The sequence below is a fragment of the Streptomyces cyaneofuscatus genome (genome assembly GCF_000718135.1).
GTDB lineage: Bacteria > Actinomycetota > Actinomycetes > Streptomycetales > Streptomycetaceae > Streptomyces > Streptomyces cyaneofuscatus.
The window spans coordinates 170,829-227,290 of sequence record NZ_JOEM01000016.1 but is presented as its reverse complement, the minus strand read 5'-3'; the positions used below and the strand labels follow the sequence as shown (position 1 = coordinate 227,290).

Below are 56,462 nucleotides of genomic sequence, written 5' to 3'. Positions count from 1 at the left end.
AAGGGCCTGGCAGGCCTCGATCTGGAACGGGTCCAGTCCGAACTCGTACATCTCCCGGAAGGGCCCGAGGGCCGTCGCCATCTCGGCCGCACGGGCGCGGGATGCCTGGTATCGCTCAGCTGGTGAGAGGTCCTCTGTCATCTTGCATACGAGCCTACCCGTCACCTCTGACAGTCAGCCCGATCTTTAAATCCCCTTGGCCCTTCACCCCGCCAGCACCTGTACGGCACCCGGTACGCAGGTCGCCGTGAGCGGCAGCGCGCCCAGCGGCTCACCGTCCGCGTACGCCGTGACACCGGCCGCCGCCAGCTCGATCGAGGCCACCCGGTGCACGGTGACGGCGGGGTGGCTCAGATGCGTGCCCTGGTAGACCTTCGGGAACACCTTGAGGAGGGTGGCGCGTGAGCACTCCCCCACCACCGTCACGTCGAAGAGGCCGTCGTCCATCTCGGCCTCGGCGCAGATCCGCATGCCGCCGCCGTACGTCGTCCCGTTGCCCACCGCGATCAGCGTCGCCTCGATCTCGCGCACCTCGCCGCCGTCGAACCGGATGCGGTACGGGATGGGCTTGAAGGCGGCCAGCTCGGCGAGGATCGCGAGGTCGTACTTGAACCGGCCGCCGACGAAGCGCATCCGATTGCCCCGGTCGTTGACCCGGGAGTCGAACCCGGAGGCGAGCACGGTGCCGAACCAGCGCTCCCCGGCCCGCCCGAGGTCGATGTCCCGGTGACCGCCCTCCTTGAGCATCCGCGCGGCCAGCGCCCCGGCGGCGGCCGGGTCACGGATGGGCAGGCCCAGCGACCGGGCGAAGTCGTTGCCGGTGCCGACGGCGACGACACCCAGCGGCGTGCTCGTCCCCGCGACGGCCTGGAGGGCGAGGGACATCAGCCCGTCCCCGCCCACGGCTATCAGTGCCCCGGTCCCCGCCGCGACGGCCTCGCGGGCCCGGCGCAGGGCGTCGTCGGCGTCCTCGCCGAGGACCGTACGGACGGAGAATCCGGCGTCCCGCAACGCGGAAGCGGCCGGCTGCGCGGCGTGCGCGCCCCGGCCGCGTCCCGCGGTGGGATTGACGAAGAGGGTGATCTCGCTGGTCACCAGCCGGACCCTACAAGGTCAGGTGATGTCGTCGTAACCGTTGAGCCGGTGCGAACGGGAGCCGTCCGCCTCGCCGGACGCCTGCTCCGGCAGCGCTCTGCGCGGGGCCGCCACGGGCTCGATCCCGCCGACCGGCTCGGGGGTCAGATCGAGCTCGGATGCCTCGTCGTCGCTGAGCTCGGCGTCGGGGTTGTTGCGGTTGCGCCGCTTGTCGTTCAGCAGGGAGAAGCCGACGGCGATGAAGTAGAGGACCGCGAGCGGGCCGGCCAGCAGGAGCATCGAGATGGGCTCGCCGCCGGGGGTGGCGATGGCCGCGAAGGCGGTGAGGCCGACGATCATCCCGCGCCACCAGCCGAGCATCCGCTTGCCGGTGATGAGACCCGTCATGTTCAGCGCGATGAGCAGCAGGGGCAGCTCGAAGGCGAGTCCGAAGACGATCACCATGCGGACGAGCAGATCCAGATAACTGTCGAGCCCGATCTGGTTCTGCACATCGTCGGGGCTGAACCCGAGCATGATCTCGGCGGTCTGCGGCAGGATCGCGTAGGCGAGGTAGCCACCGGCCAGGAAGAGCGGTGCGCCGACGACGGCGAAGGCGTAGGCGTAGCGCTTCTCGCCCTTGTGCAGGCCCGGGGCGACGAAGGCCCACAGCTGGTACAGCCAGACCGGGGTGGCCAGCAGCACACCGGACATCAGCGCGACCTTGAGCGCGTTGGTGAACGGCCCGATCAGGGTGTCGGTCTTCAGCAGCGCGCAGGACTTGCCGTCGACCGTGGTGACGACGCCGTCCTTGCAGCCGACCGAGTCCTGGATGGGGGCCAGAAGGAACTCGTAGATCTCCTTCTGGTAGAACGCCGCCACGATCATCACGACGACGATCGCCAGCACGGCCTTCAGCAGCCGGTTACGCAGCTCACGCAGGTGATCGAGGAGAGGCATCCGCCCCTCTTCGTCCTTCTCCTGCTTGCGGGCAGACTTGAGCAACCCACTTCCCTCGTCTCGTGCGGCGGCTGTCGGCGAAGCGCGTCAGCGGTCAGGCCTGGGTGGTGGGCTTGGGCTCGTTGACCGGGCGGGAGCTGGTGACGTCACCCGGAGCGGCCTGGATGGTGCGCGCGGTGGTGGACTGCGGAGGAGCCGGGTCCGCGACGGTCTCCGTCGTGGGCGTGGCGGCCGCCGCGTCGTCCTTCTTCATCGCCTTGGCCTCGCTCTTGAGGATGCGGGCCGACTTGCCGAGCGAACGCGCCATGTCGGGAAGCTTCTTGGCACCGAAGAGCAGCAGGATGACGGCGATGATCAGAATGATCTCGAGGGGCTTCAGGTTGCCGATCATGTGCGACTTCCTTCTCACTGAGGCGGCTGGAGGGTGGGCTCGCTACCCGTTCGACCGGGCATACGTCCGATCGTTGCGCTTGGCAGCGATCGTAACCCGCGGGGGTAAACGCGAGGCAATGCCCGTGCGTCCTGCGGCTTGCGGCCCGCACCTCCCTGCCTGGGCCGACCCCTGCAGCGTACCCTTCGGCGCCGTCGGACATCAGGCCGCGGGCCTCCTATCGCAGGCTGTCGCCGGTGGCCGCGAGGCGCGTCGCCGCCCGTTCGAGGTCTTCCGACGCCTGGTTGATCCGCTCGGTGGTGGTGGTGACCTGACGGCCGAGACGCTGCGCCTCGACGAAGACCTTGATGGCCAGTACGCCGAGGACGGCGACCCCCAGGAATCCCAGGGCGATGGCGAGCATGGGCCAGAACATGCGGCGGTGCCTCTTCCTACGGGCGTGGGGGGCTACGGGGTGGCGTGCAGGCGCAGGGTCCGCACGCCGCCGCCGGTGAGCAGTTCGATGATGCGCTCCCCGGCGGGCTTGCGGACCGGAGCGGCGCACTCCGGGCAGGTGAAGGTGTAGAAGGTGGTGCGGCTGGTGGCGCCTATCGCCAGCCGCAGCGCGCCCGCCGCGAGCTCGAAGCGCCCGCGGCAGTCGGGGCAGGCGGCCCGGAACCGTACGGCGGCGGGCACGGGGACCGGGACCGGCCCGGTACGGACGGCGGCCGGCGTGAGGTACGTCGGGTTCATCTGGTCTCCCCTCCGGGCCCGGCTCAGACCGTGTCGTAGGCGGCGAGCGCCTCGCGGGCCGCCGTACGGGCGCTCTCGGCGAGCTCCGGCGGGGAGACGATGCGGCCCTCACCGCCGAGGCGGAGGGCGAGGCGGCGCAGCGAGGCCGGGTCGGGGGTGCGCAGGGTGATCCGGAGTCCGCCGTCGGGGAGCTCCTCGGCGGAGTCGTGCGGGTAGTACTCGGCGACCCAGCGGCCGCCGGTGCCGACCTCGATGACGACCTCGGGGTCCTCGGCGGCCGGCTGGACGAGCCCCTCGGAGAGGTCCCGCAGCTCCAGCTCGGGCGGCGCGGCGGGCGCGTCGAGGAGCCGGATCTCGGCGACCCGGTCCAGGCGGAAGGTCCGGCGGGCCTCGGAGAGCCGGCACCAGCCCTCCATGTAGGTGTGGCCGACGGCGAAGAGCCGGATCGGGTCGACCTCGCGCTCGGTGAGCTCGTCGCGGGCGGGCGAGTAGTAGCGGAGCCAGAGGCGGCGTCGCTCGGAGATGGCCCGGTCGACGTCGGCGAAGACGCCGCCCTCCGCCTCGAAGGTGACCGAGAGCCGGGAGCTGGCCGCGCCGGACTCGCCTGCCGCCGTCTCCAGCTTGGCGGTGGCCCGGAGTAGGGCCTCCCGGTCGCTCTCGCGCAGGCCGGGCAGGGTCGCCACGGCGCGGGCGGCGACGAGGAGGGCGGTCGCCTCGTCGGCGGCGAGCCGGAGCGGCTCGGCGACGTCGTCCGGGTTGTGCCACCAGATCCGGTCGCCGTCGGTGTCGATGTCGAGGAGGTCGCCGCCGCGGAAGCTGGTCCCGCACATGGGCAGCACGTCGAGGTCCGAGATCAGCTCGTCCTCGGTGATCCCGAAGGCCCGGGCCACGTCCTGGACGTGGGCGCCGGGGCGCTCACGGAGGTACGTCACCAGGGAGAGCATCCGGCGGGTCTGGTCGATCGCGTTCGTAGCCATCGCTGGATTCCCCTAGTCCTTGGCCACGGCGCGCAGCCGGTCCACCACATCGGCCCGCAGATCGGCGGGTTCCTCCACGACGACGTCCGGCCCGAACTCGACGAGCCAGGCGTCGAGACCGTGTCCGTACGGGATCTCCAGCTCGTCCCAGCCGTCGCCGCGCTCATGGACGGATATGGCCCGCGAACGCAGCGGGTAGCCGGATCCGGCGCGGAGCCTGATCCGGGCGGTGCGGGTGGCGGTCTCGCCGGCCCAGCTCTCGACGGTCTCGCGGACGGTGACGACGTCGGGCACCTCGGCGGTGAAGGCCCCGTTGCGGGAGCGGACCTTGCCGGTGATGCGGGAGAGCCGGAAGACGCGCTCGGCGCCGCGGCCCCGGTCCCAGCCGGCGAGGTACCAGTGGCCGCGCCAGCACTCCAGGGTCCAGGGTTCGACCTGGCGCTGGACGGGGGCGGCGGAGTTGGCCTTGCGGTAGTCGAAGGTGACCGGGCGGCGGTCGCGGCAGGCGAGCATCAGGGGTTCGAAGGCCGCCTCGTGGACGGGGATGCGGGGTTCGAGGGCGCTGTGCACCTCGTACGCGTCCTCGGCCTCGGGCATGCCGGCGGCGCGCAACTTCTGCAGGGCGCCGCTGGCGGCCCCGGCGAGGCGGGCCTGCTGCCAGACCTTGGCGGCGAGGCCGAGGGCGGCGGCCTCCTCGGCGTCCAGGGTGATGGGAGGCAGCCGGTTGCTGTCGCGGCGGGCCAGGTAGCCGGTGTCGCCGTCGAGGTTCTCGACGGTCTCGATGACGAGGCCGAGCTCACGCAGATCGTCCTTGTCGCGCTCGAACATCCGGTTGAAGGAGTCGTCGGAGCCCGCTTCGAGGTAGGCCTCGATGGAGCCGCGCAGCTCGCGCTTGCTGAGCGGGCGCCGGGTCCCCAGCAGGCACAGCGCGAGGTTCATCAACCGCTCGGCCTTGGCAATCGCCATCGACGCCCTTTCTCTTGTGCTCTACGACCGTCGACCGTACCGCCCCGGGGTGTCGGGACCAAAGCGGGCTCGATGGCCGGACAGCGGTGAGGGCCCCCACCGGTGCGGTGGAGGCCCTCACTCACGCGTGTCCGGAACGGATCAGACCGAGATCAGGTCGCAGACGAAGATCAGCGTCTCGCCCGGGGCGATCGCGCTGCCCGCGCCACGGTCGCCGTACGCGAGGTGCGCGGGGATGGTCAGCTGGCGGCGGCCGCCGACCTTCATGCCCTGCACGCCCTGGTCCCAGCCGGCGATGACCTGGCCGGCACCGAGGTTGAAGGCCAGCGGCGTACCGCGGTTCCAGGAGGCGTCGAACTCCTCGCCGGTGGAGAAGGCCACGCCCACGTAGTGGACCTTGACCTGGTCGCCGGCCTTGGCGACGGGGCCGTCGCCCTCCCAGATGTCCTTGATCTCCAGGTCGGCCGGCGGCTCGCCACCCGGGAAGTCGATCTCGGGCTTCTCGATGCTCACTGAACTGCTCCTCAAAATGATGAACTGGGCAACCGGGACAGTCTTACACCTTGGCGAGGATGTCCACGGCGAAGACCAGCGTGGAGTTCTTCGGGATCGCCTGCTGCTGCTGGTCGCCGAAGGCCTGGTCCGGCGGGATGACGAGGAGGACCCGGCTGCCGACCTTCTTGTCGATCAGACCGGTCTTGAGTCCCTTGAGGGTGACCTGCGAGAGCGGGAAGGTCTGGGTCTTGCCGGTGGAGTAGGTGTTGTCGAACTCCTTGGCGCCCTTCCAGATCATGCCGACGTAGTTCACCACGACGCTGTCGGACTCCTTGACGACCTCGCCGTCGGACTCCAGGACGTAGTTGGAGACCAGCTTCTTCGGCGGGTCACCCTTGGGGATGGTGACGGTCGGGGCCTTGCCGTCGGTCTTCACGCCGACCTTGGGCAGGTCGATGTTGTCCTGGGCGACCTCGGTGCCCTTGGCGGTGGCCGGGATCTGGGTGGCCTTCAGGACGTCGACGACGAACACGAGGGTGGAGTTCGGCTTGATGTCGCCCTGGCCCTGCTCGCCGTAGCCGAGCTCCGGCGGGATGACCAGCTCGACGCGGCTGCCGACCTTCTGGCCGACGAGACCCTTGTCCCAGCCCTGGATGACCATGCCCGCGCCGAGCGTCAGGTCGAAGGGCTGCTTGCGGTCGAAGCTGTTGTCGAACGGCTTGTCGGAGTCCCACGACTGACCGAGGTAGTTGACCTGGATCGCGTCGCCGTTCTTGAGCTTCGCACCGTCGCCCTCGCTGATGACTTCGGTCTTCAGCTCCTTGGGCGGGTCTCCCTCGCCCTTGGAGATGGTGGGCTTCTCGCCGACCTTGGCACCCGCGGTGATCGCGGGCACGCCGTTCTTGGACGAGGCGGAGTCGGAGGCCTTGTCGTCGCTGCCGCAGGCCACTGCCGACAGCAGCAGGAGGGGGGCGACGAGAAGGCCGGCAATTCGGCGCACTGGTTCCTCAGATCTCAGGGGGCACTGTGGTTAGTCCGAACCACTCTAGGCCGTGGAGAAGGCCCCGTACGAGGAACGTACGGGGCCCTGTCACGCCACGGCCTGCCGAGGGGGTGCCCCCGGCGCCGCTCACATGCCCGCGATCAGCTTCTCCACGCGCTCGTCCACGGACCGGAACGGGTCCTTGCAGAGCACCGTGCGCTGCGCCTGGTCGTTGAGCTTGAGGTGGACCCAGTCGACGGTGAAGTCCCGTCGCTGCTCCTGGGCCCGGCGGATGAAGTCGCCGCGCAGCCTCGCCCGGGTGGTCTGCGGGGGCACGGACTTGCCCTCGAAGATCTTCAGGTCGTTGCAGATGCGGGCGGTCTGGCCCTTCCTCTCCAGGAGGTAGAACAGACCGCGGCGACGGTGGATGTCGTGGTAGGCGAGGTCTATCTGGGCGACCCGCGGGTTCGACATGGTCATGTTGTGCTTGGCCCGGTACCGCTCGATGAGCTTGTACTTCATGACCCAGTCGATCTCGGTGTCGATCCGGTCGAGGTCCTCGGCCTCGATGGCGTCGAGCGTGCGGCCCCACAGCTCCAGGACCTGGTCGACGGTGCCGGTGCGGATGCCCCGGCGCTCGACGAAGTCCACGGCCTTCTCGTAGTACTCCCGCTGGACCTCGATGGCCGAGGCCTCGCGGCCGCTGGCCAGGCGCACCTTGCGCCGCCCGGTGAGGTCGTGGCTGACCTCGCGGATGGCCCGGATCGGGTTCTCCAGGGTCAGGTCGCGCATCACGGTGCCCGCCTCGATCATGCGGAGCACCAGGTCGGTGGCGCCGACCTTGAGCAGCATGGTCGTCTCGGACATGTTCGAGTCACCGACGATGACGTGGAGGCGGCGGTACCGCTCCGCGTCGGCGTGGGGTTCGTCACGGGTGTTGATGATCGGCCGGGAGCGGGTGGTCGCGGAGCTGACGCCCTCCCAGATGTGCTCGGCACGCTGGCTGACGCAGTAGACGGCTCCGCGCGGCGTCTGGAGCACCTTGCCCGCGCCGCAGATGAGCTGCCGGGTGACGAGGAAGGGGATGAGGATGTCCGCGAGCCGGGAGAATTCCCCGTGCCGGGCGACGAGGTAGTTCTCGTGGCACCCGTAGGAGTTTCCCGCCGAGTCGGTGTTGTTCTTGAAGAGATAGACGTCGCCCGCGATTCCCTCCTCGTGCAGGCGGCGTTCGGCGTCGACGAGCAGGCCTTCGAGAATGCGCTCGCCCGCCTTGTCGTGCGTGACCAGTTCGGTCACGTTGTCGCATTCGGGGGTTGCATATTCCGGATGCGATCCCACGTCGAGGTAGAGGCGGGCGCCGTTCCGCAGAAAGACATTGCTGCTGCGGCCCCATGACACAACACGGCGGAAGAGGTAGCGCGCCACTTCGTCAGGTGACAGTCGGCGCTGTCCCCTGAACGTGCACGTGACGCCGTACTCGTTCTCCAGCCCGAAAATGCGGCGGTCCATGACTGAACATTACGCCTTACGGCCGGTGCTGAAACCGGGTTCGACAGCACCGTTTCGATCATTTTCCGATCCGGTCACGACGGCGGGGTCGCGTACGGGAGCTGCTGGGGGGCGTGTCGCCGATCAGGGCCGGACAGGCCGCGACGTCTGGTGCGGTGCATCGCAAGGCGCCGGAGCGTCCTCATCGCGGAGCGATTCGGGCGTTTCGGCAACGCCGCGAGGTGCCGTGCCAGGCGCCGCGGTCCCGGCCCTGATCGGCGACACGCCCCCCAGGACCTTCCCCGTGGCCAGCAGGACCACCAGCGCGAGGACTCCGCCGACCCCCGCCACGCCGAAGCTCCAGGCGGTCGAGCCGAGCTCCACGGCCGGTCCCGCGACGGCCGTTCCGGCTGCCGCGCCGACGCCGAAGGTGGTCACGAGCCAGGAGAACGCCTCGGTCACCGTGCCGCGCGGCGCGTGCCGGTCCACCACGATGAACGAGCAGGCGATGGCCGGGGCGAGGAAGACTCCGGCGAGGGCGGCCAGCGCGGTCATGACCGGGACCGAGGGGGTGAGCGTCAACGGCAGGTAGCCCAGGGCCAGGAAGCCGACGATGACGCGCAGCCGCCGCTCGGGCGCACCGGCCCACTGCCGCGCCCCGTAGCCCAGGCCCCCGATCAGGGCGCCGAGGCCGAGCGCGGCCATCAGCCAGCCGTACACCGACTCGCGGCCGTGGTCGTCCGCGTAGGCCACACCGGCCACGGTGATGGAGCCGAGCGCGAGCCCGACGAAGAAGAACGCGCCGAGCAGGGCGAGGAGTCCGGGCGAGCGCAGGGCGCCGAGCCAGTGCGCCTCGCGGGGTGCGGAGCGCCAGGTGCGGGAGGGCTCCGACAGGACGACCGACAGCGCACCCAGGACGCCTATGGCGTTGATGACGAGCAGGGCTGCGGCCGGGGACCAGAGCGAGACCAGGAGCGTCACCAGGAGCGGCCCGACGGTGAACATGATCTCCTGCGCCACGGCGTCCAGGGCGTACGCCCGGTGCACCTGGTCCTGGCGCTTCAGCACGCTGGGCCACAGGGCCCGCAGACCGCCCTCCAGGGGCGGTGTGGCGATTCCGGCGACGACGACGGCCGCGTACGCCAGCGGGAGCGAGCCGAGGCCGGCGACGGCCAGCAGGGCCATGCCGAGCGCGGAGAGCACGGCGGCGGGGAGCTGGACACGCGGCTGCCCGTACAGGTCCACCGCCCGGCCGAGCAGCGGCTGTCCGACGGCGGTGGCGAGGCCGTACGCGGCGGCCAGGGCGCCGGCCAGCGTGTAGCTGCCGCCCTCGGCGCGGGTGAACAGCACGATCGCGATGTGCGCGGTGCCGTTGGGCAGCCGCCCCACCAGCGTGCCCGTCAGCAGCCGGGCGGCATGCCGCGCCCGGAGGATGTCCAGATATCCCGCGGCCATACCCGCCCCTTTCCGCCGGACGACTGCCGCCATCCGAGGTTTTACGTATAACGTCGAGGTTCATACGTACCATGTCCGCAGTCCGCGGGTCCACCTCGCGGCACCACGGAAACCCCGCACGGAGGCCCGAGTGACCGACCCCCACCAGCCCGCCCCGCCCCGGCCCACCAGCCGCGACGTGGCCCGTGCGGCGGGCGTCTCGCAGGCGACGGTCTCGCTGGTGCTGGGCGGGAAGTGGCCGGGCCGGGTGTCCGAGGCCACGGCTCAGCGGGTCCGGGACCACGCGGCGGAGCTGGGCTACCGGCCCAATCTGGCCGCCCGCAATCTGCGCCTCGGCCGCACCAGGACCGCGCTCCTGGTGGTCCCCGCCCTGACCAACGAGTTCTTCGCCCGGGTCTACACCGGGGCCGCCGCCGTCGCCGCCGAGCACGACTTCGGCGTGGTGCTCTACCCCTCCCCGGACGGCACGGGACCGGCCCGGGCCCCGTTCGCCTCCGCCCGCGCCGCCCTGGACGGGGTGATCGCCTCCTCCATGGCCTCCGACGCGCTGAGCGCCCTGCACGGGGCCGACCTGCCCCTGGTGATGCTGGACAGCGACCCGGCCGGCACGGACGCGGCGGCCCACGTGAACCTGGACATCGCCGACGGCATGCGCCAGGTGACGGAGCATCTGCTGGGCCTCGGCCACCGCCGGTTCGTCCATCTGGCGTCCGCCGTGGACACCTGGACGTTCGCGGTCCGGGCACAGTCGGTACGGGAGGCGGCGGGGCGGGTCCCGGACGCCACGGTGCGTACGGTACGGGCGCCCCTCGACGTACGGGCCGGGCGGGAGGCCGCCGAGCAGGCGCTCGCCGTCACCGGGGAGCGGCCCACCGCGATCGTCTGCGACGACGACATCCTGGCGGCCGGGGCCTGCAAGGCGGCCCGTCGGCTCGGGCTGCGCGTCCCGGACGACCTCTCGGTCACCGGCTTCGACGACCTGGCTCTGGCCACCGCCGTGGAACCGGAGCTCACCACCGTACGGCTGCCCGCCGAGCAGGTCGGCGAGCGGGGCATGGAGGCGCTGCTCGCCGTGCTGGAGGGCCGCCCCGCCGAGCCGGGCAGTCTGCCGGTACGACTGGTCGTACGGGGCTCGACGGCCCCGCCGCCCGCCGCCTCCCGGACATGACTGATGCCCCCAGGCCGACCGGGCCTGGGGGCATCGGTGGGGTGCGTTCCGCCTACTCCTCGGTGGAGCCGGACGCGGTGCCGGTGTCCGTACCGGTGCCGGTCCCGGTGTCCGTGGAGTCGGTGGTGTCGGTCTCCTCGGTGTCGGACGGGGCGTCCGTCGGGGTGGCGCTCGCCGCTTCCGCGTCGAGCAGCCGGGTCAGCTGGCGGCCGACGATCCGCTTGAACTTGCGCTGCTGGGGCCGCGTACGGTCCAGCACCGCGACTTCGAGGCGCTCGGCGGGGATCTCCCGCTCCCCGCCGCCCGGCTCCCGGGAGAGCGCCTGGACGGCCAGCTTGAGCGCCTCGGCGAGGGTCATGCCGTCGCGGTGGCGCTGGTCCAGGAAGCTGCTGATCTGCTCGGCGTTGCCGCCGACCGCGACCGAGCCGTGCTCGTCCACGATCGAACCGTCGTGCGGCAGCCGGTAGATCTGGTCGCCCTCGGGGGCGGTGCCGACCTCGGCGACGACCAGCTCCACCTCGTACGGCTTCTCGGCCGCGCTGGAGAAGATGGTGCCGAGCGTCTGGGCGTAGACGTTGGCCAGTCCACGGGCCGTCACGTCGTCGCGGTCGTAGGTGTATCCGCGGAGGTCGGCGTAGCGCACGCCGCCGATGCGGAGGTTCTCGTACTCGTTGTACTTGCCGGCGGCCGCGAAACCGATCCGGTCATAGATCTCGCTGAACTTGTGCAGCGCACGGGACGGGTTCTCGCCGACGAACACAATGCCGTCGGCATACTGCAGCACAACGAGGCTGCGACCACGGGCGATGCCCTTGCGGGCGTATTCCGCCCGGTCGGCCATGGCCTGCTGGGGTGAGACATAGAACGGCGTCGACACCGGCTATCCGTCCCTTTCTGTCAGTGACGAGTGCATCTCGGAGGGCTCGGAGTCCGGATCAGAGCAGCGCGGCGCGCGGGCCGTCGGGCTGCTCCAGGCGGCGTTCCAGGATGGAGCGCGCGATGTCGGCGGACTCCTGGTCGCCCAGCCTCCGGAAGCCTTCGTCGGTGATGACGGTGACGATCGGGTAGATCCGGCGGGCCACGTCCGGGCCTCCGGTCGCCGAGTCGTCGTCCGCGGCGTCGTACAGCGCCTGCACGACCAGGGTGAGGGCCTGCTCCTCCGTCAGGTCCTCGCGGTAGAGCTTCTTCATGGAGCCGCGGGCGAAGATCGACCCGGAGCCGGTGGCGGCGTAGCCGTTCTCCTCGGAGCGGCCGCCGGTGACGTCGTAGGAGAAGATGCGGCCCTTCTCGCGGTCGACGTCGTACCCCGCGAAGAGCGGCACCACGGCGAGGCCCTGCATGGCCATGGCGAGGTTGGAGCGGATCATGGTGGAGAGCCGGTTGGCCTTGCCCTCCAGGGAGAGCTGGGCGCCCTCGACCTTCTCGAAGTGCTCCAGCTCCAGCTGGAACAGCTTGACCATCTCCACGGCCAGTCCGGCGGTGCCGGCGATGCCCACCGCCGAGTACTCGTCGGCCGGGAAGACCTTCTCGATGTCGCGCTGCGCGATCATGTTGCCCATGGTGGCGCGCCGGTCACCGGCCAGGACGACGCCACCGGGGAAGGACGCCGCGACGATGGTCGTCCCGTGCGGTGCCTCGATGGCCCCCTGGAGCGGCGGCAGGCTCCGGTTGCCCGGGAGCATCTCGGGCGACTGGTCGGACAGGAAGTCCATGAACGAGGACGAACCCGGCGTCAGGAAGGCAGCTGGTAGACGCCCGGTGCTACGAGTGTTGGCTTCCACGCGTTTCCCTCCAGGTATGCGATGGCCCTGCGCAAGAGAGTCAGGATCATCCCCCAACTTGCCGATGGCCGAATTGCAGTTGAAGCAACGTACGCCACGGACCCTACCCGCCTCGCGGCGGTGATCCACATGTTCGGCGGAGGGATCTGCGCAGATCCCGCGCTCGCGGACCGGTGGCGCTCCTCCGGTTGGCGAGCGGGGTGACGGCGACCGCCACTGCGGTCGCCGTCACCCCGTCTCCCCCGGTTCGTCACAGTCGCCCGGAACCTACCAGGCGTTCACACTCGTGAACTACTGTCCACCCTTTTGAACGAAGGAGCGTACGAAGTCCTCGGCGTTCTCTTCGAGGACGTCGTCGATCTCGTCCAGGACCGAGTCGACATCGTCGCTCAGCTTCTCCTGGCGCTCCGCGAGGCCCTCGGACGCCTGCGCGTCCTGCGCCTGCTCCTCGGTCTCCTCGGTGGAACGCGTGGCCTTCTGCTGTCCGCCGCCGGTGTCCTTGGTCGCCATGTAGCTCACCCCGCTCGGTTCGAAGCAATCGCAGCTCTTGATCAGACCCTACCCACGAGGTCCGACATTTGGCCCGGTAGTTGTTCAACGTCCGGGCCTCGGGTGATTGATTCCCAGCCCGGACCCCTTTCAGCCGCCCGAGAGCGTGCGGACCAGCTCCTCCGCCGTACGACAGCGGTCGAGGAGGTCCTTGACGTGCTCCTTGGTGCCCCGCAGCGGCTCCAGGGTGGGCACCCGCTGGAGCGAGTCGCGGTCCGGCAGGTCGAAGATGACCGAGTCCCAGGAGGCGGCCGCCACGTCGTCGGCGTACTGCTCCAGACAGCGGCCCCGGAAATAGGCCCGGGTGTCCTCCGGAGGCTTCGTACGGGCCCTGGTGACGTCGTCCTCGTCCAGCAGCCGCTTCATCCGCCCACGGGCCGCCAGCCGGTTGTAGAGCCCCTTGTCGGGCCGTACGTCGGCGTACTGGAGGTCGACCAGGTGCAGCCTGGGGGCGTCCCAGTCCAGCGAGTCGCGGCGGCGGTAGCCCTCCATGAGCTCCCGCTTGGCGATCCAGTCCAGCTCGCCGGCCAGGCTCATCGGGTCGGTCTCCAGCCGGTTGAGCGTGTCCTCCCAGCGGGTCAGGATGTCCTTGGTCTGCTCGTCGGCATCGGCGCCGTACCGCTCGTCCACATATTTGCGGGCCAGCTCGAAGTACTCCATCTGGAGCTGGACAGCGGTGAGTGTCCGGCCGCTGCGGAGCGTGATCAGCTGGCTCAGGTCCGGGTCGTGCGAGACCTGGTGCAGGGTGCGGACGGGCTGGTCGACGGCGAGGTCGACGGTGATGAAGGCGTCCTCGATCATGGACAGCACCAGGGACGTGGTGCCGAGCTTCAGATAGGTCGAGATCTCCGAGAGGTTCGCGTCGCCGATGATCACATGGAGCCGGCGGTACTTCTCCGCGTCGGAGTGGGGCTCGTCCCGGGTGTTGATGATGGGGCGCTTGAGCGTGGTCTCCAGGCCGACCTCGACCTCGAAGTAGTCGGCGCGCTGGCTGATCTGGAAGCCGTGCTCGTGGCCGTCCTGGCCGATGCCGACCCGCCCCGCGCCGGTGACGACCTGGCGGGAGACGAAGAACGGCGTCAGATGGCGCACGATGTCCGAGAACGGGGTCTCCCGCTGCATCAGATAGTTCTCGTGCGTGCCGTAGGAGGCGCCCTTGTTGTCGGTGTTGTTCTTGTAGAGGTGGATCGGCTGGGCACCGGGGATGGCGGCGGCCCGCTCGGCGGCCTCGGCCATGATCCGTTCGCCGGCCTTGTCCCAGAGCACCGCGTCGAGCGGGTTGGTGATCTCCGGCGAGCTGTATTCGGGGTGCGCGTGGTCGACGTAGAGCCGGGCACCGTTGGTGAGGATCACATTGGCCAGGCCGATGTCCTCGTCGGTGAGCTGGCTGGAGTCGGCGGTCTCACGGGCGAGGTCGAAGCCTCGCGCGTCGCGCAGCGGGTTCTCCTCCTCGAAGTCCCAGCGGGCGCGGCGCGCCCGGTGCATCGCCGCCGCGTAGGCGTTGACGATCTGGGACGAGGTGAGCATGGCATTGGCGTTGGGGTGGCCGGGGACGGAGATCCCGTACTCCGTCTCGATGCCCATTACTCGCCGTACGGTCATGCGGCCCTCCTTGCCCGGCGTCGGTCCCGTCCGGGAGCGACGCTCAAGTACCGCTGCTTGTCCGGTGCGTATGCGGTGCCCGTCACCGCACTGCGCGACTCGGCGGTACCGCAGAGCCTAGAGCGCCTCTGCGCCGGTGGGGAGATCAATTACGACATTGTTCCGGTGTGGCCGGAACGGGGGAAAACGACCGGCTGCGGATGCCCCTCCGGGCATCCGCAGCCGGTCGGCGTATTACAGGTACTGGCCGGTATTGGCCACCGTGTCGATGGAGCGCCCGGTGTCCGCGCCCTGCTTTCCGGTGACGAGTGTGCGGATGAAGACGATCCGCTCACCCTTCTTACCGGAAATCCTGGCCCAGTCGTCCGGGTTGGTGGTGTTGGGCAGGTCCTCGTTCTCCTTGAACTCATCCACGCAGGCCTGGAGGAGGTGGGAGACGCGCAGACCCTTCTGCTGGTGTTCGAGGAATGCCTTGATGGCCATTTTCTTTGCCCGGTCGACGATGTTCTGAATCATCGCGCCGGAGTTGAAGTCCTTGAAGTACAGGACTTCCTTGTCGCCGTTGGCGTACGTGACCTCCAGGAAGCGGTTCTCCTCGGATTCCGTGTACATCCGCTCCACGACCGACTGGATCATGGCGTGGGCGGCGGCCTCCCGCGAGCCGGTGTGCTCGGAGAGGTCGTCCGCGTGCAGCGGGAGCGACGGGGTCAGGTACTTAGCGAAGATGTCCTTCGCGGCCTCGGCGTCCGGACGCTCGATCTTGATCTTCACATCGAGTCGGCCGGGTCGCAGGATGGCGGGGTCGATCATGTCCTCGCGGTTGGAGGCGCCGATGACGATGACGTTCTCCAGACCCTCCACCCCGTCGATCTCGGCGAGCAGCTGCGGGACGATGGTGTTCTCCACGTCCGAGCTGACGCCGCTGCCGCGGGTGCGGAAGAGGGATTCCATCTCGTCGAAGAAGACGATGACGGGGGTGCCCTCGCTCGCCTTCTCCCTCGCACGCTGGAAGACCAGGCGGATGTGCCGCTCGGTCTCGCCGACGTACTTGTTGAGCAGCTCGGGGCCCTTGATATTGAGGAAGTAGCTCTTCCCCGCGGGCTGCCCGGTCACCTCGGCGACCTTCTTGGCGAGCGAATTGGCGACGGCCTTGGCGATGAGCGTCTTGCCGCAGCCGGGCGGACCGTAGAGCAGGATGCCCTTCGGCGGTCGCAGCTCGTGTTCCTTGAAGAGGTCGGGGTGGAGGTAGGGCAGCTCGACCGCGTCGCGGATCAGCTCGATCTGGTCGCCCAGGCCGCCGATCTTGTCGTAGTCGATGTCCGGAACCTCTTCGAGGACGAGCTCCTCGACCTCGCTCTTGGGGACCACCTCGTAGACGTAACCGGACCTGGAGTCCAGCAGCAGGGCGTCACCGGAGCGGATGGTGATGTCCAGCAGGGGCTCGGCGAGCCGCACCACCCTCTCCTCGTCGGTGTGCCCGACCACCAGGGCGCGCTCGCCGTCCTCAAGGATCTCCTTGAGGGTGACGATGTCCCCGGCCCGCTCGAACTCCATGGCCTCGACCACGTTGAGCGCTTCGTTGAGCATGACCTCCTGGCCGCGCCGGAGGTCTTCCAGTTCGACGCTGGGGGACACGTTCACCCGGAGCTTGCGGCCCCCGGTGAAGATGTCGCAGGTGCCGTCCTCGTTGGCCTGCAGGAACACTCCGAAGCCGGCCGGCGGCTGTGCGAGCCGGTCGACCTCCTCCTTGAGCGCCACGATCTGGTCACGCGCCTCACGGAGCGTGTTGGCGAGCCGCTCGTTCTGTGCGGACACGCCTGCCAGATTCGTCTGCAACTCGACGATCCGCTCTTCGAGAATCCTCGTATGACGCGGAGAGTCGGCGAGCTTACGTCGCAGGACGGCGATTTCCTGCTCGAGATAGGCAACCTGGCCGGCCGGGTCTTCTGACCCTCGCGCGGGCCGGATGCCGCGGTTGATGTCGTCGTCGTGGGCTGCCACGGTCCTCACCTCCTCCATGGGGAGCTGGACGCTTCCTGACCCTACCTGGGTGGGTGGTGATTGAAACCCCTAGATCACAAAGACTGCGGGGTGTGTCCGATCTTCACCCTTGCGCTCTCCCTCACGTCAAGGGAATACCCACCCTTCGGCATCGGAAAGCCGCCGGTTGTATCGTCGAAGCGTTCAACACCCGTCAGGGCTGGCTCCAATTGGTTCGGATACGCAGGAACGGCAGGACACATGACCGTGCAGCAGGACTCGCCGGGCGACAGTGACACGCAGGACCTGGAGGTCTGGATCGACCAGGACCTCTGTACGGGCGACGGCATCTGCGTGCAGTACGCGCCGGAGGTCTTCGAGCTGGACATCGACGGTCTGGCGTACGTGAAGAGCGGCGACGACGAGCTTCTCCAGGCCCCGGGGGCCACCACACCGGTGCCGCTGCCGCTCCTCCAGGACGTGGTGGATTCGGCCAAGGAGTGCCCCGGGGACTGCATCCACGTACGGCGCGTGAAGGACAACGTCGAGGTGTACGGGCCCGACGCGGCCTGACCCGTACGGGCTGCCGACGCCGCCTGACGCGCACGGCCAGCCACTCAGACGCTGCGCGCGAGGTCTCCCGAGGTGCGGACGAAGGCGTTGCCCTTCCACCGCCAGGAGGCCTGCTCCTCCTGGTCGGGGCAGCAGCGGGGCACCTCCAGCGAGGAGTAGCCGAGCAGGGTCGCCGAGACGCGCCCCTCGCGTACGGCGAAGTCCCCGACGGCCTTCCTGTCGGCGGGGTCCACCAGGGTCGCCACGACCCTCGGTGCGGCCCCGCTCCGCTGTGTCAGGACGTAGATGCCGCTCGGCGGGGTCCCCGAGCCCGCGTCGCAGTGGACCACGGCGACGGTTTCCGGCCGCCCGTCGCCGTCGAGGTCTCCGGGGGCCTGCTTCGCCACGGTGGTCCCGGCCCCGCCGCACTCCAGGGGGAAGTCCACCGTCGCCGGGTCCGGGGCGGCCACGGGCGTGGTGGTCCGCTTCTCCGGGGCCGTGGCGGTGGCGGTGGCCGTACGGGGCTGGAGCAGCCCGGCCAGGGCGACGACGCCGGCCATGGCCGCGGCCGTGGCGAGCCAGTGCACCGGCTTCGTGGCGGTGTGCGCGAGGTCCGGGAGCGCGGAGGTCTGCACGCGGTGTGTCTCCATGTGGTTCCTGGGAGATGTGGTTCCTGGAGCCCGGGGAAAGGGTGGGTCCGCCCCCGAGGGGTGGCCAGCATCGTGCCACACCTCACACGCCGGGGGAACGGCGGGGTGTACGCCGGTTTCACCGCCGGGGCGCGCGCCCGGGGGCAACGCGAAGGCGCCGCCGCGCAGTTCCCCGGTCGGTCGGGGAACTGCGCGGCGGCGCCGGTTCGTTGGGCGGGTCAGCCGCGGTCGGCGGCGGAGCCTCCGCGGCTCTGGCTGCCCGGTCCGTCGTAGTCCTCGCCGTAGGCGCCCTTGGAGGGGCGGCGGCGGCGCAGCGGCGGCTCGACGCCGTCCGCGAGCCGGCGGGCGGTGACCAGGAAGCCGGTGTGGCCGATCATCCGGTGGTCGGGGCGGACGGCCAGGCCCTCGACGTGCCAGTTGCGGATCATCGACTCCCAGGGCTGCGGTTCGGCGAAGCAGCCGATCTCGCGGATGGACTCGACGGTGCGCGAGAGCTGGGTGGTGGTGGCGACGTAGGCGCAGAGGATGCCGCCGGGCACCAGGGCCTTGGAGACGGCCTCCAGGCACTCCCAGGGGGCGAGCATGTCCAGCACGACGCGGTCGACGTCGGTGTCGGAGAGGTTGTCCTGGAGGTCTCCGACGGTCAGCTGCCAGGCGGGGTGCGGCGAGCCGAAGTAGCGCTCGACGTTCTGCTGGGCGATCTCGGCGAAGTCCTCACGGCGCTCGTAGGAGTGCAGCATGCCCTGCTCACCGATGGCGCGCAGCAGGAAGGTGGAGAGCGAGCCGGATCCGACCCCGGCCTCCACGACGCGGGCGCCGGGGAAGATGTCCGCGAAGGCCAGGATCTGCCCCGCGTCCTTGGGGTAGACCACGGCGGCGCCGCGGGGCATGGAGAGGACGTAGTCGGGGAGCAGGGGGCGCAGCGCGAGGTAGGCGACGTTCCCCGTGGTGCGGACAACACTGCCCTCGGGAGCACCGATCAGCTCGTCGTGCTGGAAAGAACCCTTGTGGGTGTGGAAGTTCTTTCCGGCTTCGAGCGTGAAGGTGTAGTGGCGTCCCTTGGGGTCGGTGAGCTGGACCTGGTCCCCGACCTTGAAGGGCCCACGTCGGCGGGCGGCACCGGTCGGTTCAGACATGTGACCAGCGTACCGGTGTTTCAGGGGCCCTTTTCCGGGGCCTTCAGGACTCGGGGCGGGCCATGGCCTTGACGAAGGCGCGCTCCACGTCGGCGGTGGAGAGGACTCCGTAGATCTCGCCGGTCTCCTCGATCACCAGGTACTCGGTGGCCGGGGTGGCCTTGAGCCGGTCCAGGAGGGCTTCGCCGGCCAGTTCGGCGGGGACCTTCATGCCGTCGGTGAGGTCCTGGGCGAGGCCGCTGACGGCGACCCAGGGGCGGCGGTGTTCGGGGACGCCGACGATGGCGGCCTCGCGGACGACGCCCTTGGGGTTGCCCTGTCCGTCGACGACGACCAGCGCGCGGGCGCCCGCCTCGTTGGCCCGGCGCAGCGCCTCGGAGAGGGGGGTGGCGGACTCGACGGGGACGGCGCGCCGGGTGAGGGTGCGGGCCCGCAGGTCGGGCAGGTGCTCGCGGAGGCGGGCCATGCGCAGGCTGTTCCCGGCGCCGGTCCAGATGATGCCGGCGAGGATCGCGGCGAGCAGGGCGTCCATGACGGTCTCCACACCGCCGATGTCCTCGTTGGCGCTGCCGAGCGCACCGGTGTGGGTGAGCAGCGGGAGGCCGATGAGGACGGTGACGGCGAGGCCCCGGCCGACCCAGGCGGCGGCGATGGTGCCGCTCATGGGCTTGCCGGTGATCTTCCACACGATGGCGCGGAGCATCCGGCCGCCGTCGAGGGGCAGGCCGGGCAGCAGGTTGAAGGCGGCCACGATGAGGTTGGAGATCATCAGGCCGGCGATCAGGACGCCGGGGACGGTGCCGGGCTCGACGAACCGCATCGCGCCGTAGAAGACACCGCCGAGGACGAGGGAGAGGAGGGGGCCGACGAAGGCGAGGATGAACTCGCGGCCGGGGGTCTCGGTCTCCTTCTCGATCTCGGAGACGCCGCCGAAGAACTGGAGCTGGATGCGGCGGACGGGGAGCTTGTAGCGCAGGGCGGCGACCGTGTGGGCCAGTTCGTGGACGAGTACGGAGGCGTAGAAGGCGATCGCGAAGAAGAGGGCGACGAGATAGCGGGCGCCGCCGAGTTCGGGCAGCACCCGGTCGAGCTGGCCGCCGAAGACCCAGGTGATCAGTGCGGCGACGACGAACCAGCTGGGCGCCACGTACACGGGCACACCGAAGGGACGGCCCATGAGCAGACCGCCGCCCGGATCAGCGGGCCGTTTCGGCTTGCCGCTGCCGGGGGCGGCGGAGGGGTCCGTTCCCCCTGCGCCGGGCTGCGGCCGCCCGCTGTCGCCGCTCTCGTCCACGGGGTCCCTTCGGTTCGGTACGTGGCCTGCGCCACGATGATGCTGTCTGCGAGGGTCTGCCGTCGATGGTATGCCGCCGACTGTCAGTGGCGGGCCGTAGGGTCTTCAGACATGACCTCCGTGCCCCGGCCGCCGCAGCCGCCCACATCTCTGTCGCCGTCGCGGGCGAGCGATTTCATGCAGTGCCCTCTGCTCTACCGCTTCCGGGTCATCGACAAACTGCCGGAGAAGCCCAGCGAGGCGGCTACCCGGGGCACCCTGGTCCATGCGGTGCTGGAGCGGCTCTTCGACGCCCCGGCGGCGGACCGTACGGCGCCGCGGGCGCGGGCGCTGATTCCCGGCCAGTGGGACCGGCTGCTGGAGGCGAAGCCGGAGCTGGGCGAGCTGTTCGCCGGGGACACCGAGGGCGAGCGGCTGTCGCGCTGGCTGGGCGAGGCGGAGCGGCTGGTGGAGCGGTGGTTCTCGCTGGAGGACCCGACGCGTCTGGAGCCGGCCGAGCGGGAGCTCTTCGTCGAGACGGAGCTGGAGTCGGGGCTGCGGCTGCGCGGGGTGATCGACCGGATCGATGTGGCGCCGACCGGGGATGTGCGGATCGTCGACTACAAGACGGGGAAGGCGCCGAGGCCGGAGTATGCCGAGGGCCCGCTCTTCCAGATGAAGTTCTACGCGCTGGTGATCTGGCGGCTGAAGGGGATCGTGCCGCGCCGGCTCCAGCTGGTCTATCTGGGCAGCGGCGATGTGCTGACGTACGACCCGGTGGTGGCGGACCTGGAGCGGGTGGAGCGCAAGCTGCTCGCGCTGTGGGAGGCGATCGCGCTGGCGACCGAGACCGGTGACTGGCGGCCGCGCCCGACGAAGCTGTGCGGCTGGTGCGATCACCAGGCGGTGTGTCCGGAATTCGGCGGGACTCCCCCGGTCTATCCGCTGTCGGTTCGCCCGGCGGAGTCGGGCGAGGATGACCAGGGCAGAATGGGACCGGTCGGGGCCGAGGCCGGCCGTGCCGTGGCCCTTGAGGGCCCTTAAGGAGTTCCTGTGGCGATCCGCGTCCTTCTGGTCGACGACCAGCCTCTGCTGCGCACCGGTTTCCGGATGATCCTGGAGGCCGAGGGCGATCTGGCGGTGGTCGGTGAGGCCGGTGACGGTCTGCAGGCCATCGACCAGGTGCGGGCGCTCCAGCCCGATGTGGTGCTGATGGACATCCGGATGCCGCGGATGGACGGCGTGGAGGCGACCCGCCAGATCACCGGCCCCGGCAAGGACGGTCCGGCGAAGGTGCTGGTGCTGACCACGTTCGATCTCGACGAGTACGTGGTGGAGGCGCTGCGCGCGGGGGCGAGCGGCTTCCTGCTGAAGGACGCCCCGGCCAATGAGCTGGTCCAGGCGATCCGGGTGGTGGCGGCGGGCGAGGCGATGCTCGCCCCGAGCATCACGCGCCGGCTCCTCGACAAGTACGCGGACCACCTGCCCTCGGGCGAGGACCCGGTCCCGGACGCCCTGCACACGCTGACGGACCGTGAGGTGGAGGTTCTGAAGCTGGTGGCGCGGGGGCTGTCCAACGCGGAGATCGCGGCGGACCTGTTCGTCAGCGAGACGACGGTCAAGACGCATGTGGGCCATGTGCTGACGAAGCTGGGCCTGCGCGACCGGGTGCAGGCCGCGGTGTACGCGTACGAGAGCGGGCTGGTGCGTCCGGGAGCGCAGTAGCAGCCACCGTACGAAAGCCGTCCGGCCCGCACCGATCCTGCTGACAGGGGGTGCGGGCCGGACGGCTTTCGTGGCTCCGAGCGGTGCTCAGGCGTTGGTCTTGTTGAGCTCCCAGAGCTGGAGCTCGGAGGTGGCGCTGACGGACCGCTCGACCCCGGCGACCCCGCTGCGGGAGGCCACGTACTGCTTGCCCTGCCAGATCGGCAGGACGGGCACGTCGGTGGCGACGATGTCCTGGAGCTTCTCGTACGTCGTGGCGGCGGCGCTGCGGTCGGCGGCGCGGCGCGACTTCGGGATGAGGACGTTCTGCGCTTCCTGCGACCGGTAGGGGGAGTTGAGGAAGTTGTTCTTGTCCAGGAACGGGGCGGTGTAGTTGTCCGGGTCCGGGAAGTCGGGGAACCAGCCCATGCCGTAGGCCGCGTAGTCGCCGCGCTTCTGCTCCGGGCGGTACTTCGACCACTCCTTGCCCTGGACGTCGACGTCGAAGAGGCCCGAGCCGTTCAGCTGCGCCTGGAGCGCCTTGAACTCCTTGGCGGTGGCGGAGCCGTAGTGGTCGTTGGTGTAGTGCAGGGTGAACTTGACCGGCGTCTTGACCCCGGCGTTCCTGAGGGTCCGCGCGGCCTTGGCGGCGCTGGGCTCGCCGTACTTGTTGAAGAAGGCGTTGGTGTGGCCGGTGATGCTGGAGGGGATCAGCGAGTAGAGCGGCTCGGCGGTGGTGCCGTACACCTTGCCCGCGATCTCGCCCCGGTCGATGATCTGCGCCATGGCCTGCCGGACGGACTTGTTGACCACGGGGTCCTTGGTGTTGAACCCGAGGTAGCTGATGGCGAGGCCGGGCATCTCGGTGAGCTCGATGCCCTCCTTCGGCTTCACCAGCATGTCGCGGGCCTGCTCGGGCGACATGGCCCGGGTCATCATGTGGATCTTCTTCTCCTCCAGCGCCTTGCCCATGGCGTCGGCGTCGGGGAAGAGGTCCATCTCGACCTTGTCGTTGAGGACCTTCAGCTCGCCCTTGTAGGAGGGGTTCTTGGTGAAGGCGATCCGGGTGACCCGGCCGTCCTCGACCTGCGGCTTCATGGTGTACGGCCCCGAGCCGTCGACCTGGAAGCCGTCGCGCGCCTCCTTCGCCGGGTACTTCCCCTTGGGGACGATGCCGGCGGCGGGGGTGGCGAGCTTGTACGGGAAGGTCGCGTCGGGCGTGTTCAGGTGGAAGATCACCTGGTCGCTGCCCTTGGTCTCGATCGTGTCGATGTTGGCGAGGAGCCCGACCGGTCCGCTGTCGGAGTTGATGTCGATCACCCGCTGGATGGAGAACTTCACATCCTCGGCGGTGACGGGGGTGCCGTCGGCGAACTTGAGGCCCGCGCGCAGGGTGCAGCGGTAGCTCTCGTTCGCGTTGTCCGTGAAGGTGCAGCTCTGCGCGGCCTCGGGCACCGGCTCGCCGCCGCCGGCCGGCACGGTGGTCAGGGTCTGCACGGTCTGCCGCAGGACGTTCCAGACGCCTGCCTCGTACCCGATGGCCGGGTCGAGAGGAGCGGGGTTCTCCTCGGAGGCCACGAGCTGGTCCGTGGTGCCGACGACGATGGCGCCCTCGCCACCGGCGCCGCTGTCCGTGCTGCCGCAGGCGGCGAGCACGGGGGCGAGCAGGCCGACGACGGCCGGCAGCACCAGGGTCTTGCGGTTCATACGGACGTTCTCCCTCATCACGGTGGGTGAGGAATCAAAGTTAGTAGCCGCCGGTGACCGCCCCGACCGCGCTCGGAGCGGGCCGCCCTCCCCCGGCCTCCGGAGGGGGCGATATTTGATCACCATTCCGGACAGATCAACCGATCACGGCAGGCCGGGGAGGGTTTCCAGGTGAGGAAGCTCACCCTTCCCGCCTCTTCACACAGGGGGACTGTGGCTGATTCACGTCCACGGAAAATTTCCGGAACGCACACGGATCCTTCAGCCCGTGGCGGCGACGAGCTTCCGCAGAAAGGCGAGGTCGACCTCTTCGAGGGAGCCGACGACGACCCGGCCGGAGACGGGGGCGATGGGGGCCACGGACGGTACGGCGACCACCCGGCACCCCGCCGCCTCGGCGGCGGCCACCCCGGTCGCGGTGTCCTCGATGACCGCGCAGCGCCACGGGTCGGCGCCGAAGCCCGCGGCGGCGGTGAGGTAGGGCTCGGGGTGCGGCTTGGTGCGGGTGACCTCGTCACCGGCGACCGTGAGCGCGAAGTGGTGGTGGCCCACCGAGTCCAGCACCCGGTCGATGATCCGGCGGTGCGAGGCCGAGACGAGCGCGGTGGGGATCTGTGACGCGGCCAGCTCGGCGAGCAGTCTCCCGGCGCCGGGCATGAGCGGCACGCCGTGCCGGATGCGCTTCTCGAAGCGGTCGTTGAGCAGCACGGTCAGCTCGTCCAGAGCGATGTCGGCGCCGGTGACGTCGATCAGGTAGCCGGCGCTGCGGGTCATCGGCCCGCCGACGACGACGTCCCGCCAGGGCTCCTCCAGACGGTGTCCGAGGTCGGCGAAGACCTCCTTCTCGACGTCCCACCAGAAGCCCTCGGTATCGACCAGGGTTCCGTCCATGTCGAGAAGGACCGCCTGCAGGGCGGCGCCTTCGGCCGTGCGGGTCAGGGACGCGGGGACCGTACTCGTCATCCGGCACACCTTCCGTAAGGGACGAGAAGGCCGGCCGCCATTCCCCAAGGGGAGGGCGACCGGCCTGCACTGGACCGACCAGTGTACGACGTGTCGGGCCGCGGTGCGCGAACGACGCGGAGCCGCGGGGTGAAGGGGCGGCTACCGTGCGTTGAAGTACTTCGCCTCGGGGTGGTGGATGACGAGGGCGTCGGTGGACTGCTCCGGGTGGAGCTGGAACTCCTCGGAGAGCTCCACTCCGATCCGGCCCGGCTGGAGGAGGTCGGCGATCTTCGCGCGGTCCTCCAGGTCGGGGCAGGCCCCGTAACCGAGCGAGAACCGTGCGCCCCGGTACTTCAGCGCGAACATGTCCTCGACGTCGGCGGGGTCCTCCCCGGCGAAGCCCAGCTCGCTGCGGACCCGGGCGTGCCAGTACTCGGCGAGGGCCTCGGCGAGCTGGACGGAGAGGCCGTGCAGCTCCAGGTAGTCGCGGTAGGAGTTGGCGGCGAACAGCTCGGCGGTGGCCTCGCCGATCCGGGAGCCGACGGTGACGACCTGGAGGCCGATGACGTCCGTCTCGCCGGACTCCTCGGGGCGGAAGAAGTCCGCGAGGCAGAGGCGGCGGCCGCGGCGCTGGCGCGGGAAGGTGAAGCGGGTCCGCTCGGAGCCGTCCTCGTGCAGGAGGATCAGGTCCTCGCCCTTGGAGACGCAGGGGAAGTAGCCGTAGACGACGGCGGCTTCCAGGAGGTTGTTGGACTGGAGGTGGTCCAGCCAGCCGCGCAGGTGCGGGCGCCCCTCGGTCTCCACCAGCTCCTCGTACGTCGGTCCGTCACCGGTCCTGGCCTGCTTGAGGCCCCACTGGCCCTTGAACAGGGCGCCCTCGTCGAGCCAGGAGGCGTACTCCTTGAGCGGGATGCCCTTGATGACCCGGGTGCCCCAGAACGGCGGCTCGGGGACGGGGTTGGTGGTGGAGACGTCCGAGCGCACCGAGCCCTCGGGCTCCTCGACCTCCAGCACCGCCGCGACGTCCTTCTTGGGGACCCGGCGCTGCTTGAGCTCGGGCAGGGCCGCGCCCGGCACACCGCGCTTGACGCCGATGAGCGCGTCCATGAGGCGCAGTCCCTCGAAGGCGTCGCGGGCGTAGCGGACCTCGCCCTCGTAGATCTCGTGCAGGTCCTGCTCGACGTAGGCTCTGGTCAGCGCGGCGCCGCCGAGGATGACCGGGAAGTCGGCGGCCATCTTGCGCTGGTTGAGCTCCTGGAGGTTCTCCTTCATGATCACGGTCGACTTCACCAGGAGACCGGACATGCCGATGACGTCGGCGCGGTGTTCCTCGGCGGCTTCGAGGATCGCGGAGACGGGCTGCTTGATGCCGAGGTTGACGACGTTGTAGCCGTTGTTGGAGAGGATGATGTCGACGAGGTTCTTGCCGATGTCGTGGACGTCGCCGCGGACGGTGGCGAGCACGATCGTGCCCTTGCCCTCGTCGTCGGACTTCTCCATGTGCGGCTCCAGATGGGCCACCGCGCTCTTCATGACCTCGGCGGACTGGAGGACGAACGGCAGCTGCATCTGGCCGGAGCCGAACAGCTCGCCGACCACCTTCATGCCTTCAAGCAGCGTGTTGTTGACGATGTCCAGGGCCGGGGTGTCCTGGAGCGCCTCGTCCAGGTCGGCCTCCAGGCCGTTCTTCTCGCCGTCGATGATGCGGCGCTGGAGCCGCTCGTCCAGCGGGAGGGCCATCAGCTCCTCGGCCTTGCCCGCCTTCATCGACTTCATGTTGACGCCCTCGAAGAGCTCCATGAGCTTCTGGAGGGGGTCGTAGCCCTCGGCGCGGCGGTCGTAGATCAGGTCGAGGGCGACCTTGACCTGCTCCTCCTCCAGCCGGGCGATGGGCAGGATCTTCGAGGCGTGCACGATCGCGGAGTCCAGGCCCGCCTTGACGCACTCGTCGAGGAAGACGGAGTTCAGCACGACCCGGGCGGCCGGGTTGAGGCCGAAGGAGATGTTGGAGAGGCCCAGGGTGGTCTGGACGTCCGGGTGGCGCTTCTTCAGCTCGCGGATGGCCCCGATGGTGGCGATGCCGTCGCCGCGGGACTCCTCCTGGCCGGTGCAGATGGTGAAGGTCAGGGTGTCGATGAGGATGTCGGACTCGCGGATGCCCCAGTTGGTGGTGAGGTCCTCGATGAGCCGCTCGGCGATGGCGACCTTGTGCTCGATCGTCCGCGCCTGGCCCTCCTCGTCGATGGTCAGGGCGATCAGGGCGGCGCCGTGTTCGGAGGCCAGGGCGCTGACCTGCGCGAAGCGGGACTCGGGGCCGTCGCCGTCCTCGTAGTTCACCGAGTTCAGCACGGCGCGGCCGCCGAGCTTCTCCAGGCCGGCGCGGAGCACGGGCAGCTCGGTGGAGTCCAGCACGATCGGGAGGGTGGAGGCGGTCGCGAAGCGGCCGGCCAGCTCCGCCATGTCGGCGACGCCGTCACGGCCCACGTAGTCGACGCAGAGGTCGAGCATGTGCGCGCCCTCGCGGATCTGGTCCCGGGCCATCTCCACGCAGTCGTCCCAGCGGGCCTCCAGCATGGCCTCGCGGAACTTCTTGGAGCCGTTGGCGTTGGTGCGCTCCCCGATCGCCAGGTAGGCGGTGTCCTGGCGGAAGGGGATGTGCTGGTAGAGCGAGGCCGCGCCGGGCTCGGGGCGCGGGTCGCGCTCGGGCGGCGTGAGCCCCTGGGCCCGCTCGACGACGGCCTTCATGTGGGCCGGGGTCGTACCGCAGCAGCCGCCGATGAGGGAGAGGCCGTAGTCCCGGACGAACAGCTCCTGGGAGTCGGCGAGCCCGTCGGGGCCGAGCGGGAAGTGCGCGCCGTCCTTGGTGAGGACGGGCAGGCCGGCGTTGGGCATGCACATCAGGGGCGTACGGGAGTGGCGGGCGAGGTAGCGCAGGTGCTCGCTCATCTCGTCCGGGCCGGTGGAGCAGTTCAGACCGATGAGGTCGATGCCCAGCGGCTCCAGGGCGGTCAGGGCGGCGCCGATCTCGGAGCCGAGCAGCATGACGCCGGTCGTCTCGAAGGCGAGGGAGCAGATCAGCGGCACGTCGATGCCGAGGGCGTCCATGGCCCGGCGGGCGCCGATGATGCTGGACTTGGTCTGCAGCAGGTCCTGGGTGGTCTCGACGATCAGGGCGTCGGAGCCGCCCGCGAGGAGGCCCTCGGCGTTCTTCTGGTAGCCGTCGCGCAGGACGTCGTACGTGATGTGGCCGAGCGAGGGCAGCTTGGTGCCGGGGCCGATCGAGCCGAGGACCCAGCGCTGACGGCCGTCCTTCGCGCCGAACTCGTCGGCGACCTCGCGGGCGATGCGGGCGCCGGACTCGGAGAGCTCGAAGATCCGGTCGGCGATCTCGTACTCGTTGGCGGCGGAGTGGTTCGCGCCGAACGTGTTGGTCTCCACGCAGTCGACGCCGACCGCGAAGTACTCCTCGTGGACGGTGCGCACGATGTCGGGGCGGGTGATGTTGAGGATCTCGTTGCAGCCTTCGAGGTTCTCGAAGTCCTCAAGGGTCGGGTCCTGCGCCTGGAGCATGGTGCCCATCGCACCGTCGGCCACCACCACCCGGGTGGCGAGCGCCTCGCGCAGGGCTGCTGCGCGGGTCCGGCTGTCGGGGGCGGGTGTAGGCAACGAGGCCATGGATGATCTCCCAGGGATGCGACGGCTGTCGGCTTTGCGTCCTTCTTGGGGAAGGCGCACCCCGTCAGCGTAGCCGGACACCTCGACGCGTGGTCGGTCCGTCCATGAGACGGACTGCATGCTGTGCGGGTGCGGGCGCGGCGGACCGTCAGGAGGAGACTTTCCCCCGGAGTCCGGCGCAGGTCGGCATCGACCGATAGTGTTCAGCATTGTCGAACCGAGGTGGAGGAGTACGGCGCGATGGCCAAGAACATCCAGTCGCTGGAGCGGGCGGCCGCGATGCTGCGTCTGCTGGCGGGCGGCGAGCGGCGGCTCGGGCTGTCCGACATCGCCTCCTCCCTGGGGCTGGCCAAGGGCACCGCCCACGGAATCCTCCGCACCCTCCAGCTGGAGGGGTTCGTCGAGCAGGACGCCACCTCGGGGCGCTACCAGCTCGGCGCCGAGCTGCTGCGCCTCGGCAACAGCTATCTCGACGTCCACGAGCTGCGGGCCCGCGCCCTGGTCTGGACGGACGACCTGGCCCGCTCCAGCGGCGAGAGCGTCCACCTCGGCGTCCTCCACCAGCACGGCGTCCTCATCGTCCACCACGTCTTCCGGCCCGACGACAGCCGCCAGGTGCTGGAGGTCGGGGCGATGCAGCCGCTGCACTCCACGGCGCTCGGCAAGGTGCTGTCCGCCTACGACCCGGTGGCGCACAGCGAGGTCATGGAGGCGGAGCGCCGCTCCTTCACCGGGCGCACGGTGACGGCCGCCGACGAGTTCGAGGCGATGCTGGACCTGATCCGCGCCCAGGGCTGGGCCGCCGACGCCGAGGAGACCTGGGAAGGGGTGGCCGCCGTGTCCGCCCCGATCCACGACCGGCGCAGGATGCCGGTGGGCGCGGTGGCGGTGACGGGCGCGGTGGAGCGGGTGGCGCCGGGCGGCGTGCTGCGGCCCGAGCTGATCGCGGCCGTACGGGACTGTGCGCGGGCGGTCTCCCGGGACCTGGGCGCCGGGCGCTTCTGAGGACCGGGCGCCCCTGAGGGCCGGGCGCCCCTGATTGGCGGGCTGCCGCACCCGTAACGCATGCGCGGACGCGCCCGGGTGCGCCCGCGCGCGTCCGGGCGCATCGTGGGGTAACGATCGCGTCGCGCACCGGATCCTCGGCCACAGAACCCTTGACGCTTCCTTCACTCGGGGGAAACACTGCCGTTCAACGGTCGGCATTGTCGAACGCCTAACGGCAATACGCGTTAGGGTGTGACAGTGCCAAGGGCCGGTCAAGCCCTTACAGGTGGGCTGCCCACACTTCGTGGATACCCACCTGGGGCGCGGACCACCGGAGGGACCCGGTGTTCCGCTCTCCCCTGGACGAAGGACAAAGGAGTCGCGGGTGTCCAGCTCCGACATTTTCATCGGCGAGACCATCGGTACCGCCGTACTCATCCTGCTCGGCGGCGGTGTCTGTGCCGCCGTCACGCTGAAGCGCTCGAAGGCCCAGAACGCGGGCTGGCTGGCCATCACCTTCGGGTGGGGTTTCGCCGTGCTGACCGGCGCCTACCTGGCCGGCGGTGTCTCGGGCGCCCACCTCAACCCCGCGGTCACCCTCGGCCTCGCCATTCAGGGCGGTACCGCGTGGGGCGACGTGCCCCTCTACCTCGGCTCGCAGCTGCTCGGCGCGATGATCGGCGCCGTACTGGTCTACGCGGTGTACTACGGGCAGTTCCACGCCCACCTCACCGACCCGGAGATCATCAGGGCGCAGCCCTCCGACGAGGCGATGGTCGACCAGACCTCCGCCCCCAAGGCCGGACCGGTGCTCGGGATCTTCTCCACCGGCCCCGAGATCCGCAACAGCGTGCAGAACGTCGTCACCGAGGTCATCGCCACCGTCGTGCTGGTCCTGGCGATCCTGACCCAGGGCCTCAACGACGAGGGCAACGGCCTCGGCACACTCGGCGCCCTGGTCACGGCCCTGGTCGTGGTCGGTATCGGCCTCTCGCTCGGCGGCCCCACGGGGTACGCCATCAACCCGGTCCGTGACCTCGGACCGCGCATCGTGCACGCGGTGCTGCCGCTGCCGAACAAGGGTGGTTCCGACTGGGGCTACGCGTGGGTACCCATCGTGGGTCCGCTCATCGGCGGCGCACTCGCCGGTGGGCTCTACAACCTGGCCTTCGCCTAGCCCACTCGGGTATCAGCGCCGTAACCCCCTTTTCCCTTCACAGACCTCCGGGAGCACACCGTGACCGACGCACACACCACCGGCACCCACGGCACCGGCCCGTTCATCGCGGCCATCGACCAGGGCACCACCTCAAGCCGCTGCATCGTCTTCGACAAGGACGGCCGGATCGTCTCGGTCGACCAGAAGGAGCACGAGCAGATCTTCCCGAAGCCGGGCTGGGTCGAGCACGACGCGACCGAGATCTGGGAGAACGTGCAGGAGGTCGTCGCCGGGGCCATCGTCAAGGCCGGCATCACCTCCGCCGACGTCAAGGCGATCGGCATCACCAACCAGCGCGAGACCACGCTCCTGTGGGACAAGAACACCGGTGAGCCGGTGCACAACGCGCTGGTCTGGCAGGACACCCGTACCGACGCGCTCTGCAAGGAGCTCGGCCGCAACGTGGGCCAGGACCGGTTCCGCCGCGAGACCGGGCTGCCGCTCGCCTCGTACTTCGCCGGGCCCAAGGTCCGCTGGCTGCTCGACAACGTCGAGGGGCTGCGCGAGCGCGCCGAGGCCGGCGACATCCTCTTCGGCACCATGGACTCCTGGGTCATCTGGAACCTGACCGGCGGCACCGACGGCGGCGTCCACGTCACCGACGTCACCAACGCCTCGCGCACCCTCCTGATGAACCTGCACAAGATGGAGTGGGACGACAAGATCCTCTCCTCCATCGGCATCCCGGCCGCGGTCCTCCCCGAGATCCGCTCCTCCGCCGAGGTGTACGGCCACGCCAAGGGCGGCATCCTCGACGGCGTGCCCGTCGCCTCCGCGCTCGGTGACCAGCAGGCGGCCCTGTTCGGCCAGACCTGTTTCGCCGAGGGCGAGGCCAAGTCCACGTACGGCACCGGCACCTTCATGCTGATGAACACCGGCTCCACCCCGGTGAACTCGTACAACGGGCTGCTCACCACCGTCGGCTACCAGATCGGCGACAAGCCCCCGGTGTACGCCCTGGAGGGCTCCATCGCGGTCACCGGTTCGCTGGTGCAGTGGATGCGCGACCAGATGGGCCTGATCAAGTCGGCCGCCGAGATCGAGACGCTCGCCTCCTCGGTCGAGGACAACGGCGGCGCCTATTTCGTGCCCGCATTCTCCGGCCTGTTCGCCCCCTACTGGCGTCCCGACGCCCGGGGCGTGATCACCGGTCTCACCCGTTACGTCACCAAGGCGCACATCGCCCGTGCCGTCCTGGAGGCCACCGCCTGGCAGACCCGCGAGATCAGCGACGCCATGACGAAGGACTCCGGCGTCGAGCTGACCGCGCTCAAGGTCGACGGCGGCATGACGTCCAACAACCTGCTGATGCAGACGCTCGCCGACTTCCTGGACGCACCCGTGGTGCGCCCCATGGTCGCCGAGACCACCTGCCTCGGCGCCGCCTACGCCGCCGGCCTGGCCGTCGGCTTCTGGCCGGACACCGACGCGCTGCGCGCCAACTGGCGCCGGGCCGCCGAGTGGACCCCCCGCATGGACGCGGACACCCGTGCCCGCGAGTACAAGAGCTGGCTCAAGGCCGTCGAACGGACCATGGGCTGGGTCGAGGACGAAGAAAGCTGACGAGGAGCATTCAAAATGACCACCCTGCAGAGCGTTCCCGCCCTCGGAACGCACCCGGCCTCCGGCTCCCTGCCGAGCCGCGCCGAAACCCGGGAGCAGCTGTCCCGGGCGACGTACGACCTCCTGGTCATCGGCGGTGGCATCCTGGGCATCTCCACCGCCTGGCATGCCGCGCAGTCCGGGCTGCGGGTGGCTCTGGTGGACGCCGGTGACTTCGCCGGCGCCACCTCCTCCGCCTCCTCCAAGCTGCTCCACGGCGGTCTGCGCTACCTCCAGACCGGCGCGGTCAAGCTGGTCGCGGAGAACCACTTCGAGCGCCGCGCGGTCTCCCGCGAGGTGGCCCCGCACCTGGCCAACCCGCTCACCTTCTACCTGCCCGTCTACAAGGGCGGCCCGCACGGCGCGGCGAAGCTCGGCGCGGGCGTCTTCGCCTACTCCGCGCTCTCCGCGTTCGGCGACGGCGTCGGCCACGTCATCTCCCCGGCCAAGGCCCAGCGCGACGTCCCCGAGCTGCGCACCGACAACCTGAAGGCCGTCGCGGTCTACGGCGACGACCAGATGAACGACGCCCGCATGGCGCTGATGACGGTCCGCGCGGCCGTCGACGCGGGCGCCGTCGTCCTCAACCACGCGGCCGTCACGGGCCTGCGCTTCACCCGGGGCCGCGTCACCGGCGCCGAGCTGAAGGACAGCGTGGACGGTACCGAGTTCGGCGTCACCGCCCGCCTCGTGCTGAACGCGACCGGCCCCTGGGTCGACCACCTGCGGAAGATGGAGGACCCGAACGCGGCCCCTTCCATCCGCCTCTCCAAGGGCGCCCACCTGGTCCTCAAGCGGACCCGCCCGTGGCGGGCGGCGCTGGCCACGCCGATCGACAAGTACCGCATCACGTTCGCCCTGCCGTGGGAGGACATGCTCCTGCTCGGCACGACGGACGAGGAGTACGAGGGCGACCCGGCGGACGTCTCGGTGACCGAGGCCGACACCGCGCAGATCCTCGACGAGGCGGCGTTCTCGATCAAGGACCAGCAGCTCTCGCGCGACCTGATCACGTACTCCTTCGCCGGTCTTCGGGTGCTGCCCGGCGGTCCGGGTGACACCTCCAAGGCCAAGCGCGAGACGGTCGTCACGGAGGGCCGCGGCGGGATGCTGTCGGTCGCGGGCGGCAAGTGGACGACGTTCCGCCACATCGGCCGCACCGTGATGAACAAGCTGGCCGCCCTGCCCGGGCACCCGCTGGCCGAGGACATGGAGCCGATGAACCGGCTGCCGAAGAAGCTGCCGCTGCCCGGGATCGCCAACCCGAACGCGGTGGCCCACCGGCTGCTCATCGACGGCGGTACCCCCGGCCCGCGCATGGCGCCGGACACCGCCCGGCACCTGGCCACGCACTACGGCTCGCTCGCCTTCGACATCGCGCGACTGGCCAACGAGAGCCCGGAGCTGGCCGAGCGCGTCCACCCGGACGCCCCGGAGATCTGGGCCCAGGTCGCCTACGCCCGCGACCACGAGTGGGCCGAGACGGCGGACGACGTGCTGCGCCGCCGGACCACGCTGACGATCCGCGGACTGGCGACGGACGACGTCCGCGACGGCGTCGAGAAGCTGCTGGCCGACCGGGACTGATCCATCGAGGGCGGCCTCCCTTTCGGGGAGGCCGCCCTCTCCACGCGCCATACTCCCGCCATACGCGCGCAATGTGCCGCGAGGAGAGTGGAGGTCATGAGATTTTCGGTGCTTTCCCTGATCGGCCATGACCCACACCCGCTCACCGGTGAACTCCCCTCCCCCGCCGACCGGTTCGAGGAAGTGATCGCCACCGCGGCGGTGGCGGAGGAGCTCGGCTTCGACTCCTACTCGGTCGGCGAGCGGCACGCCGGGGCGTTCCTCTCCTCCAGCCCGAGCGTGGTGCTCGGCGCGATCGCGGCCCGTACGAGGACGATCCGGCTGCTCACCGGCGTGACCGTCGTCGCGATCCTGGACCCGGTCCGGGTTGCGGAGGACTTCGCGACGCTCGACCAGATATCCCGGGGCCGCATCGAGTTGGTGGTCGGGAAGGGCGCCGAGGCGGGCCACTTCGACCTCTTCGGGCTCGACGAGGAGCGGCAGTGGGACCTCCAGAAGGAGAAGTACGAGCTGCTGCGGAGGCTCTGGACCGAGGAGGGCGTCGACTGGGAGGGCGAGTTCCGCCCGCCGCTGAAGAACGTGACGACGGTGCCCCGTCCGTACGACGGTCTCCCCCGGATCTGGCACGGCTCGGCGACCAGCCTCAACTCCCCCGAGCTGGCCGCGAAACACGGTGACCCGCTCTTCACCGCCAACGCCATCCAGCCGCGCGAGGCGTACGCCAAGCTCATCGCGCACTACCGGGAGCGGTTCGAGGCGTACGGGCACGATCCGGCGGACGCACGGGTGGCGGCGGGCTCCGGCGGGCTGCTCATCGCGGACAGCTCGCAGGCGGCCGTCGAGCAGTACAAGGAGCTGTACGAGGCGCGGGTGCGGCAGACCTTCAAGCCGCACCTGGCGGGCAAGGCCGGCTACAACACGCCGTTCCGGACCATCGAGGACGCGGTCGCGGGCGGCCCCCAACTCATCGGCTCCCCCCAGCAGATCATCGACAAGATCCTCGGCTGGCACACGGTCTACCGCCACGACCTCCAGTCGATCACGGTGGACGGCTTCGGGCTGAGCCGGCCGGAGCAACTGGAGACGCTCCAGCGGTTCGCGGAGGAGATCGCCCCGGTGGTGCGGCGGGAGGCACCTTCGACGCTCTGGCAGTAAGGGCGGGAGCGGGCTGATGCACTGTTCGGCCCGCTGATCCACTCCTGATGGCAAGGTTCACCCGGCCGTGCAAACGGGCTGCGGTCCAAGGGTCCTGAAGCCGTAAGGTTGCTCCGTACGTATGGAGACTTCGGAAGGAGGCCCGGGTGATCGAGCTCGAGTCGGTGCCCGAGCTGATCGACCCGGTCATGGTGGCCGCGTTCGAAGGCTGGAACGACGCCGGTGACGCCGCCTCCACAGCGGTGAGCCACCTGGACCGGGAGTGGAAGGGCGAGGTGTTCGCGGCGCTGGACGCCGAGGATTACTACGACTTCCAGGTCAACCGGCCCACGGTGTGGCTGGAGAACGGGGTACGGAAGGTCACCTGGCCGACGACCCGTCTCTCGGTGGTGCGCGTCGGCGGGGAGAAGCCGCGGGACCTCGTCCTGGTGCGCGGGATCGAACCGTCGATGCGCTGGCGCTCGTTCTGCAACGAGATCCTCGGCTTCGCCCATGAGCTGGGTGTCGAAATGGTCGTCATCCTCGGCGCGTTGCTCGGTGACACCCCGCACACCCGGCCGGTGCCGGTGAGCGGGGTCACCTCCGACGCGGACCTGGCGCGGACCATGGACCTGGAGGAGACCCGGTACGAGGGTCCGACGGGCATCGTCGGCATCCTCCAGGAGGCGTGCACCCATGCCGGGGTGCCGGCGGTGAGCCTGTGGGCGGCGGTGCCGCACTACGTGTCGCAGCCGCCCAACCCGAAGGCGACGCTGGCCCTGCTGAACCGGCTGGAGGACCTGATCGGGCTGCGCATCCCGCTGGGTGAGCTGCCCGAGGACGCGCGGGCCTGGCAGGTCGGGGTGGACCAGCTGGCGGCGGAGGACAGCGAGGTCGCGGAGTACGTCCAGACGCTGGAGGAGGCGCGGGACACCGCGGAGCTGCCCGAGGCGTCCGGCGAGGCCATCGCCCGGGAGTTCGAGCGGTATCTGCGGCGCCGGGACGGCGGGCCCGGGCCGGGTCCGGGCGGCCATGCGACGGAGAGCGGGGACTCGGCGTACCTGCGGGACCCCTCCAGCGGCCGCACCCGGCCGCCGAAGCCGCCGCGCCCTGAGGCGGGGCCGGGCCAGCCGGGTCAGCCGGGCCAGCCGGGCCAGCCGGGCCAGCCGGGCCAGGGGAAGAAACCCGACGACAAGGGCGACCAGGGCGACCAGGGATCTGACGAGGCGTCCGGGGAGAGTCCCGGCGAGGAGTGACCACGCGACCGGCCCCGGACTTCTCCGTGAAGTCCGGGGCCGGTCGCGTGGTGCGGTCCGCCGCTCGTCTAGAGCGCGACGCCGAGCAGCGCGTCGACGGTACGGGAGACGAGGCCGGGTGCCCCCTCGTCCGTACCGCCCTCCGCGCTCTGGAGCTCGGCCCAGCGGTCCACGGCGGCCAGCGCCGCGGGGGTGTCCAGGTCGTCGGAGAGGGCCTCGCGGACCTCCTCGACCAGTGCGTCGGCCGACCGCCCGTCGGGGCGGGAGACCGCGGCGCGCCAGCGGGCGAGGCGCTCGACGGCGTCGGCGAGGACCTGGTCGGTCCACTCCCAGTCGGCGCGGTAGTGGTGGGAGAGCAGGGCGAGCCTGAGCGCCGCCGGGTCCACGCCCTCGCGGCGCAGGGTGGAGACGAAGACGAGGTTGCCCTTGGACTTGGACATCTTCTCGCCGTCGAGACCGACCATGCCGGCGTGGACGTACGCCTTGGCGAACGGGTGCTCGCCGGTCAGCGCCTGGGCGTGCGATGCGCCCATCTCGTGGTGCGGGAAGACGAGGTCGGAGCCGCCGCCCTGGACGTCGAAGCCCATGCCGAGGTGGTCCAGCGCGATGGCCACACACTCGATGTGCCAGCCCGGGCGGCCTTCGCCCAGGGAGGCCCCGTCCCAGCTCGGCTCGCCCGGGCGGGCGGCCGTCCAGAGCATCGGGTCCAGCGGGTTCTTCTTGCCGGGGCGCTCGGGGTCGCCGCCGCGCTCGGCGGAGAGCAGGCGCATCGCCGCCGCGTCGAGCCCGGAGACCTCGCCGAAGTGCGGGTCGGCGTCGACGGAGAAGTAGACGTCGCCTTCGAGGTCGTAGGCGGCTCCCGCCTCCCGCAGCCGCTCCACGAGCGGCACGATGCCCGGTATGGCCTCGACCGCTCCGATGTAGTGCTGCGGGGGCAGCATCCGCAGGGCGGTCATGTCCTCGCGGAAGAGTGCCGTCTCGCGCTCCGCGAGCTCGGTCCAGTCCTGACCGTCGCGTGCGGCCCGCTCCAGGAGCGGATCGTCCACGTCGGTCACGTTCTGGACGTAGTGAACCTGCCGCTTGGTGTCGAGCCACACGCGCTGAACGAGGTCGAACGCGTTGTAGGTCGCCGCATGACCCATGTGGGTCGCGTCGTACGGCGTGATGCCGCAGACGTAGATGCGGGCGACGGGACCGGGGTCAAGGGTGATCCGTCCGCCGGTCGCGGTGTCGTGGATCCGAAGGTCGCGGCCCTTGCCAGGCAGGGCGGGGACCTCAGAAGCGGGCCAGGCATGCATGTCATGAGCGTAACCGGACGATGCTTCCGGATACGAACCGGATCCGGATTCCTGTCCGAAGAGGCACTCTTGCGGTAAACCTTCGAAAGGCTGTACGGCCAGGGTGTTCGCCGAGGCCTGCCGGGGTCGGCTACACCGGCGGCCACGGGATCGGCGGCCACTGCCCGCTCGGCTTCGGGTGCACCCCGCTGCCGAGCAGCGCCGCCACCCGCTCCCTGAGGGCCTCCACCTCGGCCGCCGTGATGAGTTGCGCCATCCGGGTGGCCAGGGGCTCCCCCGCCGCCAGCTCTCCGGCGAGCACGCCGAGCACCCGCAGCGCCTCCTCGGTGAGCGGCTCGCCGGCCCAGCCCCACAGGAGGGTGCGCAGCTTGTCGTCCGCGTTGAAGGTGACCCCGTGGTCGATGCCGTACAGGAGCCCGCCGGGGGCCGGCAGCAGATGGCCGCCCTTACGGTCACCGTTGTTGATCACCGCGTCCAGCACCGCGAGCCGCCGCAGCCGGGGGTCGTCCGCGTGCACCAGCAGCGCGGTCCTCCCGCCCCCCACGTCGGCGAGGCCCACCGCCTTCCAGCCCTCGCCCGGCTCGTCCTCCTCGACGAGGGCCAGCAACTCAGGCGGGTCCTCCTCGGGCGCGTCGATCCAGAGCTGGCACATGCCCTGCCCGTACGGCCCGTCCCGCAGCACGGTGGGCGGCACGAGGTCCCACCCGGTCGCCCGGGAGATCTCGTACGCGGCCACCTCCCGCTGGGCGAGCGTCCCGTCGGGGAAGTCCCACAGCGGCTGCTCGCCCGCGACCGGCTTCCAGGCGCAGGTGCGCTCCTCGCCCTCGTACGCGACGGTGCAGTGCAGCACCGCGTTGGACGCCCCGCCGACCTGCCCGAGCACGGTGAGCGTGCCCTCGGTGAGCAGGGTGAGCAGCTCGGTGTCCGTCAGGCTCCGCGACGGTATCCGTTCTGGCGCGGGCATACGTGTCCTTCCGGATCGAGCGGCAGGCTGCACAGCGGGCACGGCGGGCGGCCGGCGTTGACGACGTCCAGGGCGCGCTTGGCGAACGCGCGGGCCTGGGCGCCGCTGAGCCGGACGCGGAGCATCGGCGGGCCGTTCTCCTCGTCCTGGAGGAGCTTCTCCTCGGCCTCCGCGAGGTCGTCCTCGGAGTCCGCGTCGAGCTCGACGAGGGCCTGCGCCTCGACGATCATGCGCTGTTCGTCGCCGTCCCAGGCCAGGGCCATGGTGCCGACCCGGAACTCCTCCTCGACGGGGACGTCGAGGGGGGCGGTGTCGGTGACGTCGGTGGGAGCCACGGCGGGCACCGGCGAGTTGCCCCCGGTACGCCGGACCACCTCGTCGAGCAGTTCGTCGATCCGCTCGGCCAGGGCGGCCACCTGGGTCTTCTCCAGGGCGACGCTGGTGACCCGGCCCTTGGAGGAGGCCTGCAGGAAAAACGTACGGCGGCCAGGCAACCCGACCGTACCGGCCACGAATCGGTCCGGTGGGTCGTAGAGGAACACCTGACGGGACACGTCCTGTCTCCCTTGAGAATCGATGGGGTGGATAGCGGCGCTACGGCGCGTCCACCCTACTGCCCGCAGAGATCACGGCGCGCCCCCGCCGCCCCCGACCGCCGCGTCCGACGTGGCGTCACCCGCGCCGGACGGCACGGCGTCCGCCCCGACGGGCTGTTCGCGCGGTGCCAGCGGGGTGAGGTCGCCGGTGTCGCCGACCCGCAGGAGGAAGGGACGCAGCCGCGTGTAGCGGATCGCGGTGACCGAGCAGGGGTCCACGTGGATGCGCTGGAAGAGGTCCAGGTGCATGCCCAGGGCGTCGGCGACGAGGGACTTGATGATGTCGCCGTGCGAGCACATGACATACGTGGCGTCCTCGCCGTGCTCCGCCTCGATCCGGTCGTTCCAGTCGCGTACGGCGTCGACGGCGCGGGCCTGCATGGCGCGCATCGACTCGCCGCCGGGGAAGGCCGCGGCGGAGGGGTGCTGCTGGACGACGGACATCAGCGGTTCGTCGGAGAGTTCGGCGAGCTTGCGGCCCGACCAGTCGCCGTAGTCGCACTCGCTGATGCGCTCCTCGGTGTGCACGGGCAGCCCGGGCCGGGCGTCGACGAGCGGCTGGAGCGTCTGGCGGCAGCGCTCCAGGGGGCTGGTGACGGCGGCGGCGAGGGCGAGCGCGGACAGCCGGGCGGGCAGGGCGGCGGCCTGTTCGGTGCCGCGCTCGTCGAGGAGGACCCCGGGGGTGCGGCCCGCGAGCACTCCGGCGGTGTTGGCGGTGGAGCGTCCGTGGCGTACGAGGATCAGCGTGGGCATACCCGTCAGCCTAGATGTCTCGCGGTCGCGGGTGCGAGGACGGCCGTCGCGGGGAAGGAGGGGGCGGTGAGCTGACCCCGCCCACCTTGTACGTTGTGGTCCTTAACCTCCCGAGGATGCCGAAATGATCGTGGACTGTGCCATCTACCAGGACGGCCGCCGGACCGATGGGCCCGCCGACTTCTCCGACGCCCTCGACGAGGCGCGGAAGTCCGGCGACGCCTTCCTCTGGATCGGCCTGCACGAGCCGACCGAGCGGGAGTTCGACCTGGTGCGCCACGAGTTCGGGCTGCACCCGCTCGCGATCGAGGACGCGCTGCGCGCGCACCAGCGGCCCAAGCTGGAGGTGTACGACGACTCCCTGTTCGCGGTGCTGAAGCCGGTCGTCTACGAGTCGAGCAGCGACACGGTGAGCACCGACGAGCTGATGGTCTTCATCGGGGACTCGTTCGTGGTGACGGTCCGGCACGGCGACAGCGCGCCGCTGGCGGATGTGCGCAGCCGGCTGGAGGCGGACCCGCAGATACTGGCGCACGGGCCGACCGCGGTGCTGTACGCGATCAGCGACGCGGTGGTGGACCACTACATCGACGTGGCCGGGGAGCTCCAGGTGGACCTGGAGGAGCTGGAGACCGAGGTCTTCGCCCCGAGCGGCGGCGGCGACTCCTCGAACACGGCCGCGAGCATCTACACGTTCAAGCGGCAGGTGCTGGAGTTCCGCCGGGCCACGGGTCCGCTGACGGCGCCGATGACCCGGCTCGCGGGGGCCGGGGTGCCGTTCGTCCACCAGGAGGCGCAGCCGTTCTTCCGTGATGTCGCCGACCACCTGACGCGGGTGAACGAGCAGGTGGAGGGGTTGGACCGGCTGCTGTCGGACATCCTCTCGGCCCATCTCGCGCAGATGGGGGTGCGGCAGAACGACGACATGCGCAAGATCTCGGCGTGGGCGGCCATGGCCGCCGTCCCGACGATGGTGGCGGGCATCTACGGCATGAACTTCGACCACATGCCGGAGCTGCACTGGGCGTGGACGTACCCGGCCGTGATCCTGTTCATGGCCCTGGCGGTGTTCGGCCTGCACCGCCAGTTCAAGCGCCGCGGGTGGCTGTGAGGGTCACGCACGACTCCTGAGGTCACGCGCGCACGTACAGGCTCACGCGTACTCGGGCTCCGGTACGGCGCGGCCGCCGAGCGCGTCGCGCCGCTCGGGCAGCTCCAGGCTGACCATGCGCCGCCAGCCGATCAGACGCTCGTACGCGTACACGGCGTGGATTCCGGCCGCCAGGGCCAGGGCTTTGGGGCGCGGCCAGCCCAGCAGCCGGCCCATGTGGTCCATCACCGCGAGGCTGACGTCGCGGAAGACGCGGATCTCCGCCAGGGCGCATTCGCGCATGACGCGCTGGATGGTGCGGCCGTGGCCCTCCCGGGCGAGCCGCAGCAGCTCCTCGTGGCAGTAGGCGAGGTGGTTGTCCTCGTCGTCGGAGATCATCCGCACCGCGCGGCCGATGTCGGGGTGGTCGGCGAAGTAGCGCCGCAGCAGCCGCATCTGCTCGGAGGCGCGCTGCTCGGTGATCCGGCTGTGGGCCAGATAGGTGATGATGTCGCGCTCGGTGAGGCGTTCCTCGCCGCGCAGCCGGGAGTGGGCGAGGCCGATGCCCTGCTGCTCCAGGAGCATCGTGTAGTCGGTCTCCGGCGGGACGCCCACCGGCCGCAGCCCGCGCTTCTTCAGCAGGGCTTTGAAGATCCGGCCGTGCTTGTCCTCGTCGGCGCCGTGCCGGACGATCCGGGGCGCCAGGGCGCGGCGGCTCTCGGGGACCAGGGTGGCGATCCGGGCGTTCTCCCAGCCGCCCTGGGACTCCCCGCTGGCGGCGATGGAGCAGAAGAGCCGGTAGGCCTCGTCGTCGTCCAGGATCTCCTGGAAAAGGCTGCGGGCTGAGAGCATGACGGCCACCTCCGTACCGGTCCCCGCGAGGCGGACGCCACGGGGCAGTAGTGCGCAGAGCAGCAGTCAAATGCGCCGGGGAGCAGTCGGCAACCGGAGCAACGGCGGGTGAGCGTACGGGGTCGGACGCGCGGCCCGGCGTAACCCCGGGGCGTACGGCGCGTTGTTCCGGGTGACGGCCGTGGCGGGGAAGACCCCCGAGCCCCCACCACGGCCGTAGTGCTGCCCCCGAAGCCTTGAAGGCGTTGCGCGAGGCTTACGCGAGGCCGGAGCGCTCCAGGGCGTCCGTGCCGGCGCGCAGGGCGGTGAGCCGCTCCTCCAGGGTGAACCCGGCGGGGGCGAGGTTGAGCGTGGTGACCCCGGCCGCCGCGTACGCCTGCATCCGCTCGGCGATGCGCTCGATGGGGCCGAGCAGCGTCGTCTGGTCGATCAGCTGGTGCGGTACGGCGGCGGCGGCCCCGGCCTTGTCCCCGTCCAGGTACTTGTCCTGGATCTCGGCGGCCTCCTTCTCGTACCCCATGCGCTGCGCGAGCTGGTTGTAGAAGTTCTGCTTCCGGCTGCCCATGCCGCCGACGTACAGGGCGGTGTACGGGCGGAACATGTCGGCGAGACCCTTGACGTCGTCGCCGATGGCGAGCGGCAGCGTCGGGGAGACGTCGAAGCCCTCCATGGTCTTCCCGGCCTTCTCGCGGCCCGCGCGCAGATAGGTGAGCGCGGTCTCCTCCAGGTGCTCGGCGGAGGGGAAGATCAGCAGGGCGCCGTCGGCGATCTCGCCGGTCTGCTCCAGGTTCTTCGGGCCGATCGCGGCGATGTAGAGCGGGATGTGCTCGCGCTCCGGGTGGACGGTCAGCTTGATCGGTTTGCCGGGGCCGCCGGGCAGCGGCAGCGTCCAGTGCTGGCCCTCGTAGGAGAGCCGCTCGCGGGTCATCGCCTTGCGGACGATCTCGACGTACTCACGGGTGCGGGCCAGCGGCTTGTCGAACTTGACGCCGTACCAGCCCTCGGAGACCTGCGGGCCCGAGACGCCGAGGCCGAGCCGGAAGCGGCCGCCGGAGAGCGAGTCCAGGGTGGCGGCGGTCATCGCGGTCATGGCGGGCTGGCGGGCCGGGATCTGCATGATCGCCGAGCCGACGTCGATGGATTCGGTCTGGGCCGCGACCCAGGTCAGCACGGTCGGTGCGTCCGAGCCGTAGGCCTCGGCCGCCCAGCAGACGTCGTAGCCGAGGCGGTCGGCCTCCTGGGCGACGGCGAGGTTGTCGCCGTCCATGCCCGCGCCCCAGTAACCGAGATTGATGCCGAGCCGCATAGCCGCTCCCCTTACTGATCAGTAACGTCCCTTCCTGGGGACTCTAGCGCGGGTGGCGGCGATCCGGCAGGCCCGCGCGACCTCCCGTTGTCCACAGGCCTGCACCCCGTGGGGCCATGGCCAGTAATCTCAGCGCCCATGGAGCAGAGGCATCTCGGCCGCACCGGCCTACGCGTGTCCCGGATCGGGCTCGGCACCCTCACCTGGGGCCGGGACACGGACGAGCACGACGCCGCCGACCAGCTGAAGGCCTTCTGGGACGCGGGCGGCACCCTGGTGGACACCGCCGATGTGTACGGGGGCGGGGAGGCGGAATACCTGCTCGGGCGGCTCGTGGGCAGCCTGGTGCCGCGCGAGGATCTGGTCATCGCCACGAAGGCGGGTAACGTCCCCGACCCCTACCGCCGCTTCAACGGCTCGCGCGGGCACCTGCTGGCCGCCCTGGACGCCTCGCTGGAGCGGCTCGGCACGGATTACGTGGACCTGTGGCAGGTCCACGCCTTCGACCCGGCGACCCCGCTGGAGGAGACGCTCCAGGCGGTGGACCTGGCCGTCTCCTCCGGCCGGGTCCGGTACGCGGGCGTGTCGAACTTCTGCGGCTGGCAGCTGGCCAAGGCCGCCACCTGGCAGCTCGCCGCGCCCGGGGTGCGCACCCGGCTGGCCAGTACGCAGATGGAGTACTCGCTGCTCCAGCGGGGCATCGAGCGCGAGGTGCTGCCTGCCGCGCTGGACCTCGGGATCGGGCTACTGCCCTCCTCGCCGCTGGGCCGTGGCGTGCTGACGGGCAAGTACCGGCAGGGCACCCCGTCCGACTCCCGGGGCGCCTCCGAACGGCTCGCCCCCTTCGTCGAGCCGTATCTGGACGACGCGGCGGCCCGGATCACCGACGCGGTGGCGACGGCGGCGGACGGCCTGGCGACGAGCCCGCTCCATGTGGCGCTGGCCTGGGTGCGCGACCGGCCGGGGGTGGCCGCCCCGATCGTCGGTGCGCGCAACGCCGGGCAGCTCGCGGAGGCTTTGTCAGTGGAGGCGCTTAGTCTTCCCTACGAGATCTGCCAGGCGCTCGACGATGTGTCGGCGCCCGTGCACCGCTATCCCGACCAGGACTGGAGCACGCTGTGACTGCGCTTCCCGGGGAGACCCCCGGCACCGTCGGCACGGACACACCGCAGGGCGCCGAGCCCCCGGCGGCCACCGGCGCCGAAGGCCCCGCGCACGCCGAAGCGCCCGACGCTGCCGAGGCGGAGGCTGAAGCTGAGGCGGAGGCTGAGGCCGAGGCTGAGGCTGAGGCTGAGGCTGAAGTGGCCGGCGAGACCGGTGACGCGGCCGGTGACGGGCCTGCGGGTGAAGCGCCCGCGGCCGCCGCGCTCTCCGATGCGCAGGCCGAGCTGGCCGCCCAGCGTGAGCTGCGCGAGAAGATCGCGAAGCGCAAGGCCGAGAAGGAAGGCCCCGTCGCCGCCGGTACGAAGCTGAGCGGCCCCGCCGCCGATCTGCTGGCGGCCGTCCGGGCCGTGGAGAGCGGCGAGAAGGCGGGCACGGAGTTCTTCGACTCCCCCGCCGCCGCGCCCGCGCCCCGTCGCGCCGCCCCGGCACCCGCAGGACAGCCTCCCCGCCCCGCGCCCGCCCCGGCCGCCCCCGTCGACCGGACCGCCTCGCCCGAGGCCGTGGACGCGGTGCGGGCGGTCCTCACCGAGGGCGGGGCCCCCGAGGCCCTGGCCCGCCCCGCCACCGGGACCCTGGGCGAACAGGCCGCCGAGCTGCTGCGCGCCGACCCCTGGCAACTGCTGGCGGTCCCGGGCGTCCGCCCCGAGCAGGCGGACGGCTTCGCCCGGGCCCTGCTGGGCGCCGCGTGCGGCCCGGACGACGGGCGCCGCACGGCGGCCCTGGTCGGCTGGCTGCTGGAGCGCGCCGCCCTCCAGGGCCACACGGCGCTGGACGCCGAGGCGGTCCGGGCGGCGCTCGCCGAACGTGCGGTGGGCGACCCGGAGGAGGCCGTGCGCAACGCCGTGGAGGAGGGTGTCGCCCTGGTCTTCCAGGAGGGCACGGACCCCACGGGGTCGGACGCCGCGTACGAGGAGGACGGCGAGGCCCCGGCGGACGCGGAGACCGGGACCGAGACCCCGGAGCCGGTCCAGGTGCTCCTGGGCCTGGACCGGTACGCGCTGGCGGAGGAGAGCCTCGCCGACGGCCTGGCCCGCCTCATGAACGCCTGCGAGAAGGGCGCCGACTGGGCGGAGGCCGCTGCCGCCGCGCCCTCCCCCTCGGCCGCCGAGCTGATCCGTACGGCGGCCACCGCCGGGCTCGTCGCCCACAGCGGCGGCGAGGCGGCCCGGGCAGAGCCCGCCGCCCTGATCGCGGCGGCGCGGTGCCTGGGGCTGCGGGCCCTGGGCGCCACCCACAGCGCGGACGGCCGCCGCCGGCTGGCCGAAGCGGTCGGCGCCCCGGACGCGGCGGTCACCCTGGCCGGGCTGCTCTCCGGCACCGAGGGCCCCGGCCGCGACGAGGACGGGGCGCTCGCCCTGGACCTGCTCGTGGTTCTGGACGCCCCCCAGCTGGACGTGGAGGGCGCGGCCGTCCTGGTCGAGGCGCTGGCGGACGGCGTCCGGCTGGTGCTGAGCGGTGACCCCGGTGTGCTGGGCTCGGCGGGCGCCGGGCGGGTCTTCGCCGACGTGCTGGCCGCACGCGCGTGCCCGCAGGTCGTCTCCCGTACGCCGGACCCCGGGCCGATCGGCGAGCTGGTCTCCGGCATCGGCATCGGTGAGCTGACCCAGGTCGAGGCCCCCGGCAAGGAGGTCGTGATCGTCCCGGTCCGCGATGCGGGCGAGGCGGTCCACCGCACGGTGCAGCTGGTCGCGGACTCGGTGCCCCGGGCCTTCTCCATCCCCGCGGGCGACACCCAGGTCATCACCGTGGGCCATGGCGGGGCGGCCGGGACCCGGGTGCTCAACGAGGCCCTGAAGCAGCGGCTCAACCCGGGGCCCGGCCGGTTCGGCGGGTTCGACCCGGGCGACCGCGTGATCCATGTCCCCGCACCCGGCCGTGCGGTGCCCGGGGTGGTGCGCTCGGCCGACGCCGAGGGGCTGCACCTGGAGTGCGGCGGCGTCCCCGTCGTCGTACCGCAGGAGCGGGTGGAGTCGGCGGTGCGGCACGGCTGGGCGCTCAGTGCCCACCAGGCGGCCGGGATGCGCTGGCCCGCCGCGGTGGTGGTGCTGCCGGGCGACGCGGCGGCGGGGCTGAGCCGGCCGTGGGTCTACACCGCGTTCAGCCGGGGCGAGCGCCATCTGTCCGTGGTGCACGGGGTGGACCAGGCGCTCCCCCACGCGGTGGCGCAGATCCCGGCCCAGGAGCGGACGACCCGGCTCCGGGCGCTGCTCGAAGCCGTCCCGACGCCTGACGCGGCTTCCTGAGGCACGTACGACAGCGGGCCCCGACGCACTCTCCGCGCCGGGGCCCGCTCTCAGGTCACGCTCGGCCCGCCGCCGGCTCGTCGAGCTCCTCGTCCAGCTCCTCCTCGTCGAAGACGGCGCTGACGTCGAAGCGGCACACCACCAGCTCCGGATCGGCGTCCTCGAACGGAGCGCCGAGCCACTCCCCCGGCTCGGGCAGCGCGTCGGCGGCCGAGACCCAGAGGGTGGAGTCCCCCTCCTCCAGGCCGAACTCCTTGTGCCGGGAGGCGATCTCGTCCGGTTCGTACTCGCCGAAGAGCATGCCGAGCGCGGCGTGGACGCTGGTGCCGACCACCGGGGTCGTGGCGCCGTCGGCGCCGGGTCCCTCGTCGATGTCGGCGAGGCGCTGGGCCTGGGCGAGCAGCCGCTGGGGTTCCGCGACCGCGTAGTCGCGCCGGATCAGCACGCTCAGCGCGCTGGGCTCGGCGGGTCCGGCGTAGGGCGGCAGGGAGTCGTCCGCGCCGGGGATCTCGAAGGGAGTGACCTCGTCGTAGCGGTCGTAGAGGAGCTCGTCGTAGACCTCGGCCGCAGCGGCCAGGGAGTTGAACGCTTCGTAGACGGCGGGATCGTCGTCCCCGGTACGGCGTTCGACCGCGTCGAGGTGACGGTCGATCGCGGCTTTGACCGCCTCGGCGGCGGCACGTACCTCGGCAGCGGTGGGCTGCGCAGCATCAGACATAGTGCAGACGCTATCCGTACCGGGGCTCTGCCCGCACAATAGATGCGATGCCGGAATACGAATTTGTCGACGTGTACGTGCCGCGCGGGGTCTCCCGCAAGGAAGCGGCCCGACTGCTGACCGACCACGCCGAGTACGGACACTGGGAGCTGGACCGCCTGACGCTGCGCCGCGACGGCAGCCGCAGGGTGCGGCTGCGCCGACGGATCATCCGTCAGCTTCGAGCCACCTGGTGACAGGGATACGCGCCACCTGAGAGCACGGAACGGGCCCCGCGGATGCGGGGCCCGTCCGTGTTCGTCCTGCTCTGCTGCCCGGTGTGCGCCCGGATCAGGCGGCGCTGCGGGAGCGGCGGTAGAGCACCGATCCCATCCCGGCCAGCAGCAGTCCGGCGCTCGCCGGGATGAGCATCTCCACGCCCCCCGCGCCGGTCTGCGCGAGCTGCTCCTCCGGCTCGAGCTGGGGCCCGGGGACATTCGGCTCGGGCGGCTGGTTGGCCGGCGGCTCGACCGGCGGGTCCACCGGCGTCTCCGGCGTGACCGGGGGCTTCACCGGCGGCGGCGGGGGCGGCGGCGGCTCGGCGTCGTTGGAGCAGCTGTTGCCGAAGGTCGGGTTCAGCAGCCCGATGACGGAGACGCTGTTGCCGCAGACGTTGACCGGGACGCTGATGGGCGCCTGGATCGCGTTGCCGGAGAGGATGCCGGGCGAGCCCTGCGCGACCCCCTCCGCACCGGCGCCACCGGCCCGGTGGCGGCCCGTGCCGGGCTCGCCGTGCCGGTCGGTCGCGGTGGTGTTCCCCGCCTGCGCGGCGTTTCCGCCCTGCGCCCCGTTGCCGGCCTGGGCGCCTTCGCCGGAGCCGCCGCCGATACGGTTCTGCGGTCCGGAGTCCTGGCGCGACTGCGCCGACCCGTTCTCGCAGTCGTTTCCGAAGGTGGGGTTGATGAGACCGCCGACGGTGACCGAGTTGCCGCAGACGTTGACCGGGATGTCGATCGGGACCGAGACCGAGTTGCCGGACAGCACGCCCGGCGAGCCCGTGGCCGTCGAGGCCGCCCCGGCGTCGGCGTGGGCGTAGCCGCCACTGAGAGCGAGGACCCCGCCCGCCGCCGCCATGGTGATCAGGCCTTTACGAGTGACCTGTCGCATAGGTTCGTTTCCTGCCTTCTGCCTTCCGAAAAACCCCCGGACATGACCGTGCGGGAGCCGAATGCCGAACGGTCCCGGAGTGCATGGCACGCACTCCGGGACCGGCCGGGCTCAAACCCTTACGGGTTGACGACCAGCGTCAGGCGTTGACGCAGGTGTTGCCGAAGGCGGGGTTCAGCAGCCCGATCACGGAGACCGTGTTGCCGCACAGGTTGATCGGCACGTGGACCGGGACCTGGACGACGTTGCCGGAGAGCACGCCGGGGCTGCCGATGGCCGCACCCTGGGCGCCCGCGTCGGCGGAAGCCATGCCCGCACCCGCGAGAACGAGGCCACCGGTGGCAGCCGCAACTGCGACGACCTTCTTGATCATGATTCCTCCTAGTTGGAAAGTGCGGTCCCAGCCGCGGACCGCAAACCTTGTAACGAGGAGGGTGGAGCGGGGCTACGCATGAACGGCGCGTTTCACCCTTTCGGTCACGTACGCACAGGCAGTCGAATTACGCACGCGTCCGGTCGGCGGTTCGTACGGGCCGGTCAGCAGTTGTCGATGAACCGGTCGAGCACCCGCACGCCGAACTGCAGACCGTCCACCGGGACCCGCTCGTCGACGCCGTGGAACATCCCGGCGAAGTCCAGCTCCGGCGGCAGCTTCAGCGGGGCGAAGCCGAAGCCCCGGATGCCGAGGTCGTCGAAGGACTTGGCGTCGGTGCCGGCCGAGAGCATGTACGGCACGGCACGGGCGATCGGGTCCTCGGCGACCAGCGCGGTCTGCATGGCGTCGACCAGAGCGCCGTCGAACGTGGTCTCCAGCGCCTTGTCCGCGTGCACGTCCTCGCGCTTCACGTTGGGGCCCAGGATCCGGTCCAGGTCGGCGAGGAACTCCTCCTCGTACCCCGGCAGGTACCGGCCGTCGACATGGGCGGTGGCCTGGCCCGGGATGACGTTGACCTTGTAGCCGGCGCCGAGCTGGGTGGGGTTGGCGGTGTTCTGGAGGGAGGCCCCGATCAGCTTGGAGATGCCGCCCAGCTTGGCCAGCGTCTCGTCCATGTTCTCCGGGTCCAGCTCGGTGCCCAGCGCGTCGGAGAGCTCGTCCAGGAAGTGCCGCAGCGTCTTGGTGACGCGGACGGGGAACTTGTGCCGCCCCAGCCGCCCGACCGCCTCGGACAGCTCCGTGATGGCGTTGTCCTTGTGGATCATCGACCCGTGCCCGGCGGTGCCGTCCACGGTGAGCTTCATCCAGTGCATGCCCTTCTGGGCCGTCTCCACCAGATAGAGGCGCAGCTTCTCGTTGACGGTGAACGAGAACCCGCCGACCTCGCTGATCGCCTCGTTGACGCCCTCGAAGAGCCCCGGGTGATTGTCGACCAGGTAGCGGGCGCCGTACGTACCGCCCGCCTCCTCGTCCGCGACGAAGGCCAGCACGATGTCGCGCGGGGGCTTGCGGCCGGTGCGCATCCGCTCGCGTACGACCGCGAGGGTCATCGCGTCCATGTCCTTCATGTCGACGGCGCCCCGGCCCCAGACGCAGCCGTCCGCGATCTCGCCGGAGAACGGGTCGTGCGTCCAGTCCGCCGCGTTGGCCGGGACGACGTCGGTGTGCCCGTGGATGAGCAGGGCGGGCCGGGAGGGGTCCTCGCCCTCGATCCGGGCGACGGTGGAGGCACGGCCCTTGTGCGACTCGAAGATCTGCGGCTCCAGACCCACCTCGGCGAGCTTCTCCGCCACGTACTCGGCGGCGAGCCGCTCACCGGGGCCGGAGTGGTCGCCGTAGTTGCTGGTGTCGATCCGGATGAGGTCACGACAGAGGTCCACGACCTCCTTCTCGGCGTTGCCGCCGCCGACGGCCTTGCCCGTGCTGCTCTCGCTCACGCTGCTTCCTTCCGCTGTCGCTGTGGTGCTCCTCCCCATCCTCCCGCGCCCACCGCCCACAACAGACACCTTGTCCGGGTGGCGGAATGGCAGACGCGCTAGCTTGAGGTGCTAGTGCCCTTTATCGGGCGTGGGGGTTCAAGTCCCCCCTCGGACACCAGCAGGAGCCCCACTTCGGTGGGGCTCTTTTGCGTCACCGGGTTCGGCGGGAAAGGGGCGGGGATGAGGGGCCGCAGGAAGGCGTCCGCCGGGCCTCTGCCCCAGCGGGACGGGATCGATGCCGTGCGGGTGCGGCTGCCGGAGGATCCGGAGGGGCGCTGGGGATGCGTCGGGGAGTATCTCGTCGCGCGGTTCGGTGGGGCGATCGGGGCCGGGCGGGTCGCGGCGATGCTCGACGCGGGGCGGTTCGTGGGGGCCGACGGGGGCGCTGTGCGGGGCGGTGATCCGTATGCCGCCGGGCTGTCGCTCTGGTTTCATCGGGACTTCGCGGCCGAAGTGCCGGTGCCCTTTCCCATCGGGATCGTGTACCGGGACGCGCATCTCGTGGTCGCCGACAAACCGCATTTCCTCGCCACCACGCCCCGGGGGCGGCATGTCACCGAGACCGCGGTGGCCCGGCTGCGGCGGGAGCTGGGGGTGCCCGCGCTCCAGCCCGCGCACCGGCTGGACCGGCTGACGGCGGGGCTCGTGCTCTTCGTGGTGCGGCCGGAGGAGCGGGGCGCTTACCAGACGCTGTTCCGGGACCGGCTGGTGAGCAAGGAGTACGAGGCGGTGGCTCCGTACGATCCCGGCGTGGCCCTTCCGCGGATCGTACGCAGTCGGATCGTGAAGGAGCGTGGGGTGCTCGCCGCCCGGGAGGAGCCGGGTGAGGCGAACAGTGAGAGCCGGGTGGAGCTGGTGGAGGCGCGGGGCGGGCTGGGACGGTACCGGCTGGTGCCCGCCACCGGGCGGACGCATCAGCTGCGGGTGCATATGAACGCGCTGGGGGTGCCGATCCTCCACGATCCGCTGTATCCGGTGGTGGAGTTGGAGGCGGAGGGGGCGGTGGAGGACTTCTCCCGGCCCTTGCAGCTGCTGGCGCGGCGGCTGGAGTTCACCGATCCGGTCAGCGGGGAGCCGCGCCGCTTCGTGAGCGGGCTGCGGCTCTCCGCCTGGCCGGAGGGGTGAGGGCGGCCGTGCTCAGTGGCCGCGCTTGATCCAGTCGTCGAGCTGCGGGGCCTCCGCGCCGATGGTGGTGGGGTCGCCGTGGCCCGTGCGGACCGTGGTGTCGCCGGGGAGGGTGAGCAGGCGGTCCCGGATCGAGTCGATGATCGTGGGGAATGACGAGAAGGAGCGGCCGGTGGCACCGGGGCCGCCCTGGAAGAGCGTGTCGCCGGTGAAGACCGTTCCCAGCTCGGGGGCGTAGAGGCAGACGCAGCCGGGGGCGTGGCCGGGGGTGTGCAGGACCTTGAGGGTGGTGCCGGCGACGGTGAGTTCCTGGCCGTCGGCGAGGGGGCCGTCGGGGGTCCGTTCCGGGTGGGTCTGCAGCCAGAGCGGGAGGTCGTGCGGGTGGAGCAGGATCGGGGCGCCGGTGGCCTCGGCGAGGGCCGGGGCGGCGTCGATGTGGTCGTTGTGGGCGTGGGTGCAGACGATGGCGCGCAGCGTACGGCCGCCGAGTGCGGCCTCGATGGCAGCGGCGTCGTGGGCGGCGTCGATGACGATCGCCTCGGTGTCGTCGCCGACGATCCAGACGTTGTTGTCGACGTCCCATTCGCCGCCGTCGAGGGCGAAGGTGCCGGAGGTGACCAGGTGGTCGATGCGGACGGTCATCAGAAGACCACCACCGAGCGGAGGACGTCACCGTCGTGCATCCGGGCGAAGGCCTGCTCGATGTCGCCCAGGCCGATCGTCTCGGTGACGAAGGCGGCGAGGTCCAGGCGGCCCTGCTGGTGGAGGTCGACGAGCATCGGGAAGTCGCGGGAGGGCAGGCAGTCGCCGTACCAGGAGGACTTGAGCGAGCCGCCGCGGCCGAAGACGTCCAGGAGCGGCAGTTCGAGCTTCATGTCCGGGGTGGGGACGCCGACGAGGACGACCGTTCCGGCCAGGTCGCGGGCGTAGAAGGCCTGTTCGTACGTCTCCGGGCGGCCGACGGCCTCGATGACGACGTCGGCGCCGTTGCCGTCGGTGAGGGCTCGGATGGCCTCGACCGGGTCGCTGGAGCGGGAGTTGACGGTGTGGGTGGCGCCCATCTTCTTCGCCGTCTCCAGCTTGCGGTCGTCGATGTCGACCGCGATGATCTTCGCCGCTCCCGCGAGGCGGGCCCCGGCGATGGCCGCGTCGCCGACGCCGCCGCAGCCGATGACGGCGACGGAGTCGCCGCGGCCGACCTGGCCGGTGTTGATGGCGGCGCCGATGCCCGCCATGACACCGCAGCCGAGCAGTCCGGCGACCTCGGGGGCCACTTCGGGGTCGACCTTGGTGCACTGGCCGGAGGCGACCAGGGTCTTCTCGGCGAAGGCGCCGATGCCGAGGGCGGGCGACAGCTCCGTACCGTCCAGCAGGGTCATCTTCTGCTTGGCGTTGTGGGTGTCGAAGCAGTACCAGGGGCGGCCGCGCAGACAGGCGCGACACTGCCCGCACACCGCACGCCAGTTGAGGATGACGAAGTCGCCGGGGGCGACGTCCGTGACGCCCTCGCCGACCGACTCCACGACGCCCGCCGCCTCATGGCCGAGGAGGAAGGGGAACTCGTCGTTGATGCCGCCCTGCTTGTAGTGCAGGTCGGTGTGGCAGACGCCGCACGCCTGGATCTTCACGACGGCCTCTCCGGGGCCGGGGTCGGGGATGACGATCGTCTCGACCCGCACCGGCTCGTTCTTCCCGGGTGCGATGACCGCTTGCACCTGCTGTGGCATAACCCTGTTCTCCCTGCTCCCGCGCTTCGCGAAGATCGATCGCGGACCACCGTACGCCTTGGGAGACCTACTACGGAGCGAGGACGTCCAGTTCGTGCAGGGCGCCCACCGCGATCTCCTTGGTGATGCGCTCGGCCGCTTCCGGGTCGCCCTCGCGGACCGCTTCGGCGAGGCGTACGTGGAGGGTGACGGCGGCCGGGTCGGGGTCCTCGAACATCACCTGGTGGTGGGTGCGGCCCGCCAGGACCTCGGCGACGACATCCCCGAGGCGGGCGAACATCTCGTTGCCGGAGGCGTTGAGGACGATCCGGTGGAAGGCGATGTCGTGTTCGAGGTAGCCCTCCAGCTGCTGGCCGCGCGAGGTGGCGACCATGCCGAGGGCGCGTTCGGTCAGCTCGGCGCACTGCTCGGCGGTGGCGTGGCGGGCGGCGAGGCCGGCCGCGACCGGCTCGATGGCGGAGCGCAGGACCGTGAGGGAGCGCAGCTGGCGCGGGCGGTCGGAGCCGGCCAGACGCCAGCGGATGACCTGGGGGTCGTAGACGTTCCAGGTCTCGGTGGGGCGGACGGTCACCCCGACCCGGCGGCGGGACTCGACCAGGTGCATGGACTCCAGGACCCGGATCACTTCGCGGATCACCGTACGGGAGACGTCGAAGCGCTGGGCCAGCTCGTCGGTGCGTAGGACGCTGCCGGGCGGGCACTGGCCGGAGGAGATCTCCAGACCCAGGGTGTCCAGCACATGTGTATGCAGCCCCTGGCTCTGTGTGGTCATGGGGCAAGCCTACGGGGCGGCCCTCGGGAACAAAAAAGTACGACGTATGTGTCACAGACTCTTGAATAAGTCGTACCTAATAGGTTTCAGTAGCGCGACGGACCGATGTCGAAGAAGACAGCGAGACAGCGAGGCACCCCATGAGCACCCCCCACGTCGTCGTGGTGATGGGCGTAGCAGGAACCGGCAAGACCACGATCGGTCCCCTGCTCGCCGCCGAACTCGGCGTTCCGTACGCCGAGGGCGACGACTTCCACCCCCCGGCGAACATCGAGAAGATGTCGGCCGGCACCCCCCTGGACGACGACGACCGGTGGCCCTGGCTCGATGCCATCGGTGAGTGGGCGCACGGGCGGGCGGGGCTCGGCGGGGTCGTCTCCAGCTCGGCCCTCAAGCGGTCCTACCGGGACCGGCTGCGGGCCGGGGCGCCCGGCGCCCTGTTTCTGCATCTGACCGGCGACCGGGCGCTGATCGAGGAGCGGATGGCGGAGCGCAAGGGCCACTTCATGCCCACCGCGCTGCTCGACTCCCAGTTCGCGACGTTGCAGCCGCTCCAGGCCGATGAGGCCGGGGTGGACGTCGACGTGTCCGGCACCCCCGAGGAAATCACCCAGCGAGCCGTCGCCGCACTGCGCCGGCTCGACACCTAAGGATCATCACCGTGACCAGTCTCAGCGTCGAGATGCTGGCAGCGGACGCCGCCGAACCGATCACTTCGGCAGGCAACGCGCAGTTGGGCATCGCCGTACTGGCGGGCATCGCCGTCATCGTTCTCCTGATCACCAAGCTCAAGATGCACGCGTTCCTGGCGCTGACCATCGGTTCGCTGGCGCTCGGTTCCTTCGCGGGAGCGGCCCCGGCCGACACGATCGCCAGCTTCACCGCGGGCCTCGGCTCCACCGTCGCGAGCGTCGGCGTCCTCATCGCGCTCGGCGCCATCCTGGGCAAGCTGCTCGCCGACTCCGGCGGGGCCGACCAGATCGTCGACACCATCCTGGCGAAGGCGAGCCGGGGGGCCATGCCGTGGGCGATGGTCCTCATCGCCTCGATCATCGGTCTGCCGCTCTTCTTCGAGGTCGGGATCGTGCTGATGATCCCGGTGGTGCTGCTCGTCGCCAAGCGCGGCAACTTCTCCCTGATGCGGATCGGCATCCCGGCGCTGGCCGGACTCTCCGTGATGCACGGGCTCATCCCGCCGCACCCCGGCCCGCTGGTCGCGATCGACGCGCTGGACGCCAACCTCGGTGTGACGCTGGCGCTCGGTGTGCTGGTCGCCATCCCGACCGTGATCATCGCCGGACCGGTCTTCGCCCGTTACGCCGCGCGCTGGGTGGACATCGAGCCGCCGGAGAAGATGATCCCGCAGCGTCCGTCCGAGGAGCTGGACCGCCGTCCCAGCTTCGCCGCCACGCTGGTGACGATCCTGCTGCCGGTCGTGCTGATGCTGCTGAAGGCGCTCGTCGAGATCGTCGTGGACGACCCGGAGAACAGCGTCCAGCGGGTGACGGATGTGGTCGGCTCGCCGCTGATCGCCCTGCTCGCCGCCGTCCTGCTCGGGATGTTCACCCTCGGCCGGGCCGCCGGGTTCACCAAGGGCAAGCTCGCCGGGACGGTGGAGAAGTCGCTCGCCCCGATCGCCGGGATCCTGCTGATCGTCGGCGCCGGCGGTGGCTTCAAGCAGACGCTGATCGACGCCGGGGTCGGCCAGATGATCCTGGACTTCTCCGAGAACTGGTCGATCCCCGCCCTGCTGCTCGGCTGGCTGATCGCCGTCGCGATCCGCCTCGCCACCGGCTCGGCCACGGTCGCCACCATCTCCGCCGCCGGTCTGGTCGCCCCGCTCGCGGCCGACATGTCGACCTCGCACGCGGCCCTGCTGGTCCTCGCGGTCGGCGCCGGTTCGCTCTTCTTCAGCCATGTGAACGACGCCGGGTTCTGGCTGGTGAAGGAGTACTTCGGGATGGATGTCGGCCAGACCGTGAAGACCTGGTCGGTGATGGAGACGATCATCTCGGTGGTCGCGATGGCCTTCATCATGCTGCTGTCGCTGTTGCTGTAGCGGCCCCCCGCGCAGATGGAGAGCGCCCGCCCCGGTTCCGTATCGGGGTGGGCGTTCTCACGTACGTACGAGGTGGTCAGCGGCGGCTGGCCTCGTTCTCGGCCGCCTTCTCCAGCTGGAACGCCTCGTTGCCGAGGCCGATCCGGGCGTGCACCTCGGGCTTGACCTTGCGCAGGACCGCTCCGTAGACGAGCCCGCCGATCAGGGCGAGGACGATCACGCCGGGCAGCAGCCAGTTGAGGGCCGATCCGTCGCCGGAGCCCACGAGGACGTCGAAGTCGCGGACGGTGAAGACGGCGATCGACAGCAGCGCGATCCCGGCGAGGCCGGAGGCGACCAGGCGCGGGGCCTGGGCGCGGCCCGCGCCGCGCTTGACGAAGAAGGCGATGACGGCGAACGAGGCGGCGGCCATCAGCAGGATGACGCCGAGCGCGCCGACGTTGCCCATCCAGGTGAACAGGCGCAGGACGGGGACGGTGGGGTCGCCGATGTGGTTGTCGTCGCTGAAGGCGAAGGCCAGCACGATGACGACGGAGATGACGGACTGGAGCAGCGAGCCGATGCCGGGGGCGCCGCTGGCCCGGTTGGTGCGGCCGAAGCGGGCGGGCAGCAGTCCCTCACGGCCCATGGCGAACGCGTAGCGGGCGACCACGTTGTGGAAGCTGAGGAGCGCCGCGAACATGCCGGTGACGAAGAGGATGTGCAGGA

At 70.9% G+C, this 56,462-nt stretch carries 54 protein-coding genes, 1 tRNA gene and 1 pseudogene (2 of these 56 cut by a window edge); 18 read left to right on the top strand and 38 right to left on the bottom strand.

Features of this window, described 5'->3' with window-relative positions; genetic code table 11:
- The 12 genes from IF17_RS0125540 to IF17_RS0125485 all read right to left on the bottom strand — a co-directional run.
- On the bottom strand, positions 1–141 hold the start of the coding sequence (locus tag IF17_RS0125540; RefSeq protein ID WP_030570247.1) for a DEAD/DEAH box helicase. 2,700 nt of this gene lie to the left of the window's left edge; the window shows 141 of its 2,841 coding nt (coding positions 1–141); it begins with the start codon at positions 139–141; its stop codon lies off the left edge, out of view.
- A gap of 63 nt (positions 142–204) precedes the next feature.
- Positions 205–1,095, bottom strand: a complete 891-nt coding sequence (locus IF17_RS0125535) for a diacylglycerol kinase (RefSeq protein WP_030570245.1) — start codon at positions 1,093–1,095, stop codon at positions 205–207.
- Between the two features lie 18 nt (positions 1,096–1,113).
- Positions 1,114–2,079, bottom strand: coding sequence for a twin-arginine translocase subunit TatC (tatC, locus tag IF17_RS0125530; RefSeq protein ID WP_030570243.1), 966 nt, complete (start codon positions 2,077–2,079; stop codon positions 1,114–1,116).
- A gap of 49 nt (positions 2,080–2,128) precedes the next feature.
- Positions 2,129–2,425: a Sec-independent protein translocase subunit TatA gene (tatA, locus tag IF17_RS0125525; protein ID WP_018515342.1), complete on the bottom strand. Its 297-nt coding sequence runs from the start codon at positions 2,423–2,425 to the stop codon at positions 2,129–2,131.
- Positions 2,426–2,642: 217 nt separating this feature from the next.
- On the bottom strand, positions 2,643–2,840 hold the full coding sequence (locus IF17_RS0125520; protein ID WP_030570241.1) for a hypothetical protein: 198 nt from the start codon (positions 2,838–2,840) through the stop codon (positions 2,643–2,645).
- A 32-nt stretch (positions 2,841–2,872) separates the two neighbouring features.
- On the bottom strand, positions 2,873–3,157 hold the full coding sequence (locus IF17_RS0125515; protein WP_030570238.1) for a hypothetical protein: 285 nt from the start codon (positions 3,155–3,157) through the stop codon (positions 2,873–2,875).
- 23 nt (positions 3,158–3,180) lie between these two features.
- Positions 3,181–4,134 (bottom strand): helix-turn-helix transcriptional regulator, encoded by a 954-nt coding sequence (locus IF17_RS0125510; protein WP_030570235.1) that lies wholly within the window; start codon positions 4,132–4,134, stop codon positions 3,181–3,183.
- A gap of 12 nt (positions 4,135–4,146) precedes the next feature.
- Positions 4,147–5,100: a helix-turn-helix transcriptional regulator gene (locus tag IF17_RS0125505; RefSeq protein ID WP_018515346.1), complete on the bottom strand. Its 954-nt coding sequence runs from the start codon at positions 5,098–5,100 to the stop codon at positions 4,147–4,149.
- A gap of 141 nt (positions 5,101–5,241) precedes the next feature.
- The gene (locus tag IF17_RS0125500) at positions 5,242–5,613 is read right to left on the bottom strand and encodes an FKBP-type peptidyl-prolyl cis-trans isomerase (protein WP_030570231.1); all 372 of its coding nucleotides are present in this window, start codon (positions 5,611–5,613) and stop codon (positions 5,242–5,244) included.
- Positions 5,614–5,656: 43 nt separating this feature from the next.
- A complete protein-coding gene (locus IF17_RS0125495; protein WP_030570228.1) occupies positions 5,657–6,595 on the bottom strand; it encodes an FKBP-type peptidyl-prolyl cis-trans isomerase in 939 nt (312 codons plus the stop codon).
- A gap of 129 nt (positions 6,596–6,724) precedes the next feature.
- The gene (gene pafA / locus IF17_RS0125490; RefSeq protein ID WP_026242080.1) at positions 6,725–8,086 is read right to left on the bottom strand and encodes a Pup--protein ligase; all 1,362 of its coding nucleotides are present in this window, start codon (positions 8,084–8,086) and stop codon (positions 6,725–6,727) included.
- 123 nt (positions 8,087–8,209) lie between these two features.
- Positions 8,210–9,520, bottom strand: a complete 1,311-nt coding sequence (locus IF17_RS0125485) for an MFS transporter (RefSeq protein ID WP_032772560.1) — start codon at positions 9,518–9,520, stop codon at positions 8,210–8,212.
- Positions 9,521–9,650: 130 nt separating this feature from the next.
- On the opposite strand from IF17_RS0125485, the gene IF17_RS0125480 reads away from it, so the two are divergent.
- Entirely contained in the window at positions 9,651–10,688 is a 1,038-nt protein-coding gene (locus tag IF17_RS0125480; protein WP_030570223.1) for a LacI family DNA-binding transcriptional regulator, read from the top strand.
- Positions 10,689–10,740: 52 nt separating this feature from the next.
- On the opposite strand, the gene prcA is transcribed toward IF17_RS0125480, so the two are convergent.
- From prcA to arc, 6 genes and pseudogenes are all read right to left on the bottom strand, one after another.
- Complete coding sequence (gene prcA, locus IF17_RS0125475) at positions 10,741–11,565, bottom strand: proteasome subunit alpha (RefSeq protein ID WP_030570220.1); 825 nt, start codon at positions 11,563–11,565, stop codon at positions 10,741–10,743.
- A gap of 58 nt (positions 11,566–11,623) precedes the next feature.
- Entirely contained in the window at positions 11,624–12,469 is an 846-nt protein-coding gene (prcB, locus tag IF17_RS0125470) for a proteasome subunit beta (RefSeq protein ID WP_030570217.1), read from the bottom strand.
- Positions 12,421–12,607, bottom strand: a pseudogene (locus IF17_RS1000000138055) (endonuclease domain-containing protein); the annotation flags it as partial. The gene prcB and the pseudogene IF17_RS1000000138055, both read right to left, overlap by 49 nt.
- Positions 12,608–12,760: 153 nt before the next feature.
- Positions 12,761–12,979 (bottom strand): ubiquitin-like protein Pup, encoded by a 219-nt coding sequence (locus IF17_RS0125460; RefSeq protein WP_030570214.1) that lies wholly within the window; start codon positions 12,977–12,979, stop codon positions 12,761–12,763.
- Between the two features lie 129 nt (positions 12,980–13,108).
- Entirely contained in the window at positions 13,109–14,620 is a 1,512-nt protein-coding gene (gene dop / locus IF17_RS0125455) for a depupylase/deamidase Dop (RefSeq protein ID WP_030570211.1), read from the bottom strand.
- Positions 14,621–14,854: 234 nt separating this feature from the next.
- Complete coding sequence (gene arc / locus IF17_RS0125450) at positions 14,855–16,621, bottom strand: proteasome ATPase (protein ID WP_026242082.1); 1,767 nt, start codon at positions 16,619–16,621, stop codon at positions 14,855–14,857.
- A 240-nt stretch (positions 16,622–16,861) separates the two neighbouring features.
- Between arc and IF17_RS0125445 the strand changes: the two genes are divergently transcribed.
- Entirely contained in the window at positions 16,862–17,173 is a 312-nt protein-coding gene (locus IF17_RS0125445) for a ferredoxin (protein ID WP_018515357.1), read from the top strand.
- A gap of 44 nt (positions 17,174–17,217) precedes the next feature.
- Here the strand turns inward: IF17_RS0125445 and IF17_RS0125440 are convergent, their stop codons facing one another.
- The 3 genes from IF17_RS0125440 to IF17_RS0125430 all read right to left on the bottom strand — a co-directional run bounded on the left by IF17_RS0125440 (position 17,218) and on the right by IF17_RS0125430 (position 20,232).
- The gene (locus tag IF17_RS0125440; RefSeq protein WP_030570208.1) at positions 17,218–17,787 is read right to left on the bottom strand and encodes a hypothetical protein; all 570 of its coding nucleotides are present in this window, start codon (positions 17,785–17,787) and stop codon (positions 17,218–17,220) included.
- A 233-nt stretch (positions 17,788–18,020) separates the two neighbouring features.
- The gene (locus IF17_RS0125435; RefSeq protein WP_018515359.1) at positions 18,021–18,938 is read right to left on the bottom strand and encodes a tRNA (adenine-N1)-methyltransferase; all 918 of its coding nucleotides are present in this window, start codon (positions 18,936–18,938) and stop codon (positions 18,021–18,023) included.
- Positions 18,939–18,981: 43 nt separating this feature from the next.
- Complete coding sequence (locus IF17_RS0125430; protein ID WP_030570204.1) at positions 18,982–20,232, bottom strand: site-2 protease family protein; 1,251 nt, start codon at positions 20,230–20,232, stop codon at positions 18,982–18,984.
- A gap of 177 nt (positions 20,233–20,409) precedes the next feature.
- Here IF17_RS0125430 and IF17_RS0125425 point away from each other — a divergent pair, with 177 nt between their 5' ends.
- Positions 20,410–21,255: a PD-(D/E)XK nuclease family protein gene (locus IF17_RS0125425; protein ID WP_030570201.1), complete on the top strand. Its 846-nt coding sequence runs from the start codon at positions 20,410–20,412 to the stop codon at positions 21,253–21,255.
- Between the two features lie 9 nt (positions 21,256–21,264).
- On the top strand, positions 21,265–21,936 hold the full coding sequence (locus tag IF17_RS0125420; RefSeq protein WP_030570198.1) for a response regulator: 672 nt from the start codon (positions 21,265–21,267) through the stop codon (positions 21,934–21,936).
- A gap of 87 nt (positions 21,937–22,023) precedes the next feature.
- On the opposite strand, the gene IF17_RS0125415 is transcribed toward IF17_RS0125420, so the two are convergent.
- The 3 genes from IF17_RS0125415 to metH form a co-directional block, all read right to left on the bottom strand.
- The gene (locus tag IF17_RS0125415) at positions 22,024–23,622 is read right to left on the bottom strand and encodes an ABC transporter substrate-binding protein (RefSeq protein ID WP_030570195.1); all 1,599 of its coding nucleotides are present in this window, start codon (positions 23,620–23,622) and stop codon (positions 22,024–22,026) included.
- A gap of 261 nt (positions 23,623–23,883) precedes the next feature.
- Positions 23,884–24,585 (bottom strand): HAD family hydrolase, encoded by a 702-nt coding sequence (locus IF17_RS0125410; protein ID WP_030570192.1) that lies wholly within the window; start codon positions 24,583–24,585, stop codon positions 23,884–23,886.
- Between the two features lie 141 nt (positions 24,586–24,726).
- Positions 24,727–28,242: a methionine synthase gene (metH, locus tag IF17_RS0125405; protein ID WP_030570189.1), complete on the bottom strand. Its 3,516-nt coding sequence runs from the start codon at positions 28,240–28,242 to the stop codon at positions 24,727–24,729.
- Positions 28,243–28,482: 240 nt separating this feature from the next.
- Here metH and IF17_RS0125400 point away from each other — a divergent pair, with 240 nt between their 5' ends.
- The 6 genes from IF17_RS0125400 to IF17_RS0125375 all read left to right on the top strand — a co-directional run bounded on the left by IF17_RS0125400 (position 28,483) and on the right by IF17_RS0125375 (position 36,027).
- Positions 28,483–29,247: an IclR family transcriptional regulator gene (locus IF17_RS0125400; protein ID WP_030570186.1), complete on the top strand. Its 765-nt coding sequence runs from the start codon at positions 28,483–28,485 to the stop codon at positions 29,245–29,247.
- 367 nt (positions 29,248–29,614) lie between these two features.
- Positions 29,615–30,406: an MIP/aquaporin family protein gene (locus IF17_RS0125395; protein ID WP_030570182.1), complete on the top strand. Its 792-nt coding sequence runs from the start codon at positions 29,615–29,617 to the stop codon at positions 30,404–30,406.
- 60 nt (positions 30,407–30,466) lie between these two features.
- Positions 30,467–32,011, top strand: coding sequence for a glycerol kinase GlpK (gene glpK, locus IF17_RS0125390; RefSeq protein ID WP_030570179.1), 1,545 nt, complete (start codon positions 30,467–30,469; stop codon positions 32,009–32,011).
- A 15-nt stretch (positions 32,012–32,026) separates the two neighbouring features.
- On the top strand, positions 32,027–33,637 hold the full coding sequence (locus IF17_RS0125385; RefSeq protein WP_030570176.1) for a glycerol-3-phosphate dehydrogenase/oxidase: 1,611 nt from the start codon (positions 32,027–32,029) through the stop codon (positions 33,635–33,637).
- Between the two features lie 96 nt (positions 33,638–33,733).
- Entirely contained in the window at positions 33,734–34,792 is a 1,059-nt protein-coding gene (locus IF17_RS0125380) for an LLM class flavin-dependent oxidoreductase (RefSeq protein ID WP_030570173.1), read from the top strand.
- A 146-nt stretch (positions 34,793–34,938) separates the two neighbouring features.
- Positions 34,939–36,027: a PAC2 family protein gene (locus tag IF17_RS0125375; protein WP_078616025.1), complete on the top strand. Its 1,089-nt coding sequence runs from the start codon at positions 34,939–34,941 to the stop codon at positions 36,025–36,027.
- Between the two features lie 68 nt (positions 36,028–36,095).
- Here IF17_RS0125375 and mshC read toward each other — a convergent pair whose 3' ends face one another.
- From mshC to IF17_RS0125355, 4 genes are all read right to left on the bottom strand, one after another.
- Positions 36,096–37,325 (bottom strand): cysteine--1-D-myo-inosityl 2-amino-2-deoxy-alpha-D-glucopyranoside ligase, encoded by a 1,230-nt coding sequence (gene mshC, locus IF17_RS0125370; RefSeq protein WP_030570166.1) that lies wholly within the window; start codon positions 37,323–37,325, stop codon positions 36,096–36,098.
- Between the two features lie 130 nt (positions 37,326–37,455).
- Complete coding sequence (locus IF17_RS0125365; RefSeq protein WP_030570162.1) at positions 37,456–38,289, bottom strand: SCO1664 family protein; 834 nt, start codon at positions 38,287–38,289, stop codon at positions 37,456–37,458.
- The gene (locus tag IF17_RS0125360) at positions 38,253–38,843 is read right to left on the bottom strand and encodes a DUF3090 domain-containing protein (protein WP_018515374.1); all 591 of its coding nucleotides are present in this window, start codon (positions 38,841–38,843) and stop codon (positions 38,253–38,255) included. The genes IF17_RS0125365 and IF17_RS0125360 overlap by 37 nt, the downstream gene beginning before the upstream one ends.
- A gap of 72 nt (positions 38,844–38,915) precedes the next feature.
- On the bottom strand, positions 38,916–39,638 hold the full coding sequence (locus IF17_RS0125355) for a histidine phosphatase family protein (protein ID WP_030570160.1): 723 nt from the start codon (positions 39,636–39,638) through the stop codon (positions 38,916–38,918).
- A gap of 124 nt (positions 39,639–39,762) precedes the next feature.
- On the opposite strand from IF17_RS0125355, the gene corA reads away from it, so the two are divergent.
- Positions 39,763–40,749, top strand: coding sequence for a magnesium/cobalt transporter CorA (gene corA / locus IF17_RS0125350; RefSeq protein ID WP_030570156.1), 987 nt, complete (start codon positions 39,763–39,765; stop codon positions 40,747–40,749).
- Positions 40,750–40,791: 42 nt separating this feature from the next.
- Here corA and IF17_RS0125345 read toward each other — a convergent pair whose 3' ends face one another.
- Complete coding sequence (locus IF17_RS0125345; RefSeq protein WP_030570152.1) at positions 40,792–41,580, bottom strand: hypothetical protein; 789 nt, start codon at positions 41,578–41,580, stop codon at positions 40,792–40,794.
- A gap of 256 nt (positions 41,581–41,836) precedes the next feature.
- A complete protein-coding gene (locus IF17_RS0125340; protein WP_030570149.1) occupies positions 41,837–42,886 on the bottom strand; it encodes an LLM class F420-dependent oxidoreductase in 1,050 nt (349 codons plus the stop codon).
- Between the two features lie 138 nt (positions 42,887–43,024).
- On the opposite strand from IF17_RS0125340, the gene IF17_RS0125335 reads away from it, so the two are divergent.
- Complete coding sequence (locus IF17_RS0125335) at positions 43,025–44,008, top strand: aldo/keto reductase (RefSeq protein ID WP_030570146.1); 984 nt, start codon at positions 43,025–43,027, stop codon at positions 44,006–44,008.
- Positions 44,005–46,293, top strand: coding sequence for an ATP-dependent DNA helicase (locus IF17_RS0125330; protein ID WP_030570143.1), 2,289 nt, complete (start codon positions 44,005–44,007; stop codon positions 46,291–46,293). Before IF17_RS0125335 ends, IF17_RS0125330 begins: the two co-directional genes overlap by 4 nt.
- A 55-nt stretch (positions 46,294–46,348) precedes the next feature.
- On the opposite strand, the gene IF17_RS0125325 is transcribed toward IF17_RS0125330, so the two are convergent.
- Entirely contained in the window at positions 46,349–47,011 is a 663-nt protein-coding gene (locus IF17_RS0125325; protein ID WP_030570140.1) for a hypothetical protein, read from the bottom strand.
- Positions 47,012–47,058: 47 nt separating this feature from the next.
- Here IF17_RS0125325 and IF17_RS0125320 point away from each other — a divergent pair, with 47 nt between their 5' ends.
- Positions 47,059–47,247, top strand: a complete 189-nt coding sequence (locus IF17_RS0125320; protein ID WP_003970138.1) for a DUF5703 family protein — start codon at positions 47,059–47,061, stop codon at positions 47,245–47,247.
- Positions 47,248–47,341: 94 nt separating this feature from the next.
- Here the strand turns inward: IF17_RS0125320 and IF17_RS0125315 are convergent, their stop codons facing one another.
- From IF17_RS0125315 to IF17_RS0125305, 3 genes are all read right to left on the bottom strand, one after another.
- Positions 47,342–48,157 (bottom strand): chaplin, encoded by an 816-nt coding sequence (locus tag IF17_RS0125315; RefSeq protein ID WP_030570136.1) that lies wholly within the window; start codon positions 48,155–48,157, stop codon positions 47,342–47,344.
- Between the two features lie 139 nt (positions 48,158–48,296).
- On the bottom strand, positions 48,297–48,530 hold the full coding sequence (gene chpH / locus IF17_RS0125310) for a chaplin ChpH (RefSeq protein WP_015607544.1): 234 nt from the start codon (positions 48,528–48,530) through the stop codon (positions 48,297–48,299).
- A 164-nt stretch (positions 48,531–48,694) separates the two neighbouring features.
- Complete coding sequence (locus IF17_RS0125305; RefSeq protein ID WP_018515384.1) at positions 48,695–50,029, bottom strand: M20/M25/M40 family metallo-hydrolase; 1,335 nt, start codon at positions 50,027–50,029, stop codon at positions 48,695–48,697.
- A gap of 72 nt (positions 50,030–50,101) precedes the next feature.
- Between IF17_RS0125305 and IF17_RS0125300 the strand changes: the two genes are divergently transcribed.
- Positions 50,102–50,189 (top strand) — tRNA-Leu (locus IF17_RS0125300).
- Positions 50,190–50,251: 62 nt separating this feature from the next.
- Positions 50,252–51,196, top strand: coding sequence for an RluA family pseudouridine synthase (locus IF17_RS0125295; RefSeq protein ID WP_030570133.1), 945 nt, complete (start codon positions 50,252–50,254; stop codon positions 51,194–51,196).
- 12 nt (positions 51,197–51,208) lie between these two features.
- Here IF17_RS0125295 and IF17_RS0125290 read toward each other — a convergent pair whose 3' ends face one another.
- From IF17_RS0125290 to IF17_RS0125280, 3 genes are all read right to left on the bottom strand, one after another.
- A complete protein-coding gene (locus IF17_RS0125290; protein ID WP_030570130.1) occupies positions 51,209–51,838 on the bottom strand; it encodes an MBL fold metallo-hydrolase in 630 nt (209 codons plus the stop codon).
- Complete coding sequence (locus IF17_RS0125285) at positions 51,838–52,923, bottom strand: S-(hydroxymethyl)mycothiol dehydrogenase (RefSeq protein ID WP_030570127.1); 1,086 nt, start codon at positions 52,921–52,923, stop codon at positions 51,838–51,840. The genes IF17_RS0125290 and IF17_RS0125285 overlap by 1 nt, the downstream gene beginning before the upstream one ends.
- Before the next feature lie 70 nt (positions 52,924–52,993).
- Positions 52,994–53,695 (bottom strand): FadR/GntR family transcriptional regulator, encoded by a 702-nt coding sequence (locus IF17_RS0125280; protein ID WP_030570125.1) that lies wholly within the window; start codon positions 53,693–53,695, stop codon positions 52,994–52,996.
- A gap of 140 nt (positions 53,696–53,835) precedes the next feature.
- Between IF17_RS0125280 and IF17_RS0125275 the strand changes: the two genes are divergently transcribed.
- Positions 53,836–54,345, top strand: coding sequence for a gluconokinase (locus tag IF17_RS0125275; RefSeq protein WP_030570123.1), 510 nt, complete (start codon positions 53,836–53,838; stop codon positions 54,343–54,345).
- 11 nt (positions 54,346–54,356) lie between these two features.
- Entirely contained in the window at positions 54,357–55,754 is a 1,398-nt protein-coding gene (locus tag IF17_RS0125270; protein ID WP_030570121.1) for a GntP family permease, read from the top strand.
- Positions 55,755–55,830: 76 nt separating this feature from the next.
- Here the strand turns inward: IF17_RS0125270 and IF17_RS0125265 are convergent, their stop codons facing one another.
- Positions 55,831–56,462 carry the 3' end of an APC family permease gene (locus tag IF17_RS0125265; protein ID WP_030570119.1) on the bottom strand. 949 nt of this gene lie beyond the right edge of the window, so only the last 632 of its 1,581 coding nucleotides appear in the window; its start codon lies beyond the right edge, outside the window; it ends in the stop codon at positions 55,831–55,833.

Bases quoted from the DNA above. Each gene is read 5' to 3' on its own strand.
- tatA (WP_018515342.1), bottom strand. From the start codon at position 2,425: ATGATCGGCAACCTGAAGCCCCTCGAGATCATTCTGATCATCGCCGTC.
- IF17_RS0125520 (WP_030570241.1), bottom strand. From the start codon at position 2,840: ATGTTCTGGCCCATGCTCGCCATCGCCCTGGGATTCCTGGGGGTCGCC.
- IF17_RS0125515 (WP_030570238.1), bottom strand. From the start codon at position 3,157: ATGAACCCGACGTACCTCACGCCGGCCGCCGTCCGTACCGGGCCGGTC.
- IF17_RS0125510 (WP_030570235.1), bottom strand. From the start codon at position 4,134: ATGGCTACGAACGCGATCGACCAGACCCGCCGGATGCTCTCCCTGGTG.
- IF17_RS0125505 (WP_018515346.1), bottom strand. From the start codon at position 5,100: ATGGCGATTGCCAAGGCCGAGCGGTTGATGAACCTCGCGCTGTGCCTG.
- pafA (WP_026242080.1), bottom strand. From the start codon at position 8,086: ATGGACCGCCGCATTTTCGGGCTGGAGAACGAGTACGGCGTCACGTGC.
- IF17_RS0125485 (WP_032772560.1), bottom strand. From the start codon at position 9,520: ATGGCCGCGGGATATCTGGACATCCTCCGGGCGCGGCATGCCGCCCGG.
- IF17_RS0125460 (WP_030570214.1), bottom strand. From the start codon at position 12,979: ATGGCGACCAAGGACACCGGCGGCGGACAGCAGAAGGCCACGCGTTCC.
- dop (WP_030570211.1), bottom strand. From the start codon at position 14,620: ATGACCGTACGGCGAGTAATGGGCATCGAGACGGAGTACGGGATCTCC.
- IF17_RS0125445 (WP_018515357.1), top strand. From the start codon at position 16,862: ATGACCGTGCAGCAGGACTCGCCGGGCGACAGTGACACGCAGGACCTG.
- IF17_RS0125435 (WP_018515359.1), bottom strand. From the start codon at position 18,938: ATGTCTGAACCGACCGGTGCCGCCCGCCGACGTGGGCCCTTCAAGGTC.
- IF17_RS0125425 (WP_030570201.1), top strand. From the start codon at position 20,410: ATGCAGTGCCCTCTGCTCTACCGCTTCCGGGTCATCGACAAACTGCCG.
- IF17_RS0125415 (WP_030570195.1), bottom strand. From the start codon at position 23,622: ATGAACCGCAAGACCCTGGTGCTGCCGGCCGTCGTCGGCCTGCTCGCC.
- IF17_RS0125410 (WP_030570192.1), bottom strand. From the start codon at position 24,585: ATGACGAGTACGGTCCCCGCGTCCCTGACCCGCACGGCCGAAGGCGCC.
- metH (WP_030570189.1), bottom strand. From the start codon at position 28,242: ATGGCCTCGTTGCCTACACCCGCCCCCGACAGCCGGACCCGCGCAGCA.
- IF17_RS0125400 (WP_030570186.1), top strand. From the start codon at position 28,483: ATGGCCAAGAACATCCAGTCGCTGGAGCGGGCGGCCGCGATGCTGCGT.
- IF17_RS0125385 (WP_030570176.1), top strand. From the start codon at position 32,027: ATGACCACCCTGCAGAGCGTTCCCGCCCTCGGAACGCACCCGGCCTCC.
- IF17_RS0125380 (WP_030570173.1), top strand. From the start codon at position 33,734: ATGAGATTTTCGGTGCTTTCCCTGATCGGCCATGACCCACACCCGCTC.
- mshC (WP_030570166.1), bottom strand. From the start codon at position 37,325: ATGCATGCCTGGCCCGCTTCTGAGGTCCCCGCCCTGCCTGGCAAGGGC.
- IF17_RS0125365 (WP_030570162.1), bottom strand. From the start codon at position 38,289: ATGCCCGCGCCAGAACGGATACCGTCGCGGAGCCTGACGGACACCGAG.
- IF17_RS0125355 (WP_030570160.1), bottom strand. From the start codon at position 39,638: ATGCCCACGCTGATCCTCGTACGCCACGGACGCTCCACCGCCAACACC.
- corA (WP_030570156.1), top strand. From the start codon at position 39,763: ATGATCGTGGACTGTGCCATCTACCAGGACGGCCGCCGGACCGATGGG.
- IF17_RS0125345 (WP_030570152.1), bottom strand. From the start codon at position 41,580: ATGCTCTCAGCCCGCAGCCTTTTCCAGGAGATCCTGGACGACGACGAG.
- IF17_RS0125340 (WP_030570149.1), bottom strand. From the start codon at position 42,886: ATGCGGCTCGGCATCAATCTCGGTTACTGGGGCGCGGGCATGGACGGC.
- IF17_RS0125335 (WP_030570146.1), top strand. From the start codon at position 43,025: ATGGAGCAGAGGCATCTCGGCCGCACCGGCCTACGCGTGTCCCGGATC.
- IF17_RS0125325 (WP_030570140.1), bottom strand. From the start codon at position 47,011: ATGTCTGATGCTGCGCAGCCCACCGCTGCCGAGGTACGTGCCGCCGCC.
- IF17_RS0125320 (WP_003970138.1), top strand. From the start codon at position 47,059: ATGCCGGAATACGAATTTGTCGACGTGTACGTGCCGCGCGGGGTCTCC.
- IF17_RS0125315 (WP_030570136.1), bottom strand. From the start codon at position 48,157: ATGCGACAGGTCACTCGTAAAGGCCTGATCACCATGGCGGCGGCGGGC.
- chpH (WP_015607544.1), bottom strand. From the start codon at position 48,530: ATGATCAAGAAGGTCGTCGCAGTTGCGGCTGCCACCGGTGGCCTCGTT.
- IF17_RS0125295 (WP_030570133.1), top strand. From the start codon at position 50,252: ATGAGGGGCCGCAGGAAGGCGTCCGCCGGGCCTCTGCCCCAGCGGGAC.
- IF17_RS0125290 (WP_030570130.1), bottom strand. From the start codon at position 51,838: ATGACCGTCCGCATCGACCACCTGGTCACCTCCGGCACCTTCGCCCTC.
- IF17_RS0125285 (WP_030570127.1), bottom strand. From the start codon at position 52,923: ATGCCACAGCAGGTGCAAGCGGTCATCGCACCCGGGAAGAACGAGCCG.
- IF17_RS0125280 (WP_030570125.1), bottom strand. From the start codon at position 53,695: ATGACCACACAGAGCCAGGGGCTGCATACACATGTGCTGGACACCCTG.
- IF17_RS0125275 (WP_030570123.1), top strand. From the start codon at position 53,836: ATGAGCACCCCCCACGTCGTCGTGGTGATGGGCGTAGCAGGAACCGGC.